At 61.0% G+C, this 56,079-nt stretch carries 52 protein-coding genes and 3 pseudogenes (2 of these 55 only partly in view); 16 read left to right on the forward strand and 39 right to left on the reverse strand.

The features are described 5' to 3' along the window. On the reverse strand, positions 1–36 hold the 5' portion of the coding sequence (locus CRX69_RS15545; RefSeq protein ID WP_047228445.1) for a LysR family transcriptional regulator. It extends 897 nt beyond the left edge of the window; only the first 36 of its 933 coding nucleotides appear in the window; it begins with the start codon at positions 34–36; its stop codon lies beyond the left edge, outside the window. 111 nt (positions 37–147) lie between these two features. Here CRX69_RS15545 and CRX69_RS15550 point away from each other — a divergent pair, with 111 nt between their 5' ends. Beyond that, on the forward strand, positions 148–642 hold the full coding sequence (locus CRX69_RS15550; RefSeq protein WP_047228444.1) for a DMT family transporter: 495 nt from the start codon (positions 148–150) through the stop codon (positions 640–642). Between the two features lie 2 nt (positions 643–644). Beyond that, positions 645–1,097, forward strand: coding sequence for a DMT family transporter (locus CRX69_RS15555; protein WP_047228443.1), 453 nt, complete (start codon positions 645–647; stop codon positions 1,095–1,097). Between the two features lie 5 nt (positions 1,098–1,102). Here the strand turns inward: CRX69_RS15555 and CRX69_RS15560 are convergent, their stop codons facing one another. Further along, entirely contained in the window at positions 1,103–1,387 is a 285-nt protein-coding gene (locus tag CRX69_RS15560) for a hypothetical protein (RefSeq protein WP_107322294.1), read from the reverse strand. Positions 1,388–1,526: 139 nt separating this feature from the next. On the opposite strand from CRX69_RS15560, the gene selD reads away from it, so the two are divergent. Continuing rightward, positions 1,527–2,561 (forward strand): selenide, water dikinase SelD, encoded by a 1,035-nt coding sequence (selD, locus tag CRX69_RS15565; protein ID WP_047228441.1) that lies wholly within the window; start codon positions 1,527–1,529, stop codon positions 2,559–2,561. Beyond that, the gene (gene mnmH, locus CRX69_RS15570; protein WP_076383992.1) at positions 2,561–3,664 is read left to right on the forward strand and encodes a tRNA 2-selenouridine(34) synthase MnmH; all 1,104 of its coding nucleotides are present in this window, start codon (positions 2,561–2,563) and stop codon (positions 3,662–3,664) included. The genes selD and mnmH overlap by 1 nt, the downstream gene beginning before the upstream one ends. A 104-nt stretch (positions 3,665–3,768) precedes the next feature. Here mnmH and CRX69_RS15575 read toward each other — a convergent pair whose 3' ends face one another. Then, on the reverse strand, positions 3,769–4,443 hold the full coding sequence (locus CRX69_RS15575) for a hypothetical protein (RefSeq protein WP_047228439.1): 675 nt from the start codon (positions 4,441–4,443) through the stop codon (positions 3,769–3,771). A 369-nt stretch (positions 4,444–4,812) separates the two neighbouring features. Between CRX69_RS15575 and CRX69_RS15580 the strand changes: the two are divergent. Further along, a pseudogene (locus CRX69_RS15580) lies at positions 4,813–6,960 on the forward strand (DUF6531 domain-containing protein); the annotation flags it as partial. Here CRX69_RS15580 and CRX69_RS15585 read toward each other — a convergent pair. The 14 genes and pseudogenes from CRX69_RS15585 to CRX69_RS15650 form a co-directional block, all read right to left on the reverse strand. Beyond that, a pseudogene (locus CRX69_RS15585) lies at positions 6,961–7,113 on the reverse strand (IS110 family transposase); the annotation flags it as partial. Positions 7,114–7,239: 126 nt separating this feature from the next. Next, positions 7,240–8,703, reverse strand: a complete 1,464-nt coding sequence (gene nuoN, locus CRX69_RS15590; protein WP_047227742.1) for an NADH-quinone oxidoreductase subunit NuoN — start codon at positions 8,701–8,703, stop codon at positions 7,240–7,242. Between the two features lie 7 nt (positions 8,704–8,710). After that, positions 8,711–10,243 (reverse strand): NADH-quinone oxidoreductase subunit M, encoded by a 1,533-nt coding sequence (gene nuoM, locus CRX69_RS15595; protein ID WP_047227741.1) that lies wholly within the window; start codon positions 10,241–10,243, stop codon positions 8,711–8,713. Between the two features lie 39 nt (positions 10,244–10,282). Beyond that, complete coding sequence (gene nuoL / locus CRX69_RS15600) at positions 10,283–12,136, reverse strand: NADH-quinone oxidoreductase subunit L (protein ID WP_107322295.1); 1,854 nt, start codon at positions 12,134–12,136, stop codon at positions 10,283–10,285. Then, a complete protein-coding gene (gene nuoK / locus CRX69_RS15605; protein WP_044463936.1) occupies positions 12,133–12,441 on the reverse strand; it encodes an NADH-quinone oxidoreductase subunit NuoK in 309 nt (102 codons plus the stop codon). The genes nuoL and nuoK overlap by 4 nt, the downstream gene beginning before the upstream one ends. 4 nt (positions 12,442–12,445) lie before the next feature. Next, complete coding sequence (gene nuoJ / locus CRX69_RS15610; RefSeq protein WP_047227739.1) at positions 12,446–12,946, reverse strand: NADH-quinone oxidoreductase subunit J; 501 nt, start codon at positions 12,944–12,946, stop codon at positions 12,446–12,448. A 9-nt stretch (positions 12,947–12,955) separates the two neighbouring features. After that, positions 12,956–13,504, reverse strand: coding sequence for an NADH-quinone oxidoreductase subunit NuoI (gene nuoI, locus CRX69_RS15615; protein WP_047227738.1), 549 nt, complete (start codon positions 13,502–13,504; stop codon positions 12,956–12,958). Positions 13,505–13,515: 11 nt separating this feature from the next. Next, positions 13,516–14,523, reverse strand: a complete 1,008-nt coding sequence (gene nuoH / locus CRX69_RS15620) for an NADH-quinone oxidoreductase subunit NuoH (RefSeq protein WP_047227737.1) — start codon at positions 14,521–14,523, stop codon at positions 13,516–13,518. Further along, entirely contained in the window at positions 14,520–17,234 is a 2,715-nt protein-coding gene (nuoG, locus tag CRX69_RS15625) for an NADH-quinone oxidoreductase subunit NuoG (RefSeq protein WP_047227736.1), read from the reverse strand. The genes nuoH and nuoG overlap by 4 nt, the downstream gene beginning before the upstream one ends. A gap of 139 nt (positions 17,235–17,373) precedes the next feature. Then, on the reverse strand, positions 17,374–18,732 hold the full coding sequence (gene nuoF, locus CRX69_RS15630) for an NADH-quinone oxidoreductase subunit NuoF (protein WP_076385483.1): 1,359 nt from the start codon (positions 18,730–18,732) through the stop codon (positions 17,374–17,376). Further along, positions 18,729–19,226, reverse strand: a complete 498-nt coding sequence (gene nuoE, locus CRX69_RS15635) for an NADH-quinone oxidoreductase subunit NuoE (RefSeq protein ID WP_003203372.1) — start codon at positions 19,224–19,226, stop codon at positions 18,729–18,731. Before nuoE ends, nuoF begins: the two co-directional genes overlap by 4 nt. A gap of 2 nt (positions 19,227–19,228) precedes the next feature. Next, the gene (nuoC, locus tag CRX69_RS15640) at positions 19,229–21,013 is read right to left on the reverse strand and encodes an NADH-quinone oxidoreductase subunit C/D (RefSeq protein WP_047227734.1); all 1,785 of its coding nucleotides are present in this window, start codon (positions 21,011–21,013) and stop codon (positions 19,229–19,231) included. Between the two features lie 72 nt (positions 21,014–21,085). Beyond that, a complete protein-coding gene (locus CRX69_RS15645; protein WP_024779314.1) occupies positions 21,086–21,760 on the reverse strand; it encodes a NuoB/complex I 20 kDa subunit family protein in 675 nt (224 codons plus the stop codon). Positions 21,761–21,770: 10 nt separating this feature from the next. Then, a complete protein-coding gene (locus tag CRX69_RS15650) occupies positions 21,771–22,184 on the reverse strand; it encodes an NADH-quinone oxidoreductase subunit A (RefSeq protein WP_011062185.1) in 414 nt (137 codons plus the stop codon). 1,007 nt (positions 22,185–23,191) lie between these two features. Between CRX69_RS15650 and CRX69_RS28260 the strand changes: the two are divergent. Both CRX69_RS28260 and CRX69_RS28265 read left to right on the forward strand, forming a co-directional pair. Then, a pseudogene (locus CRX69_RS28260) lies at positions 23,192–24,076 on the forward strand (methyl-accepting chemotaxis protein); the annotation flags it as partial. 198 nt (positions 24,077–24,274) lie between these two features. Continuing rightward, entirely contained in the window at positions 24,275–24,979 is a 705-nt protein-coding gene (locus CRX69_RS28265) for a methyl-accepting chemotaxis protein (RefSeq protein ID WP_409078013.1), read from the forward strand. Positions 24,980–25,203: 224 nt separating this feature from the next. Here CRX69_RS28265 and aceA read toward each other — a convergent pair whose 3' ends face one another. From aceA to CRX69_RS15705, 9 genes are all read right to left on the reverse strand, one after another. Next, positions 25,204–26,529: an isocitrate lyase gene (gene aceA, locus CRX69_RS15660; RefSeq protein ID WP_014337679.1), complete on the reverse strand. Its 1,326-nt coding sequence runs from the start codon at positions 26,527–26,529 to the stop codon at positions 25,204–25,206. Positions 26,530–26,986: 457 nt separating this feature from the next. Continuing rightward, positions 26,987–27,748, reverse strand: a complete 762-nt coding sequence (locus CRX69_RS15665) for a secretin N-terminal domain-containing protein (RefSeq protein WP_047227731.1) — start codon at positions 27,746–27,748, stop codon at positions 26,987–26,989. Positions 27,749–28,021: 273 nt separating this feature from the next. After that, positions 28,022–28,447, reverse strand: coding sequence for a GNAT family N-acetyltransferase (locus CRX69_RS15670; protein WP_047227730.1), 426 nt, complete (start codon positions 28,445–28,447; stop codon positions 28,022–28,024). Then, positions 28,440–29,606 carry a ribosomal protein uL16 3-hydroxylase gene (locus CRX69_RS15675; RefSeq protein WP_047227729.1) on the reverse strand — a complete coding sequence of 389 codons (1,167 nt, stop codon included), beginning with the start codon at positions 29,604–29,606 and terminating at the stop codon, positions 28,440–28,442. Before CRX69_RS15675 ends, CRX69_RS15670 begins: the two co-directional genes overlap by 8 nt. Positions 29,607–29,689: 83 nt before the next feature. Further along, positions 29,690–31,060: an adenylosuccinate lyase gene (gene purB, locus CRX69_RS15680; protein ID WP_107322296.1), complete on the reverse strand. Its 1,371-nt coding sequence runs from the start codon at positions 31,058–31,060 to the stop codon at positions 29,690–29,692. 124 nt (positions 31,061–31,184) lie between these two features. Further along, positions 31,185–31,808 (reverse strand): high frequency lysogenization protein HflD, encoded by a 624-nt coding sequence (gene hflD / locus CRX69_RS15685; protein WP_107322297.1) that lies wholly within the window; start codon positions 31,806–31,808, stop codon positions 31,185–31,187. Continuing rightward, on the reverse strand, positions 31,805–32,929 hold the full coding sequence (mnmA, locus tag CRX69_RS15690; RefSeq protein WP_047227726.1) for a tRNA 2-thiouridine(34) synthase MnmA: 1,125 nt from the start codon (positions 32,927–32,929) through the stop codon (positions 31,805–31,807). Before mnmA ends, hflD begins: the two co-directional genes overlap by 4 nt. A 59-nt stretch (positions 32,930–32,988) precedes the next feature. Further along, the gene (locus tag CRX69_RS15695; protein ID WP_047227725.1) at positions 32,989–33,435 is read right to left on the reverse strand and encodes an NUDIX hydrolase; all 447 of its coding nucleotides are present in this window, start codon (positions 33,433–33,435) and stop codon (positions 32,989–32,991) included. A 197-nt stretch (positions 33,436–33,632) separates the two neighbouring features. Then, complete coding sequence (locus CRX69_RS15705) at positions 33,633–35,858, reverse strand: NADP-dependent isocitrate dehydrogenase (RefSeq protein ID WP_047227724.1); 2,226 nt, start codon at positions 35,856–35,858, stop codon at positions 33,633–33,635. 481 nt (positions 35,859–36,339) lie between these two features. On the opposite strand from CRX69_RS15705, the gene icd reads away from it, so the two are divergent. Continuing rightward, complete coding sequence (gene icd, locus CRX69_RS15710) at positions 36,340–37,596, forward strand: NADP-dependent isocitrate dehydrogenase (protein WP_047227723.1); 1,257 nt, start codon at positions 36,340–36,342, stop codon at positions 37,594–37,596. A gap of 81 nt (positions 37,597–37,677) precedes the next feature. Here icd and cspD read toward each other — a convergent pair whose 3' ends face one another. Continuing rightward, positions 37,678–37,950, reverse strand: a complete 273-nt coding sequence (gene cspD / locus CRX69_RS15715) for a cold shock domain-containing protein CspD (RefSeq protein WP_107322299.1) — start codon at positions 37,948–37,950, stop codon at positions 37,678–37,680. Positions 37,951–38,177: 227 nt separating this feature from the next. Here cspD and clpS point away from each other — a divergent pair, with 227 nt between their 5' ends. Both clpS and clpA read left to right on the forward strand, forming a co-directional pair. Continuing rightward, the gene (clpS, locus tag CRX69_RS15720) at positions 38,178–38,540 is read left to right on the forward strand and encodes an ATP-dependent Clp protease adapter ClpS (RefSeq protein ID WP_015094394.1); all 363 of its coding nucleotides are present in this window, start codon (positions 38,178–38,180) and stop codon (positions 38,538–38,540) included. 29 nt (positions 38,541–38,569) lie between these two features. Beyond that, the gene (gene clpA, locus CRX69_RS15725; RefSeq protein ID WP_047227721.1) at positions 38,570–40,840 is read left to right on the forward strand and encodes an ATP-dependent Clp protease ATP-binding subunit ClpA; all 2,271 of its coding nucleotides are present in this window, start codon (positions 38,570–38,572) and stop codon (positions 40,838–40,840) included. A gap of 277 nt (positions 40,841–41,117) precedes the next feature. Here clpA and infA read toward each other — a convergent pair whose 3' ends face one another. The 4 genes from infA to trxB all read right to left on the reverse strand — a co-directional run bounded on the left by infA (position 41,118) and on the right by trxB (position 43,912). Continuing rightward, on the reverse strand, positions 41,118–41,336 hold the full coding sequence (gene infA, locus CRX69_RS15730; RefSeq protein ID WP_002553999.1) for a translation initiation factor IF-1: 219 nt from the start codon (positions 41,334–41,336) through the stop codon (positions 41,118–41,120). A gap of 100 nt (positions 41,337–41,436) precedes the next feature. Beyond that, on the reverse strand, positions 41,437–42,144 hold the full coding sequence (locus CRX69_RS15735; protein WP_047227720.1) for an arginyltransferase: 708 nt from the start codon (positions 42,142–42,144) through the stop codon (positions 41,437–41,439). A 57-nt stretch (positions 42,145–42,201) separates the two neighbouring features. Next, complete coding sequence (gene aat, locus CRX69_RS15740) at positions 42,202–42,882, reverse strand: leucyl/phenylalanyl-tRNA--protein transferase (protein ID WP_047227754.1); 681 nt, start codon at positions 42,880–42,882, stop codon at positions 42,202–42,204. Between the two features lie 70 nt (positions 42,883–42,952). Continuing rightward, complete coding sequence (gene trxB, locus CRX69_RS15745; RefSeq protein ID WP_107322300.1) at positions 42,953–43,912, reverse strand: thioredoxin-disulfide reductase; 960 nt, start codon at positions 43,910–43,912, stop codon at positions 42,953–42,955. 318 nt (positions 43,913–44,230) lie between these two features. Between trxB and CRX69_RS15750 the strand changes: the two genes are divergently transcribed. The 6 genes from CRX69_RS15750 (at position 44,231) to cysG (ending at position 51,906) form a co-directional block, all read left to right on the forward strand. Continuing rightward, on the forward strand, positions 44,231–46,636 hold the full coding sequence (locus CRX69_RS15750) for a DNA translocase FtsK (RefSeq protein ID WP_076385477.1): 2,406 nt from the start codon (positions 44,231–44,233) through the stop codon (positions 46,634–46,636). Between the two features lie 58 nt (positions 46,637–46,694). Then, positions 46,695–47,318: an outer membrane lipoprotein periplasmic chaperone LolA gene (lolA, locus tag CRX69_RS15755; protein ID WP_047227717.1), complete on the forward strand. Its 624-nt coding sequence runs from the start codon at positions 46,695–46,697 to the stop codon at positions 47,316–47,318. Between the two features lie 200 nt (positions 47,319–47,518). Continuing rightward, positions 47,519–48,844, forward strand: a complete 1,326-nt coding sequence (locus CRX69_RS15760; RefSeq protein WP_107322301.1) for a replication-associated recombination protein A — start codon at positions 47,519–47,521, stop codon at positions 48,842–48,844. Next, positions 48,841–49,215, forward strand: coding sequence for a fluoride efflux transporter CrcB (crcB, locus tag CRX69_RS15765; protein ID WP_047227715.1), 375 nt, complete (start codon positions 48,841–48,843; stop codon positions 49,213–49,215). Before CRX69_RS15760 ends, crcB begins: the two co-directional genes overlap by 4 nt. 15 nt (positions 49,216–49,230) lie before the next feature. Beyond that, entirely contained in the window at positions 49,231–50,511 is a 1,281-nt protein-coding gene (gene serS / locus CRX69_RS15770; RefSeq protein ID WP_047227714.1) for a serine--tRNA ligase, read from the forward strand. Further along, positions 50,512–51,906 (forward strand): siroheme synthase CysG, encoded by a 1,395-nt coding sequence (cysG, locus tag CRX69_RS15775; protein WP_076385475.1) that lies wholly within the window; start codon positions 50,512–50,514, stop codon positions 51,904–51,906. A 139-nt stretch (positions 51,907–52,045) separates the two neighbouring features. On the opposite strand, the gene CRX69_RS15780 is transcribed toward cysG, so the two are convergent. The 8 genes from CRX69_RS15780 to CRX69_RS15815 all read right to left on the reverse strand — a co-directional run. Next, positions 52,046–53,050, reverse strand: a complete 1,005-nt coding sequence (locus CRX69_RS15780) for a glutathione S-transferase family protein (protein WP_047227712.1) — start codon at positions 53,048–53,050, stop codon at positions 52,046–52,048. Positions 53,051–53,138: 88 nt separating this feature from the next. Next, positions 53,139–54,140 (reverse strand): glycosyl transferase family protein, encoded by a 1,002-nt coding sequence (locus CRX69_RS15785; RefSeq protein ID WP_107322302.1) that lies wholly within the window; start codon positions 54,138–54,140, stop codon positions 53,139–53,141. Beyond that, complete coding sequence (locus CRX69_RS15790) at positions 54,137–54,472, reverse strand: TusE/DsrC/DsvC family sulfur relay protein (protein WP_047227710.1); 336 nt, start codon at positions 54,470–54,472, stop codon at positions 54,137–54,139. Before CRX69_RS15790 ends, CRX69_RS15785 begins: the two co-directional genes overlap by 4 nt. After that, the gene (tusB, locus tag CRX69_RS15795) at positions 54,469–54,762 is read right to left on the reverse strand and encodes a sulfurtransferase complex subunit TusB (protein WP_107322303.1); all 294 of its coding nucleotides are present in this window, start codon (positions 54,760–54,762) and stop codon (positions 54,469–54,471) included. The genes CRX69_RS15790 and tusB overlap by 4 nt, the downstream gene beginning before the upstream one ends. Further along, positions 54,762–55,124 (reverse strand): sulfurtransferase complex subunit TusC, encoded by a 363-nt coding sequence (gene tusC / locus CRX69_RS15800; protein WP_107322304.1) that lies wholly within the window; start codon positions 55,122–55,124, stop codon positions 54,762–54,764. The genes tusB and tusC overlap by 1 nt, the downstream gene beginning before the upstream one ends. Beyond that, positions 55,124–55,516: a sulfurtransferase complex subunit TusD gene (tusD, locus tag CRX69_RS15805; RefSeq protein WP_047227753.1), complete on the reverse strand. Its 393-nt coding sequence runs from the start codon at positions 55,514–55,516 to the stop codon at positions 55,124–55,126. The genes tusC and tusD overlap by 1 nt, the downstream gene beginning before the upstream one ends. 91 nt (positions 55,517–55,607) lie before the next feature. Beyond that, positions 55,608–55,943, reverse strand: coding sequence for a DUF6388 family protein (locus CRX69_RS15810; RefSeq protein WP_076385463.1), 336 nt, complete (start codon positions 55,941–55,943; stop codon positions 55,608–55,610). Positions 55,944–55,945: 2 nt separating this feature from the next. Next, positions 55,946–56,079, reverse strand: the 3' portion of a protein-coding gene (locus CRX69_RS15815) for a hypothetical protein (RefSeq protein ID WP_047227706.1). It continues 127 nt past the right edge of the window; 134 of the gene's 261 nt are visible here — the last part of the coding sequence; its start codon lies beyond the right edge, outside the window; its stop codon occupies positions 55,946–55,948.

The raw sequence follows: 56,079 nt of genomic DNA on the forward strand, positions 1-56,079 counted from the left end.
CAGGGCCTTGAAGCCGAGTTCATTGAGACCGTGCATGGACTGCTCCGCTGTGCGAGTTGCGCAAAAGTGTTGTCTGGATGCTCCCATTTATCGCACAGCTGCGCCAGCCGATAATCCCGCTCATTGTTCTTCTCAGAGGTTCTGATCATGCAAGCGTCTTCACTCAACGCCGCCGCCCCGGCGGCTGCCTCCAAACCACGAGCGCTTTTGCGCTGGCTGTTGCTGCCCCTGGTGATCCTGGCTGGCATGGGCCTGTCGGTAGAGGCCGGTCTGCTGGGGCCGCTGGGGGTTCAAGTGGGGCATCTCTGGGCAACCCTGAGCATATTCGGCGTCGGTTCGGCGATTCTGTTTCTGCTGTTGCTGCTCAGTGGTCCGCAACAAGGCCCCGCCTTGAATGAGTTGCCGCGCTGGCAATTGATCGGCGGTTTCCTGGGGCCGATCTACGTGGTCGTGCTGACGCTTGCCACGCCCCACATCGGCATTGCCATGACCATGGTCGCAATCCTTTCCGGGCAAGTGGGTAAAAGCGTGCTGATCGACCACTTCGGCTGGTTCGGTGCAACCCGCAAGCGGGTCAACGGCGAGCGCTGGCTCGCCTTGGCGCTGATCGTCGTAGCCCTTGTCCTGATTGCCCGAGGTTGAATATGAATCTGTTTTTGCTATTGCTGCTGGTCGTTGGGGCCGGTGCGGTGTTGAGCGTGCAGGCGGCCATCAACGGTCGCCTGGGCCAGACGGTCGGTGTGCTGCGCAGCAGTCTGCTGACATTCGTGGTGGGCACGGTGGTCACCGGGTTACTGATCGTGTTTTTTGAACCCGCTCACGCCGTCAGCCTGCTGGACGTGCCGAAATGGCAACTTGGCGGTGCCTTGTTTGGTGTGGTGTACATGATGGTCATGGTCGGCGCGGTGCCAAGGGTCGGCACCGCCGTGGCGACCGTGGCGGTGATCCTCGGGCAGTTGGCCATGGGCATGCTGATCGACAATTTCGGCTGGTTGGGCAACCCCGCTATTGAGTTGTCCGGGAGTCGGGTGCTGGCGATGGCCTGCCTGGCACTGGCGCTGGTATTCATGTATCGCAGCAGTGCACGGCAGGCCTGAGAACCTCAGTCGGGCTCGACTTCCAGTCGCAGACTGCCATCGTCCAGACGCTTGGCAAGCCGGACAATACCGCCAATGTGCCGGCCTTCGGTGCTGAAGACCACGATCTGGGCTTTTTCCAGATCATCCGGCAGCGGTGGCTGAACGTGCAGGGCGAACCACACCGGTTCACCGTCATCCAAGCGTTGGACATCGTAGCGGCAATCGATGCTTTGGGTCTGGCGACCAAACAGCGTGTCGAGGCCATACTTGAGGTCGGTGCTGTCGTCGGCAGCGGGGGCGAGGGACATCGGCGGTCTCCTGGGATGAATGCTCGGCTGGTCTTCTAGTGATTCCTCTGGTGGGGGAAAATTCAATGGGTTCGCGCCGGCACTGAACCGGCGGCGTTGCTGCTAGAATCGCCCACCTTGACTTACGAGAGGTATGCCCATGAGCGAGCCGATTCGCCTGACCCAGTACAGCCACGGCGCCGGTTGCGGCTGCAAGATTTCGCCACAGGTGCTGGAAGTGATCCTGGCCGGCAGCGGTGCGCAGAACCTTGACCCCAAGTTGTGGGTTGGCAATGCCTCCCGGGACGACGCCGCGGTTTATGCCATCGACGAAGAGCGCGGGGTGGTCTCTACCACCGATTTCTTCATGCCGATTGTCGACGATCCTTTTGATTTCGGTCGCATCGCCGCCACCAATGCCATCAGCGACATCTACGCCATGGGCGGTGATCCGTTGATGGCGATTGCGATTCTCGGCTGGCCGGTCAATGTACTGGCCCCGGAAATCGCTCGCGAAGTGATTCGCGGCGGTCGTTCGGTATGTGACGAAGCAGGCATTCCCCTGGCGGGCGGCCATTCGATCGACGCGCCCGAGCCGATTTTCGGCCTGGCGGTCACGGGCCTGGTGCAAAAGCGTCATATGAAGCGCAACGACACCGCCACCGCCGGTTGCCGCCTGTACCTGACCAAGCCCTTGGGCATCGGCATCCTCACCACCGCGGAAAAGAAAGGCAAGCTGCGCGCCGCCGATGTTGGCCTGGCCCGCGACTGGATGTGCACCCTCAACAAGCCGGGCAGCCGCTTCGGCAAGCTCGACGGCGTGGCGGCGATGACCGACGTCACCGGTTTCGGCCTGCTCGGGCATTTGGTGGAAATGGCCGATGGCAGCCAGTTGACGGCGCGTATCCGCTACGACGCGGTGCCGCGTCTGCCGGGCGTCGAGTATTACCTCGACCAAGGCTGCGTGCCGGGCGGTACGTTGCGCAACTACGACAGCTACGCCAGCAAGGTTGGGCGCGTGCAGGAACTGCACAAGCGAGTGCTGTGCGACCCGCAGACCAGCGGCGGACTGCTGATCGCCGTCACGCCCGAGGGCAACGAAGCGTTTCTGGCGGTCGCCGCTGAACTGGGGTTTGCACTGGAGCCGATCGGTGAACTGGTCGAGCGACAGACCTACGCGGTCGAGGTGTCTTGATGACCCATGACATCACCGATTACCGCGACATTTTTCTCAATGACCGACCGATGATGGACACCCGTGCCCCCGTCGAATTTCTCAAGGGCGCATTCCCCGGCGTGGTCAATCTGCCGTTGATGACCGACATCGAACGGCAACGGGTCGGTACTTGCTACAAGCAGCAGGGCCAACAGGCGGCCATTGTCCTGGGGCATCAATTGGTGTCCGGCGACACCAAGGCGCAACGCATCCAGGCCTGGGCCGAGTTCGCAACGGCCCATCCTGATGGTGTGTTGTATTGCTTCAGGGGAGGCTTGCGCTCACAGATCGTCCAGCAGTGGCTCAAGGACGAGGCGGGCATCGACTATCCCAGGGTCGGCGGCGGCTACAAGGCCATGCGTACATTCCTGCTCGACACCGTCGAGCAGGCGGTTGCCCAATGCGACTTGGTGTTGCTGGGCGGCATGACCGGCACCGGCAAGACAGAAGTGCTGACTCAACTGGGCAACAGCCTGGATCTGGAAGGTTACGCCAACCATCGCGGTTCGAGCTTCGGCAAGCGCGCCACCGGGCAGCCTTCCAATATCGATTTCGAGAACCTGCTGGCCGTGGATGTGCTGAAAAAACGTGCCGCTGGTATCGAACAGTTCGTGCTGGAAGATGAAAGCCGCATGGTCGGCAGTTGCGCCTTGCCGCTGTCTTTGTACCAGCGCATGCAACAGGTTCCGATGGTCTGGCTTGAGGACAGCCTGGAGCGGCGGGTCGAGCGGATCCTGCGCGATTACGTCATCAACCTGTGCGGCGAATTTGTCGCAGTCCATGGCGATGAAGGATTCTCGCTGTTTTGCGAGCGGTTGCTGGCAAGCCTCAATAACATCCATAAGCGCCTGGGTGGCGACCGCCATCGACGTTTGCTCCAAATCATGGAAGCGGCCCTGGCCGAGCAGGCGACCAGCGGCGCCGTCGACTTGCATCGCGGCTGGATCGAAGGCCTGTTGCGTGAGTATTACGACCCGATGTACGTGTTCCAGCGCGAGAAGAAGGGCGGGCGGATCGAGTTTGCGGGTGAGCAGGTGGCGGTGCTGGAGTATCTGCGTGAGCGAGCGGCTCGCAAAGGGTGATCGCTGCCCACCGCCAATCCCCTGTGGGAGCGAGCCTGCTCGCGATAACGGTGGGGATCAGTGGCGGTGATTGAGAAAGTATTGTCGAAAGTAATGTCCGCAGCCTATGTCGGACAAGTTTCCTGCCCGTTGTCCAGGCCTTGCTTGTAGTTCTGGCTGGTGAGACTGGCCTTGCCGTTGTGCCACGTCAGGGTCAGCACGTACAGCGAATCGAAATCCCCCGATTCCCAATCATCGGTAATCGTCTGCTTCTTGCCCATCGCGTCGCTGGCGACCTGGTTGATCAGCTCCGGCAGGTAGCCGTGCGACCAAGCGGTGTAGATGGTCGAGTTGTGGTACTTGTCGTGCAGCAGTTCGTCAGCCAGGTCGCTGGTGTCATTGGCTGAATACTCGATGTTCACCGGCAGCCCGAGCTTGATGGCACTGGGGCTTATGGTCATCAGTGGGCGGATGTAGCTGTAGGAATTGTCCAGCTCGCCCTCTTCGACGTTGCGGGTAGGGTTGGCCGCGAACACATAGTCGGCCTTGCCGAATTTCTCCGGTAGCAGGGTGGCCAGGTCGATGGCGCGATTCAGCCCCTGGCAATTGAGCTGGCCCAGGCCGCCGGCGGGTTTCTCGGCGTGGCGCAGGAACACCAAGGTCTGGATACCGTCGGCCGGTTGGGCGCGACTGACGCTCGACTCCAGCAACAGCGCCAGGCCACAAGCGACAAGCAGCGTAGGCAACATCAGCCACGGTCGGCGCTTGAAGCGTTTGGCGAAATTCAGTGGGTTCATCATTGAATAATATTCTTCGGCTCTCTCAAGTCAGGCTGACAAACCTGGGCACCAGGAAGTTTTTGGCTTCCGGTGTTTTCCTTGTCGTGATGCCGCTTCGATTTCTCGGGGCATTGCTCAGAGTCTTCTGGCGCCCTTTGGTTCGATACCGACCGATTCCGTGCACTGTAAGTGCCTCCTGCCAGGAGGTAGGGCGAATGTTAGCGACAGGATGTTGCGGATTTAAGAATGGGGCGTGCGAGTTTCGTGACGCGTTCATTTGGGTTTTGTATTTAAAGAATCGCCTTACACCTGCCGTCTCCTCCTCTGACTTATTTTCCCTGCCGTCCTCGGCAAAGTCTCGCGTCCGTCCCCGCACCGCGAGATTCCCGCATGTTCGCCCCCGACAAACTCCTGGCTTTGAACAACGTCATCGGCTCGCTGGTGATTGCGGCCATGGACCCCGAGCAGCCGGACATCGAAGCGGTGCTGGCGGACTTCCGCACTTGCCTGAACGACTACGACGCCTGGGCTGAAAGTTTCTGGACCGGCTGGGCGCTGGATATCGAGCAGGTGTTCAAGGTCGGCAACGAAGTGTCCCTGGCGGCACCGAAGGACCTTGATCAACCTGTCAGCGCCACGGTGGTCGCTTGTCCGGCGGAGGGGCCGCTGATGCTGGTGCACATGTTCCAGGCGGCGCGCTTCGTGCCGATTGGCGACACACCGGTGATGCTGGAACCGATCACCGGGGGCGAGCCGGGGAAAGAAACCTTCGGCGAACCGGTTCATCACGTGATCGGCCCCAGCGGCATTCTGGAAGTCCCCGACTGCTGGCGGGGCCAGCGTTATCGCATCACCTTTTTTCCCCATGTGACGGCCGAGCATGTCAAGGCGCTGTACGCGTCCTACCGTGACGTGATTGCTCAACTGGAAGGTTGGCTGCAAGCGGAGTGGGATGAATTTCAACCGCAATGGGTAGAGTTTTCCGACAGCGGATTTCTCGAGCGCTACAGCGCATTGCAGCAAGCTGATTGGCGCGGGTTCACAGACGCCCTGCATCAGTTGTGGGACGACGTCAAACAGGTCTTCGAACTGCTGGCGGACCTGCAGGCCAACAGCGAGAAGTTGTTGGAGTACCTGACTCAAGCCGAGCTTGAGCAGCTACTGAAGGCGTCCTCCGAGGCAATCGCCAAAGGGTTGATGGTGTTGAGCGACGAGCCGTTGCTCTTCGTGCATATGGCGGCCTTCGCCAGTTGGCTACGGATGTTGCCGCCCCAGCACGTCGCTGAAGTCGTGGGCGAGATGCGCGCCTCGGTGCTGATCAACTTCCTGCTGATGCGTTTGACCGGGGGGCTGGGCCTGGGTCTGCGCATGAGCGGTAAGGTGCTGGGCCGGGTCCGCTCGGAGCGGGCCCGGGAGTGGTTGCTGGCGTCGAGCCTGAGGTTGGGCCAACTCACCCCCGACCGGCTCGATCAACATGCCGATGTGCTCAAACCATTGGTGGTCAGTCAGCGTGCGCCTTTAAAACCGACGCCTGTCGGACCTTTGCACATTACCCTCGAGAAATCTGCGCCAGTGTCCGTGAGCAATCCGGCCGCCGTGGCGCGGGAAAAATCCCAGCCTTCTACACGCCTGAGCGAACACGAACCCCACGACGACGCCCCCAGCCAATCGAAAAACCCCAACGGTGACAGCGCCGACACCGCGGCCCTGACCCAGACCAGCGGCTGCCCGGTGTCGATGGTCACCGGCGAAGAACTGCTGACCCTGGATGACGGCACCCTCGATGGCCGGCTGCCGTTTGTCTTCACCCGCTTGTACCGCACCAGCGCGGTGGACCTGGACATCGGCCTGGGCCGCGGCTGGAGCCATGCCCTTGCGCATCGCCTGTTGCTTGAGGGCGAGCAGGTCATCTGGATCGACCAGGAAAACCGCCGTACGACGTTTCCGCTGCCCACCGAGCAACGCCCGGCGATCCACAACAGCCTGGCCCGCGCGGCGATTTACCTCGGAGTGGAACCGGACGAACTGATCATCGCCCAGTCCGGCGAAGGTGCGCTGTTCCTACATTTTCGCGACGGCCATCTGACCGCCCTCAGTGATCGGTACGACAACCGCCTGACGATCAAGCGCAACATCCATGGCGACATCAGTCGCCTGGACAACGGCGCCGGGCGGTCCCTGCACCTGCGTTACGAACAGCGCCATCTGGTCGCCATCGACTACCAGAGCTTCCACCCGGCCCTGACCCTGGACGACGCCTGGCGCACCGAACAGACCCTGGTGGCTTACCGCTATGACGCCCGCTGGCGGCTGATCGAGACCACCAACGCCGCCGGTGAAAGCGAACGCTACGACTACGACGACCAGCACGTCATCCTGCAACGGCAACTGGCCGGCGGTGCGAGTTTCTTCTGGGAGTGGCAAGGGGCAGGCCGCGCAGCCCGCTGCGTGCGGCACTGGGCCTCGTTTGCGCAGATGGACAGCCGCTACACCTGGGGCGAGGACGGGCAGGTCACGGTCCAGCATCTGGATGGCAGCCACCACGGTACAGGCCGGCAGATTGCCGAAGAGCGTCATCATCTGTTGACGCGAGAACTTCTTGCGAAACACCTCTCGGCCCAATTTGTCTTGGCCGTGCAGGTGGAAACTGTGTTTACCGAGATCGATCCCGATCAGCGCTGACTCGCTCATAATGATGGCCTCCGAAAACAAAACACCCTGCGAAAGCGTAGCCCTCGCAAGGTGTGGGGGTGACCATCTCATTAATGCCCGTATCAAGCGATACGGGCATTTTTTGATGCTACAGCGTTCGGGTGATCAACCCGTCAGGCCGGCCTGCTGAACCAGGGTCAGCAACGGCTGCGGGTACACACCGAGGAAGAACGCCAGTACGGCGATAGCCAGCAGCATCACGCCGCCTGCCTTCTGTTCCCAGTGCAACTCGGCATCGTGGCGACGCAGGTTCGGTTCCATCAGGTACAGGGTGACCATGACGCGCAGGTAGTAGAACACGCCGATGGCACTGCCCAGCACCAGGGAGCCGACCAGCCACCATTGGTGAGCCTCGACGCCGGTGGCGATGATGTAGAACTTGCCGATGAAGCCGGCGGTCAGCGGGATGCCGGCCAGGGACAGCATCATCACGGTCAGCACGGCGGTCAGGTACGGACGGCGCCAGAACAGGCCGCGGTATTCGTACAGTGCGTCGGCGTCACGGCCGTTGTACGGCGAGGACATCAGGGTGATCACGCCGAACGCGCCAAGGCTGGTGATCACGTAGGTGACCAGGTACACGCCGATGGCTTCCACCGCCAGGCCCTTGCTGGCGATCAGCGCGATCAGCAGGTAACCGAAGTGGGCGATGGACGAGTAACCCAGCAGACGCTTGAGGTTGCTCTGGGTCAGCGCCAGCAGGTTACCGAACAGAATCGACGCGATGGCAATGATGGTCAGCACGTCGCTCAGCACACCGCTGCTGGCCACTGGCGAGATCTGGAACAACCGCACCATCACCGCGAACACTGCGACTTTCGACGCGGTGGCCAGGAACGCCGCCACCGGTGCCGGGGCGCCTTCGTAGACGTCCGGGGTCCAGAGGTGGAAAGGCACCAGCGACAGCTTGAACGCCAGGCCGATCAGCATCATGCCCAGGCCCAGTTGCGCGATCGGGCTAGGCAGGCCGGTGGCCGCCAGGGCCTGACCGATGCCGACGAAGCTCAGGGTGCCGGCTTCGGCGTAGAGCAGGGCCATGCCGAACAACAGGAACGCGGAACCGGCGGCCGACAGCACCATGTACTTGATGCCCGCTTCCAGGGAGCGCTTGTTGAAGAAGGCATAGGCCACCAGACCGTAGACCGGCACCGACAGCAGCTCCAGACCGATGAACAGGCTGGCCAGGTGCTGCGCGCTGACCAGGACCAGGCCACCGGCGGCGGCCATCAGGATCAGCAGGTACAGTTCTTCACGGTTGCCCGGGTAACCCGTACCGCCATCGCCGAGGTAGGCGTGGGCGAGGGTGACGCAGGCGAGGGTGGCGACCAGGATCAGCGCCATGTACAGGCAGGCGAAGCTGTCGATCTGCAACAGCGGGGTGACCGCCAGCGGCGCGACTTTCAGGGCCGGCAGAATCGACAGCAGGGCCAGGTTCAGCCCCGCCACCGACAGCAGGAAGGTCTGTGAGTGATTGCGCCGCCAGGCGATCGCCAGCATCACCACGATGATCGTGGCGCTGGTGATCAACAGCGGCGCAAGCGCGATAAAGTGTTGAATCGTGAATTCCATAGCGCTCTTACCGGGCCGAAGCGAGTTGAGAGAAGGCGGTGCCGAGCCACTGCTGCACGCCATGCATCGTGGCGGCAGAGGTGTCGAGGAACGGTTGCGGGTAGACGCCGAGGTAAACCAGCAGCACCGCAAGGCCGAGCACCATGATCAGTTCGCGACCGTCCATGCCGCGCAGCACTTCATCCGACTTGGTCGGGCCGAAGTAGGCGCGGTGGATCATGATCAGCGAGTAGACCGAACCGAACACCAGGCCAGAGGTGGCGATGGCGGTGATCCACGGAGCGCTGACGAACGAGCCGATCAGGATCAGGAACTCGCCGACGAAGTTACCGGTGCCCGGCAGGCCCAGGGACGCCGCGGCGAAGAACAGACTGATGGCCGGCAGGTAAGCGATGCGCGACCAGATACCGCCCATCTCACGCATGTCCCGAGTGTGCAGACGCTCGTACAACTGGCCGCTGAGGATAAACAGTGCCGCAGCCGACAGGCCGTGGGCCAGCATCTGGATCACCGCGCCTTGCAGGGCCAACTGGCTGCCGGAGTAGATCCCGATCAGCACAAAGCCCATGTGCGAAACACTGGAGAAGGCGATCAGGCGCTTGATGTCGGTCTGGGCGAACGCCAGGAACGCACCGTAGAAAATCCCGATCAGACCCAGGGTCATGGCAATCGGCGCGAACTCGGCCGAGGCATTGGGGAACAGCGGCAGGGCGAAACGCAGCAGGCCGTAGGCGGCGGTTTTGAGCAGGATACCGGCCAGGTCCACGGAACCTGCGGTCGGCGCCTGGGCGTGGGCGTCCGGCAGCCAGGAGTGGAACGGCACCACCGGCAGCTTCACCGCGAAGGCAATGAAGAAGCCCAGCATCAGCACGTACTCGGTGGTGCGCGACATCTGCACTTTCAACAGGTCGGCGTAGTTGAAGGTAATCACGCCGGTGTTGTTGAAGTTGACCAGCACCAGGCCAAGGATCGCCACCAGCATGATCAGGCCGGAAGCCTGGGTGAAGATGAAGAACTTGGTCGCCGCGTAGATCCGGGTTTTCTTGCCGTCCGAAGAACTGTGACCCCAGAGCGCGATGAGGAAGTACATCGGCACCAGCATCATTTCCCAGAAGAAGAAGAACATGAACAGGTCCAGCGCCAGGAACACGCCGACAACACCGCCCAAGATCCACATCAGGTTCAGGTGGAAGAAACCGACGTGACGCTGGATCTCTTTCCAGGAGCACAGGACCGAGAGGATACCCAGCAGGCCGGTCAGCAGGATCATCAGCAGCGACAGGCCGTCGAGAGCCAGATGCACGCTGATACCGAAGCGTTCGATCCAGATGTGCTTGAACTCAAGCGCCCAGGTCGGATCGGCGCCAGGGGCCGGAGCAAATGAATAGTCGCCGGTCGCCCAGAGCCAGAGGCCGAGTGCGAGTTCCAGGGACATGGTCAGCAGCGCAATCCAGCGCGGGAGGGTGGAGCTTGAACGCTCCGCCATCCAGCACAGCAGGCCGCCGATGAAGGGGATCAGGATTAGCCAGGGCAGAATCATGACGGGCTCGTTTCCTTTCGCAAGTTCGCAAGGTTCATATCAGACCGCTACCAGCACGATGGCGCCGATAACCAGCACGGCGCCAGCCGCCATGGAAGCCGCATACCAACGCAGTTGACCGGTCTCGGTACGGCTCAGGGCAGTGTGGCCGCCCTTGGCCATGCGCGGGATCAGGCCAATGGTCTGGTCGAGCGGGTCTTTGCGCAGAATGTGGCTGATCGCAAGGTATGGCTTGACGAACAGTTTGTCGTAGATCCAGTCGAAGCCCCAGGCAGCGAACCACCAGGCCGAAAGGAATCGCCCGATGCCGCTGTTGGCGATCGCCGTGACGAAGCGACGCTTGCCCAGGAACAGCAGGGCGGCCAGCAGGATACCGGCCAGGGCAATGGCGCCCGAAGCGATTTCCAGGCTGTGCTTGGCGTCGCCGCCGGCATGGCCGACGCTTTGCGGCAGGACATCGGCCAGCGGTGGCGTGATCATTGCGCCGACGAAGGTCGACAGCACGATCAGCACCGACAGTGGCAGCCAGTGGGCAATGCCGTGGCCAGCGTGGGCTTCGGTCTTGGCTTCACCGTGGAACGCGATGAAGATCAGGCGGAAGGTGTACAGCGAGGTCATGAACGCACCCACCAGGCCGGCATAGAGCAGACCCTGGTTACCGCTGGCGAACGCTTCCCAGAGGATCTCGTCCTTGGAGTAGAAACCGGCGGTGACCAGTGGCAGGGCCGCCAGGGCCGCGCCGCCGACGATGAAGCTGGCGTAGGCCAGTGGCAGTTTCTTCCACAGGCCGCCCATCTTGAAGATGTTCTGCTCGTGGTGGCAGGCAACGATCACCGCACCGGAAGCAAGGAACAGCAGCGCCTTGAAGAAGGCGTGGGTCATCAGGTGGAAGATCGCGCCTTCCCAGGCGCCGACGCCCAGGGCCAGGAACATGTAGCCGATCTGGCTCATGGTCGAGTAGGCGAGGATACGCTTGATGTCGGTCTGGACCAGGGCTGCGAAACCGGCCAGCACCAATGTCACGCCGCCGACGATGCCGACCAGGTGCAGGATGTCTGGCGCCAGGGCGAACAGGCCGTGGGTACGGGCGATCAGGTAGACACCGGCGGTCACCATGGTTGCGGCGTGGATCAGTGCCGAAACCGGGGTAGGGCCAGCCATCGCATCCGCCAGCCAGGTCTGCAACGGCAGTTGCGCGGATTTACCGACAGCGCCGCCCAGCAGCATCAGGGTCGCCAGGACGATCCAGAAGTCGCCGGCCTGGAAGTGCTGCGGAGCACGTACCAGCAGCTCCTGGATGTTCAGGGTGCCCAGTTGCTGGAACAGGATGAACAGGCCGATGGCCATGAACACGTCGCCGATCCGGGTCACGATGAACGCCTTGAGCGCCGCGTTACCGTTGTTGCGGTTGCTGTAGTAGAAACCGATCAGCAGGTACGAGCACAGGCCCACGCCTTCCCAGCCGAAGTACAGGAACAGCAGGTTATCGCCGAGCACCAGGAACAGCATGCTGGCGATGAACAGGTTGGTGTAGGCGAAGAAGCGCGAGTAACCGGCTTCGCCGCGCATGTACCAGGAGGCGAACAGGTGGATCAGGAAACCCACGCCGACCACCACGCCCAGCATGGTCACCGACAGGCCATCCAGGTACAGGGCGAAGTTCGGCGTGAAGCCTTCCACCGCCATCCACTGCCACAGCACCTGCACGTACGCGCCACCTTCAGGCGGGGCGACGTTGAACTGCCAGATCACGTAGGCCGTGACGATGGCAGACAGGCCGATGGACCCCACGCCAACCAGCGCCGAAAGGTTTTCCGACCAGCGTCCACGAGAGAACGACAGCAGCAGGAAACCGATGAGGGGAAATACGAAAGTCAGAAAGAGTAGGTTCATCCGCGCATCTCGCTGGCAGCGTCGATATCGAGAGTGTGGAAGCGGCGATACAGCTGCAACAGAATCGCCAGGCCGATACTGGCCTCAGCGGCTGCCAGGCTGATCACCAGGATGAACATGACTTGTCCATCCGGCTGCGCCCAGCGAGCGCCCGCGACGATGAAGGCCAGGGCGGAGGCATTCATCATGACCTCCAGGCTCATCAGCACGAACAGAATGTTGCGGCGGACCATCAGGCCGACCAGACCGAGGCAGAACAGGATGCCGGCAACCGCCAGACCATGCTCGAGAGGGATAGCAGGCATGTGATTACTCCTTCGCCTCGTTACGGCCCAAATGGAACGCCGTGACGGCTGCGGCAAGCAGCAGCATCGAGGCGAGTTCGACCACCAGCAGGTACGGACCGAACAGGCTGATGCCCACGGCCTTGGCGTCTACGGTGGTGTGGCCGATGGCCTGGCCGCTCTGGTGAGCGAACAGTACATACAGCAGTTCACCCAGCAGCAGCGCGGCGAGAATCACCGGCCCCGCCCAGATGCCCGGCTTGAGCCAGGAACGTTCTTGCTGCACCGAGGCCGGGCCCAGGTTCAGCATCATCACCACGAACACGAACAGCACCATGATGGCGCCGGCGTAGGCGATCACTTCCAGCGCACCGGCAAACGGCGCACCGAGGCTGAAGAAGGTCATGGCCACGGCGATCAGCGAGATGATCAGGTAGAGCAGGGCGTGCACAGGGTTGGTGTTGGTGACCACTCGAAGCGTGGAGACCACCGCGATACCCGATGCGAAATAGAAAGCGAATTCCATCTTTCTTCCTTAAGGCAGCAAGCTCTTCACGTTGATCGGTTCGGCTTCATTTTGCGCGGCGCCTTTTGGCTTACCGGCAATGGCCATACCTGCAACACGATAGAAGTTGTAATCAGGGTTTTTACCGGGACCGGAAATCAGCAGATCTTCTTTCTCGTACACCAGGTCCTGACGTTTGAACTCGGCCATTTCGAAATCCGGCGTGAGCTGGATCGCGGTGGTCGGGCACGCTTCCTCGCAGAGGCCGCAGAAAATGCAGCGCGAGAAGTTGATACGGAAGAAGTCCGGGTACCAGCGACCGTCTTCGGTTTCGGCTTTCTGCAACGAGATGCAGCCCACCGGGCACGCCACGGCGCACAGGTTGCAGGCCACGCAGCGTTCTTCGCCGTCGGGATCGCGGGTCAGGACGATGCGGCCGCGATAACGCGGCGGCAGGTAGACCGCTTCTTCAGGGTATTGCAGGGTGTCGCGCTTGCGAAAGCCATGGCCGAAGATCATGACCAGGCTTCGCAGTTGGGTACCGGTACCCTTAACGATGTCGCCAATATATTTGAACATGGGTCAAATCCTCACTGAACCGCGGCCGCAGGCGTGTTCATCAACACGATCGCAGCGGTCACCAGCAAATTGATCAGGGTCAGCGGCAGGCAGAATTTCCAGCTGAAGTCCATCACCTGGTCGTAGCGCGGGCGCGGGATCGAGGCGCGCAGCAGGACGAACAGCATGATGAAGAACGCGGTCTTCAGGGCGAACCAGACGAAGGACAGTTGCGGCAGGATGCCGAACGGACCGTGCCAGCCACCGAAGAACAACGTCACCAGCAGTGCCGAGATCAGGATGATGCCGATGTATTCACCGACGAAAAACATGCCCCATTTCATGCCGGCATATTCGATGTGATAGCCGTCGGCCAGTTCCTGTTCCGCTTCCGGTTGGTCGAAGGGGTGACGGTGAGTCACGGCCACGCCGGCCACGAAGAAGGTACAGAAACCGAAGAACTGCGGAATGATGAACCACAGGTTCTGGGCCTGGTACTCGACGATGTCGCGCATGTTGAACGAGCCGGCCTGGACCACCACGCCCATGAGCGCCAGGCCCATGAACACTTCGTAGGACACGGTCTGGGCCGAGGCCCGCAGGCTGCCCAGCAGGGCGAACTTGTTGTTGCTCGACCAGCCGGCGAACAGCACCGCGTACACCGACAGACCCGCCATGGCGAAGAAGAACAGCAGGCCGATGTTCAGGTCCGCCACGCCCCAGGTCGGGGTGATCGGGATGATCGCGAAGGCGATCAGCAAGGCGCTCATGGCCACGACCGGTGCCAGGGTGAAGATCACCTTGTCGGCAAACGGCGGCGTCCAGTCTTCCTTGAAGAACATCTTGATCATGTCGGCGGCGATCTGGAACATGCCGAACGGGCCGACGCGGTTCGGACCGTAGCGGTCCTGCCACCAGCCCAGCAGGCGACGTTCGACGAAACTCAGCAGCGCACCGCAGACCACCACGGCCAGCAGAATCACGATGGCCTTGAGAACCGTCAGGATCACGTCGATCACTTCAGGGGTAAACCAGCTCATTGCGCTGCCTCCTGCAGACCGTCGACGGTTTTGCCGAATATCGCCGGTGGAATACCCGCCAGGCCAGCCGGCAGGGCCACCAGGCCGGCGCCCAGTTCTTCATTGATGCGCAGCGGCAGACGCAAGGTCTGGCCCGCGACGTTCAGGCTCAGCAGGGCACCGTCGTTGACGCCCAGGCGATCGGCTTCGGACTTGGCCAGCGACACGTAGGCGGCCGGGATGCGTTCCTGGACCGGAGCGGCTTTGGAAGAGTTCTCTTCACTGCCGAACAGGTGATGGAACGGTACGACCTGCCAGGTGCCCGGTGCCGGGTTGAAGGCGCGCGGCACGCTGGCGAACCAGCTCAGGCCATCGCCCTGGCTTTCGATCAGGCGAGTGCCCGGGTCACCGGCACGCAGGTGACCGCCGACTTCGTCCTGGAACTTGTTCCAGGCTTGCGGCGAGTTCCAGCCCGGCGACCAGGCGAACGGCACTTGCGAGCGCGGTTCGGCGGAGCCCGAGTAACCTTCCATGGAGAACGAGAACGCAGTGTCGTTGTCCTGGGAGGTCCGTGGTTCGTGGACGCTGATGTCGGCGCGCATCGCGGTGCGACCGGAGTAGCGCAGCGGTTCGCGGGCCAGCTTCAGGCCCTTGATGCGGAACGCGGCCGATGGCGCGGCATCGACGATGCGAGCCAGTTGCGGGCTGCTCGAAGCGACGGCGGCGGTGACATGGTCCAGTTGCGTCCAGTCGATCGGCTGGTTCAGCAAGGTGGCGCGCAGGGCATGCAGCCAGCGCCAGCCTTCATGGACCAGGATGCTGGCGTCCAGGTAAGTCGGGTCGAACACCTGGAAGAAGCGCTGGGCGCGACCTTCCTGGCTGACCAGCGTACCGTCGCCTTCAGCGAAGCTCGCCGCCGGCAGCACCAGGTGGGCGCGGTCGGTGGTGGCGGTTTTCTGGTGGTCGGCAACGATCAGCACTTTCGCGGCATTCAGGGCAGCGTCCACCCGGGCCTTGTCGGTGCGGGTGTACAGGTCGTTTTCCAGCACCACGATGGCGTCGGCGCTGCCGTCGATCACCGCTTGCAGGGCCGCGTCCAGCGACTCGCCACCGAGCATGGCCAGGCCGAGGCTGTTGGCTTCCGGCACGATCAGGCTGATGGAACCGTTCTTCTCGCGCAGCTTCAGCGCCTTGGCGATGTTGGCGGCGGCTTCGATCAGTGCCTTGGAACCCAACGAGGTGCCGGCGATGATCAGTGGGCGTTTGGCCGCGAGCAGGGCGTCGGCGATACGCTGGGCCAGCGCGGCCGCTTCACTGTCCAAACCTTCGACGGCCGGGGCACTGGCGTCCAGGGCGTGGGCCACGGCAAAACCGATGCGCGCCAGGTCATCCGGTGCTGCGTGGACGCATTCTTCGGCGACGTCGTCGAGCTTGGTTTCAGCCAGGCTGGCAATGAACAGCGGGTTCAGCGCGTGCTGGCCGATGTTCTTCACGGCGGCATCGAGCCATGGCTGTACGCGCATGGCGTCGGCCATGTCTTCAGCCTTGCCCTTGACCGACTGGCGCAGGGCCAGGGCCATGCGCGCGGCGGTCTGGGTCAGGTCTTCACCCAGGACGAACACCGCATCGTGGTCTTCGATGTCACGCATCGTCGGCACGGGCAGCGGGCTGTCCTTGAGCACTTGCAGGACCAGGCGGATGCGTTCCAGCTCACCGGCTTCGATGCCACTGTAGAAGTGCTCGGCGCCGACCAGTTCACGCAGGGCGTAGTTGCTTTCCAGGCTGGCCCGTGGCGAACCGATACCGACGATGTTGCGCCCGCGCAGCAGTTCGGCGGCCTTGTCCAGCGCTTCGTCCAGGCTCAGCTTGGCGCCGTTGGCGAGCAATGGCTGGCGCGGACGATCCTTGCGGTTGACGTAGCCATAGCCGAAACGGCCACGGTCGCACAGGAAGTACTGGTTCACCGAACCGTTGAAGCGGTTCTCGATGCGACGCAGTTCGCCGTAGCGTTCGCCCGGGGATATGTTGCAACCGCTGGAGCAGCCATGGCAGATGCTCGGCGAAAACTGCATGTCCCACTTGCGGTTGTAGCGCTCGGAGTGAGTCTTGTCGGTGAACACACCGGTCGGGCAGACCTCGGTGAGGTTGCCGGAGAACTCGCTTTCCAGGGTGCCGTCTTCAACGCGACCGAAGTACACGTTGTCGTGGGCGCCGAACACGCCCAGGTCGGTGCCGCCGGCATAGTCCTTGTAGAAACGCACGCAGCGGTAGCAGGCGATGCAGCGGTTCATCTCGTGGGAGATGAACGGGCCCAGTTGCTGGTTCTGGTGGGTGCGCTTGGTGAAGCGATAACGGCGCTCGTTGTGGCCGGTCATCACCGTCATGTCTTGCAGGTGGCAGTGGCCGCCTTCCTCACAGACCGGGCAGTCGTGAGGGTGGTTGGTCATCAGCCATTCGACGACGCTGGCGCGAAACACTTTCGCTTCTTCGTCGTCGATGGAGATCCAGCTGCCGTCGGTGGCGGGGGTCATGCAGGACATGACGATCCGACCACGCTTGTCGTTTTCGTCGGTGTACTGCTTGACCGCGCATTGGCGACAGGCGCCTACGCTGCCAAGGGCGGGGTGCCAGCAGAAATAAGGGATGTCGAGGCCCAGGGACAGACATGCCTGTAACAGGTTGTCTGCGCCATCGACTTCGAGCTCTTTGCCGTCTACGTGGATAGTGGCCATGGTTCAAAGTTCTTCGTTGGCCCGGTGTCAGCGGGCGTGGCTAATGGAATCTTGTTATTCGTCCGAATCCAAACAGCCTTTCAAAGGCGTCATCGGACGAAAGGCGAAGGGCACGGACCCTTCGCCTTTTAAAGCGTCGTTACGCGCCGACCATGGTCGGCGTGACCACCTGATTGAGATCGCCTGCGCGCGTTGGCGCGATGCCGGCCTCGAATTCAGAGCGGAAGTATTTGATCGCGCTGCCCAACGGCTCCACGGCACCCGGTGCATGAGCACAGAAGGTCTTGCCCGGGCCGAGGAAACCCACCAGACCCAGCAGGGTCTCGATGTCGCCGGCCTGGCCTTCGCCGTTTTCAATGGCGCGCAGCAGCTTGACGCTCCACGGCAGGCCATCGCGGCAAGGGGTGCAGAAACCGCACGATTCACGGGAGAAGAATTCTTCCATGTTGCGCAGCAGGGAAACCATGTTGACGCTGTCGTCCACCGCCATGGCCAGACCGGTACCCATACGGGTGCCGACTTTGGCGATGCCGCCGGCGTACATTTGTGCGTCCAGGTGTTCCGGCAACAGGAAGCCGGTGCCGGCGCCGCCGGGCTGCCAGCACTTGAGCTTGTAACCGTCGCGCATGCCGCCGGCGTAGTCTTCGAACAGCTCGCGGCCGGTCACGCCGAATGGCAGTTCCCACAGGCCAGGGTTCTTGACCTTGCCGGAGAAGCCCATGAGCTTGGTGCCCATGTCTTCGCTGCCGTCGCGGGCCAGGGATTTGTACCAGTCGACGCCGTCGGCAATGATCGCCGGCACGTTGCACAGGGTCTCGACGTTGTTCACGCAGGTCGGCTTGCCCCACACGCCGACGGCGGCAGGGAAGGGCGGCTTGGAGCGCGGGTTGGCGCGGCGGCCTTCCAGGGAGTTGATCAGTGCGGTTTCTTCACCGCAGATGTAGCGCCCGGCACCGGTGTGGACGAACAGCTCGAAATCAAAGCCCGAACCCAGGATGTTCTTGCCCAAGAGGCCAGCGGCCTTGGCTTCTTCCACGGCACGGTTCAGGTGCTTGGCGGCGGTGGTGTATTCGCCGCGCAGGAAGATGTAGCCACGGTAGGTTTTCAACGCACGGGCACTGATCAGCATGCCTTCGATCAGCAGATGGGGCAGTTGCTCCATCAGCATGCGGTCTTTCCAGGTGTTGGGCTCCATTTCATCCGCGTTGCACAGCAGGTAGCGGATGTTGATGGACTCGTCCTTGGGCATCAGGCCCCACTTCACGCCAGTGGGGAAGCCGGCACCGCCGCGACCCTTGAGGCCGGAGTCTTTGACGGTCTGGACGATGTCGTCCTGGGCCATGTCGGTGAATGCCTTGCGCGCGGCGGCGTAGCCATTCTTGGCCTGGTATTCGTCCAGCCACACCGCTTCGCCGTCGTCACGCAGACGCCAGGTCAGGGGATGGGTTTCGGCCGAACGCTGGATGCGGTTGGCGGGCCCGAAGGAAGTCAGGGTCATACGTAGCCCTCCAGCAGTTTGGCGACGCCGTCAGGCTGGACGTCACCGAAGGTGTCGTCGTCGATCATCAGCGCCGGGGCCTTGTCGCAGTTGCCCAGGCAGCACACCGGCAGCAGGGTGAAGCGCCCGTCTGCGGTGGTCTGGCCCAGGCCGATGCCCAGCTTGTTCTGGATCTCGCCGACCACGGACTCGTGGCCGCCGATGTAGCAGACCATGCTGTCGCAGACGCGAATGATGTGGCGACCCACTGGCTGGCGGAAGATCTGGCTATAGAAGGTGGCAACACCTTCGACGTCGCTGGCCGGGATGCCGAGGATCTCGCCGATGGCGTAGAGCGCGCCGTCAGGCACCCAGCCACGCTCCTTCTGAACGATCTTCAGGGCTTCGATCGACGCCGCGCGCGGGTCTTCGTAGTGATGCAGCTCGTGCTCGATGGCCGAGCGCTCGGTTTCGCTCAGGGCGAAACGGTCTGTCTGGATAAGCGTGCTATTCATGCTTAGCGGTCCACGTCGGCCATAACGAAATCGATACTACCCAGGTACGCAATCATATCCGCGACCATGCTGCCTTTGATCACCGAAGGGATCTGCTGCAGGTGTGGGAAGCTTGGGGTGCGAATCCGGGTGCGGTAGCTCATGGTGCCGCCGTCGCTCGTCAGGTAATAACTGTTGATGCCCTTGGTCGCTTCGATCATCTGGAAGGACTCGTTGGCCGGCATGACCGGGCCCCACGAAACCTGCAGGAAGTGCGTGATCAGGGTCTCGATGTGTTGCAGCGTGCGCTCTTTGGGCGGCGGCGTGGTCAGCGGGTGATCCGCCTTGTACGGGCCTTCCGGCATGTTGCGCATGCACTGGTCGATGATCTTGATGCTCTGGCGCATCTCCTCGACGCGAACCATGCAGCGGTCATAGGCATCACCATTGACTGCCAGCGGTACTTCGAATTCGAAGTTTTCATAGCCGGAGTAAGGACGCGCCTTGCGCAGGTCGAAGTCGCAACCGGTGGAACGCAGGCCCGCACCGGTGACACCCCATTCCAGGGCCTCTTTGGTGTTGTAGGCGGCGACCCCGATGGTACGGCCCTTGAGGATGCTGTTCTGCAAGGCGGCCTTGGTGTATTCGTCCAGGCGCTTGGGCATCCATTCGACGAAATCCTTGACCAGCTTTTCCCAGCCCCGCGGCAGGTCGTGGGCAACCCCACCGATGCGGTACCAGGCCGGGTGCAGGCGGAAACCGGTGATGGCTTCGATCACCGTGTAGGCCTTCTGGCGGTCGGTGAAGGTGAAGAACACCGGGGTCATGGCGCCAACGTCCTGGATGTAGGTACCCAGGAACAGCAGGTGGCTGGTGATCCGGAAGAACTCGGCCATCATGATGCGGATGACGTCGACCTTTTCCGGCACCTTGATCCCGGCCAGTTTCTCGACCGAAAGCACGTACGGCAGGTTGTTCATCACGCCGCCGAGGTAATCGATGCGGTCGGTGTAGGGAATGTAGCTGTGCCAGGACTGGCGCTCGCCCATTTTCTCGGCGCCACGGTGGTGGTAGCCGATGTCCGGGACGCAGTCGACGATCTCTTCGCCGTCCAGCTGCAGGATGATGCGGAATGCACCGTGGGCCGAAGGGTGGTTCGGGCCCAGGTTGAGGAACATGTAGTCCTCGTTCGCCCCGGAGCGTTTCATGCCCCAGTCTTCCGGCTTGAAGCGCGCGGCTTCTTCCTCGAGCTGTTGCTTGGCCAGGGACAGGCTGAACGGATCGAACTCGGTGGCGCGGGCCGGGAAGTCCTTGCGCAGCGGGTGACCTTCCCAGGTCGGCGGCATCATGATGCGCGTCAGGTGCGGGTGGCCGGGGAAATCGATCCCGAACATGTCCCACACTTCACGTTCGTACCAGTTGGCGTTCGGCCAGATACCGGTCACGGTCGGCACGCTGAGGTCGCTCTCGGACAAGGCGACCTTGATCATCACGTCACTATTACGCTCGATCGACATCAGGTGATAGAACACGGTGAAATCGACGCCGTCGGGCAGCCCTTGACGCTTGGTGCGCAGACGCTCATCCACGCCATGCAAGTCATAGAGCATGACGTACGGCTTGGGCAGGTTGCGCAGGAAAGTCAGGACTTCGACGAGTTTGGCGCGGGCAACCCAAAGCACCGGCATGCCGGTGCGGGTCGGCTGGGCGGTGAACGCCTCGGGGCCAAAACGGTTGTTCAGTTCGACGACCACATCCTGGTCGTCTGCCTTGTAAGGCGGGATGTACAGAGCACTGCCTGTAGTCATGGTTATTTATCGCTTTCGGTCAACGTAAAGAATGAAGCCAGGTTCTCGTTTCTTATGCAGAGCAGAGCTGGATCAGACTTCGTCGGGGCTGCGCAGGTTGGTGACTGCGATACGCTGTTCGCGACGCTGTTCCTTTTGCGATGGCATCTCGGCGCGATAGACGCCTTGATCACCAACGACCCAGGACAGTGGGCGACGCTCCTGGCCAATCGACTCCTGCAACAGCATCAAGCCTTGCAGGAAAGCTTCAGGGCGAGGCGGGCAGCCAGGCACGTAGACGTCCACGGGCAGGAACTTGTCCACCCCTTGAACGACGGAATAGATGTCGTACATGCCACCGGAGTTGGCGCACGAACCCATGGAGATAACCCACTTCGGTTCGAGCATTTGCTCGTAGAGACGCTGGATGATCGGCGCCATCTTGATGAAGCAGGTCCCGGCAATAACCATGAAATCCGCCTGGCGCGGCGATGCCCGGATCACCTCGGCGCCAAAGCGCGCGATGTCGTGGGGCGCCGTGAAGGCGGTGGTCATTTCCACGTAGCAGCACGAAAGGCCGAAGTTGTACGGCCACAGGGAGTTCTTGCGACCCCAGTTGACCGTGCTGTTCAGCACGTCTTCGAGCTTGCCCATGAAGATGTTTTTGTGGACTTGATCTTCTAACGGATCGGAAACGGTTTCCCGCTCGCCAATCGGATACTGCTCGTTAGGAGCATCGGGGTCGATCCTGGTGAGATTGTATTGCATTGCCAAAGCCTCATTGTTTCAGCTTCGCTTGCCGCTTACGACGACCTTCCGGAGCCCAATCAAGAGCCCCCACCCGCCAAAGGTAGACAAGACCTGCCAACAGAATTGCTATGAAAACGAGAGCTTCGACGAATCCGGTCCAGCCGCTTTCGCGGACGGACACAGACCATGCAAAGAGAAAGAGGGCTTCGATATCGAAGATCACGAAGAGCATCGCGACCAGATAGAATTTGGCTGAGAGCCGCAAGCGGGCGCCACCGGTAGGCAGCATGCCGGACTCGAACGGTTCATTTTTGCTGCGGCCCCAGGCTTTTGACCCGAGCAGGCTCGACACGCCGAGCATGAAGGCACACAGGCCGACAACGCCCAGAAGGAAAATGGCAAAGCCCCAGTTGTGGGCCATGAGTCCTGTCGCTTCGGGCATGCTGGAAATCCTTAACAGAGAGCAAAGGTCTCTGAGCTTGAAAAGAAATAACGCAGTGACGATATGTCGCAGCAATCAATCGCGGTGATTTTATGGCTAAACACCGGGCAAGTAAAATTCCTATAGCGAAATTATTTATTGGAATAAGCACATAGCGTACCTCCAGGACCCTGCGGCCCCGGCCCCGTGGGCGTTGGCCGGCTGTTGATCAATAATATTTCGTGCGGAATGCAACAATGATAATGGCTTTCAAATGATAATTATTATTATCTGTGGCGGCCTTTCTGCTACGCACTTAGTGTTGTGTCCGAGGGGCAGCCTTACATTGCCGCTACTGCAATTGTCAGCGTCGGACGTTTTACTCCTTTTCGGACTGCCCAATACTGCGTTCGATCAATTTTTCTAACCGTGCGCCGCAGTTTTTTTGGGGGGCGGGCTCGGTGAAGGTTGGATCTGCATGGGGACTGCTCCTGTGGGAGCCAAGCTTGCTCGCGATGCCGGCAACGCTGTCCCGAGGCAGACTGCGCAATCGTTCATTACGGGCAAGCTTGGCACCCACAGATGCAGGCTAGCTCCTACAGAGTAGATTGCTTGAAAAAAAACGGCTCAAAAAAGCCGTGGGCGTCCGATCAATGTCGCTCAGCTAGCCCCGCGCAGATCCTATGGCCAGGGTATTTCGTGTTTAAGCGACCAGCGTCGTGCGAGCAAAAAACGGCACGAGGTTGGGTTTAAGGTCTTGAAGAGGTGATATCAAATGGCTATCTTTATGCTTCATTCATCTAATCATCTATATCAATACTGGTTAGATTTTCGGCCCCTTCTTAGATAGCCGCGTCAGTTTCATCGTTCGTGGCTGATACCAAAGGAAAGTCATGAACTCTTGGATCGCGAATATGAGCGTTATGCTCAAGCTGGCTTTGGGCTTTGCTGTTGTGCTGCTTCTGACCGCTATTCTCGCCGCGACCGGCTGGTTCAGCCTGGGAAAAATGATCGAGCGCACGGATCGAATGACCAGCATTACCGAACTGGGTAACCGCCTTGATCACCTGCGCAGAGCTCGCTTGCAGTACCAGTTGGACCGGGGTGATGAACAAAAAGGTGCATTGATCCAAGCGTCGCTGGAGCAGTTTGTCGCCCAGCAGAAAAGCCTCGCCAAAGAACTGAGAAAACCGGAAAACCTGAAGAAACTTGCCCTGATCGAGCAGGCCAGCACGCAGTATCAAGTGGCACTCAATACGATGCGCGAGGCTTATCGCAATGACGCAGCCATGCGTAAGGAAATGGGCGTCAATGCGGTCAAGGGCGCCGCGCTGATTGCCAGGGTCATCGCTGACGTGGAAGCACTGCCCGCCTCGGATGAGCGCCGCTTTGACCTTTACAAGCTTATTCTCAAGGCCAAAGAGGACGTGGCGCTGGTGCGTTATGAAGTGCGTGGCTATACCGGCAACCCCAATAGCGCCACCGAACAAGCCGCCACCCGCCAGCTCGAAAATGCGTTCAAGAGCATCGAAGCGCTCAACAGCGCTTTCGGCCCAACCTATGCCGACACCATCAAGCAGTTGGAAACCGCGCTGATTGCTTACCGTCGTTCGGTACAGGACTTCACGGCCAGTAATCAGGCCATAGGCAAGGCTGTGCAGGACACCACCGATTTGGGTGAAACCATCACCCGTCTGTCTGACGAAATGTATGCCAGCCAACTGGTTTCCCGTGACGAAGACAGCGCCCAGGCTCGCATTCTGCAGCTGAGCTGTACTGCCTTGGCGATGTTGTTGGGGATTTTCGCCGCCCTGATCATCACCCGCCAGATTACACGGCCGTTGCAAGACACATTGGCTGTGGTCGATCGCATTGCGGCAGGCGACCTCACGCAACACATGATCGTGACTCGTCGTGATGAGCTGGGTGTCTTGCAGCAGGGTATTCAGCGTATGGGCAGCACCTTGCGCGACCTGATCGGTGGCATCCGCGATGGTGTCACCCAAATCGCCAGTGCCGCCGAAGAGCTATCGGCTGTTACTGAGCAGACCAGTGCCGGGGTCAATAGTCAGAAGATCGAGACCGATCAGGTGGCGACCGCCATGCACGAAATGTCGGTTACCGTGCATGAAGTCGCGCGTAATGCCGAACAGGCTCGCGCAGCCGCCTCAGAGGCCGATGCGCAAGCCCGTATTGGCGACCAGGTGGTCGCGCAAGCCATCGTTCAGATCGAGCGCTTGGCCAGCGAGGTCGGGCGCTCAGTCGACGCCATGAACGAGCTGGAGCAAGAAAGCGGTCGCATCGGCAAGATCATGGACGTGATCAGGGCGGTGGCTGAGCAGACCAACTTGCTGGCCCTTAACGCCGCCATTGAGGCCGCTCGCGCGGGTGACGCCGGGCGCGGTTTTGCCGTGGTCGCCGACGAAGTACGTGGGCTGGCCCAGCGTACCCAGCATTCCACCGAAGAGATTGAGAGCCTGGTGGCGGGCTTGCAGAGCGGCACGCGTCAGGTATCGAGCATTATGCAGAGCAGCCGTGAACTGACCGACAGCAGCGTGGAATTGGCATGCAAGGCCGGCACATCCCTGGGCAACATCACCCAGGCGGTTTCTGGCATTCAGGCCATGAACCAACAGATTGCCGCCGCCGCGGTGCAACAAAGCTCGGTGGCCGAGGAAATCAGTCGCAGTGTCCTGAGTGTGCGCGATGTATCCGAACAGACCGCCTCAGCCAGCGAAGAAACCGCAGCCTCCAGCATCGAATTGGCGCGCCTGGGTAACCAGTTGCAGCAGTTGGTCAGTCACTTCAAGGTGTGAAAGGGGGGGGGCTCTGGCGGCCATGCCCCAACTGGTAATTCCAGCAATGGTCGTTCCGATCCCCACTCATACCAAAAACCCGCATGGCCTTGACGATCAACGGTTGGTGAAAGCTGGAAAAACGGCGAAAAAAAGCCCCGAACCAGTCGGGGCTGTAGAACGTCGGCTTTGCGGTTAGCTTTTATTCGGTCCGCAAGGGCCGTTGACTCAAGGCATGCCGAGGATCAGTGGAACTGCTCTTCTTCGGTGGAGCCGGTCAGCGCGGTTACCGAGGAGGTGCCGCCCTGGATCACGGTGGTCATGTCGTCGAAGTAGCCAGTGCCCACTTCCTGCTGGTGAGCCACGAAGGTGTAGCCCTTGGCGGCGTCAGCGAACTCCTGCTCTTGCAGCTTCACGTAGGCGGTCATGTCGTTGCGGGCGTAGTCGTGCGCCAGGTTGAACATGCTGTGCCACATGTTGTGAATGCCGGCCAGGGTGATGAACTGGTGCTTGTAGCCCATGGCGGACAGTTCGCGCTGGAACTTGGCGATGGTCGCGTCGTCCAGGTTTTTCTTCCAGTTGAAGGAAGGCGAGCAGTTGTACGACAGCAGTTGGTCCGGGTATTCCTTCTTGATCGCTTCGGCGAAGCGACGCGCCTCGTCCAGGTCCGGCTTGGCGGTTTCGCACCAGATCAGGTCGGCGTACGGCGCGTAGGCCAGGCCACGGGCGATCGCCTGGTCGAGACCGGCGCGAACCTTGTAGAAGCCTTCCTGGGTGCGGGTGCCGGTCACGAACGGCTGGTCGTACGGGTCGCAGTCGGAAGTCAGCAGGTCAGCGGCGTTGGCGTCGGTACGGGCCAGGATGATGGTCGGTACGCCGGCAACGTCGGCGGCCAGGCGGGCAGCGGTGAGCTTCTGCACGGCTTCCTGGGTCGGCACCAATACTTTGCCGCCCATGTGGCCGCATTTCTTCACCGAAGCCAGTTGGTCTTCGAAGTGAACGCCGGCGGCGCCTGCTTCGATCATGCTCTTCATCAGCTCGTAGGCGTTCAGTACACCGCCGAAACCGGCTTCAGCGTCGGCCACGATTGGCGCGAAGTAGTCGATGTAGCCTTCGTCGCCTGGGTTCTTGCCGGCTTTCCACTGGATCTGGTCGGCACGACGGAACGAGTTGTTGATGCGCTTGACCACGGTTGGAACCGAATCCACCGGGTACAGCGACTGGTCCGGGTACATCGACTCGGCGGAGTTGTTGTCCGCAGCCACTTGCCAGCCCGACAGGTAGATCGCCTGGATACCGGCCTTGACTTGCTGTACAGCCTGGCCGCCGGTCAGGGCGCCCATGCAGTTGACGAAATCTTTCTCGGGACGGAAGGCTGGCTTGGCGCCCTGGGTGACCAGGTTCCACAGTTTCTCGGCGCCCATTTTCGCAAAAGTGTGCTCAGGTTGAACCGAGCCACGCAGACGGACGACGTCAGCAGCGGAGTAATTGCGCTTCACGCCTTTCCAGCGCGGGTTTTCAGCCCAATCTTTTTCAAGGGCTGCAATTTGCTGTTCGCGTGTCAGTGCCATGGAGATAAACCTCGTCGCATAGGTCTGGGGTGGAAAATTCCTGCTCCTGCCGACCAGGGGTTGGACGGTCAAGTCGGTTCAGGCGGGGAGGCGACGGGATGAACGATGGGCTCGAGGGGAAAGTGAGCAGGTAGAGGCGAACTGCGGGCGCATTCGGGCGTCGTGGGCCTTTATACGAACTCAGAGTGATGCCGGGTTACCTAGTTACGCTTCCGTCCCTCGGGACAACTTCGTTCCAGTCGCAACCTCGTCAAACACACCTTGTGGGCGGTACAGACACGAATCGGCTCGCAGGGTAGTTGCAAGCGTCGACCCGAAGGCCCTTGCCAGGGCCCCTGATTAGCGGGAGCGAGGCCATCATGCCTTCGGTTTTTTGGCTCGTCAAACGTTTTGTAGTGCTTTTTTTATAGCACTACATCTTTGGTCTAATACGACTCGTCAGTCAGTTTTTGGTGCTTCAGTTCAGGGTATCCACCTTGACCCGCAGAATCATGTCGTCCCGGCCTTGGGTCGAGTAGCTGCGGCTCAGCCCCTGTTTATCGGCCTGAGTCTGGCGATTGACCCCGGCCAGGGTGATCCATTCACCCAAGCGGCCGCTGACCGTTGTGTCGGTACTTTGAACGTTCACTACATCGGGACGTTCCTGGCTCATACGGTCACGGTTGGTACTGATGTTCAGATGAACGGTCTCGCCGGTGACGCTGGCCGTGACATAAAAGCCTTGGGTGACGTTGCGGTATTCGGTCTGGCTTTGCAGGCGGCCGTAGGTGTCGGTCTGGGTGCTGGTGAACGGCACGCTCTGGCCGACCTGAATCAGCGCCGGCTGGCCTTCGCTGGCTTGTACCTGCTGCACGCCGCCTTCGCGGCTGGCGGTGCTGCGGTTGATGATGCGGGTCTGGCTGGGAGCGGCGCCGTTGATCGAATAGCCCTGGTCGCCCTGCAAGTTGTTTTCGTTGGTGTCGACCGTGATCAGCAGGCGCTTGGGGGCGGTGTCCAGTTGGGCGAGAAATGCCTTGAGCTCCTCGATTTTACTGGGCTCGGCATTGACGATCAGTTGGTTGCCATAGGCGCTGACCTGGCCGTCCTTGCCGATGAAATTCTGCGCCACCGGCAATAGGTCGGCGCTGGTTCGGTAGTTCAGCGGGACGATTTCAGTAGCGGCCATCACCGACAGGCTGCAGCCGAGCAGCAGGGTGGCGAGCAGGGTGCGTAAGGACATGTCCATTCTCCGCGAGACAAAGGCTTGATATTGCCAGTTTGTCGGCCTGGGGTGGGGCAAGTTGAATGTTAGACGGCAAAACGCCCCGGCATCGGTGGATGGCGGGGCGTTTTGTGGTTGCATGATGCTCTTGTGGCGAGGGGATTTATCCCCGCTGGGCTGCGCAGCAGCCCCAATGAAGCCGATTACATCAACCTGACACACCGCAGTGATTGATTTGGGGGCTGCGGAGCAGCCCAGCGGGGATAAATCCCCTCGCCACAGGGTTTGGTTTCAGCCCGAGTGACGCACCATGTCCACATGCGGAATCCCGGCTTCCAGGAACTCCTCGCTGACCACCGCAAAGCCCAATCGCTCGTAGAACGGCGTGGCATGCACCTGGGCGCTGAGCATCTGCTGCTTGAGCCCACGCTTCTCGGCTTCGGCGATCACGGCGTGCATCAGCGCGTCACCCACCTTCAGGCCGCGCCAGTCCTTGAGGACCGAGACGCGACCGATATGGCCGTCAGTCAACAGGCGCGCGGTGCCGATGGGGAAGTCGCCTTCAAACGCCAGAAAATGCACCGCGCTCTGGTCATCGGCATCCCATTCCAGTTCAGGCGGGACGGATTGCTCGGCAATGAACACAGTCTCACGAATGCGCCGGATCTCGGCGTTATCCTTTTGCCAGTCTGCGACACGAACGTGGATTTTATTCATCAGCGAACCCCAGGCTGCCTTGCTTGACCAACTCGCAGATCAGGCCGCGACCGTCTTCGTCGGCCAGCCACGGGCCGAGGTTTTCGCTGTGCAGGGCATCGGCGGCGCAGATCATTTTCAGCAGGTCGCGCAGCTTGCCCGGCAGATAACGGCTCTGGCCGCTGGCAAACAGCAGCAGGTCATCATCGACTTCCGACCAGGCCAGGCGGGCGCTTGGGTTGCGGATGATCACTGCGCCCTGTTCCAGGCCGGCCAGCAGGTCGTCTTCTTCCAGTTCCGGGCCTACCACCAGCTCCGGGTAGCGCGGCTCGGTCATGAACTGGCCGAACCAGGTCAGCAGCAGGCGCTCGTCGCTCATGTGCTCGGCCAGCAGGCCCTTGAGGCGATCGAGGGCGTCGTGCTGGATCTGGTGCGGGTCGGCCACCGGGCGCGCATCGGCGTCGGTGTAGCGTTCTTCGTCCGGCAGGAACTGGCTGAGGAAGTCGGTGAAGTGGGTCAGCACTTCGGCGGCGCTCGGCGCGCGGAAGCCTACCGAGTAGGTCATGCAGTCATCCACGGCCACGCCGCAGTGCGCCAGGCGCGGCGGCAGGTAAAGCATGTCGCCCGGTTCCAGGGTCCACTCGTCGGTGGCTTCGAAGTCGGCGAGGATGCGCAGGTCGGCGTGTTGCAGCAGCGGGCTCTCGGAGTCGCACATCTGGCCGATTTTCCAGTTGCGCTGGCCATGGCCCTGCAGCAGGAACACATCGTAATTGTCGAAATGCGGGCCGACGCTGCCACCCGGGGCGGCGAAGCTGATCATCACATCGTCGATGCGCCAGCTCGGCAGGAAACGGAAGTTTTCCAGCAGTTCGCTGACTTCGGGTACGAACTGATCGACAGCCTGCACCAGCAGGGTCCACTCGCGCTCCGGCAATTTGCTGAATTCGTCTTCGGCAAACGGGCCGCGACGCAATTCCCAGGGACGTTCGCCGTGCTCGATGACCAAGCGCGATTCGACTTCTTCTTCCAGGGCCAGGCCGGCCAGTTCGTCGGCATCGATCGGGCTTTGGAAGTCTGGAATCGCCTGGCGGATCAGCAGTGGTTTTTTCTGCCAGTAGTCGCGCAGGAACTCCCGTGCCGTGATGCCGCCCAGGAGTTGCAGAGGAATATCAGGATTCATGTGTAACCTATTGAAAAAATATACTTTTCAGACGCGAATAAAAACGCCCGGCGCGGCCGGGCGTCTCAGGGCAAAACGGTGGATCAGATGCGCTTGGCTTGTGCCACTGCGTTGCCGATGTAGTTGGCCGGCGTGAGCTTTTTCAGCTCGGCGCGGGCCTCGGCAGGCATGTCCAGGCCATCAATGAAAGTCTGCAACGCTTCAGGACTGATGCCCTTGCCACGGGTCAGTTCTTTGAGCTTTTCATACGGGTTTTCGATGTTGTAGCGACGCATCACGGTCTGGATCGGCTCGGCCAGGACTTCCCAGCAGGCGTCCAGGTCGGCGGCGATTTTCTGCTCGTTGAGTTCCAGCTTGCTGATGCCCTTGAGGCTGGCTTCATAGGCAATGACGCTGTGGGCAAAGCCCACGCCCAGGTTGCGCAGCACGGTGGAGTCGGTCAGGTCGCGCTGCCAGCGGGAGATCGGCAGTTTGCTCGCCAGGTGCTGGAACAGCGCGTTGGCGATGCCCAGGTTGCCTTCGGAGTTTTCGAAGTCGATCGGGTTGACCTTGTGCGGCATGGTCGAGGAACCGATTTCGCCGGCAATGGTGCGCTGCTTGAAATAACCCAGGGAGATGTAGCCCCAGATGTCACGGTCGAAGTCGATCAGGATGGTGTTGAAACGGGCGATCGCATCGAACAGCTCGGCGATGTAGTCGTGCGGCTCGATCTGGGTGGTGTACGGGTTGAAGCTCAGGCCCAGCTCGTCTTCGATGAAGGCGCGGGCGTTGGCTTCCCAGTCGATGTCCGGGTAGGCCGACAGGTGGGCGTTGTAGTTGCCCACGGCGCCGTTGATCTTGCCCAGCAGTGGCACGGCGGCGACCTGGGCGATCTGGCGCTCCAGGCGGTACACCACGTTCGCCAGTTCCTTGCCCAGGGTGGTCGGCGAAGCCGGTTGACCATGGGTGCGCGATAGCATCGGAACGTCGGCGAAGCGGATTGCCAACTCGCGGATGGCCTGGGCGGTCTGGCGCATCAGCGGCAGCATCACGTCATCACGGCCTTCGCGCAGCATCAGGGCGTGGGACAGGTTGTTGATGTCCTCGCTGGTGCAGGCAAAGTGGATGAATTCGCTGACGTTGGCCAGTTCCGGCAGCTTGGCCGCCTGCTCCTTGAGCAGGTATTCAATGGCTTTGACGTCGTGGTTGGTGGTGCGCTCGATCTCTTTGACGCGCTCGGCGTGCTCCAGCACAAAGTTTTCAGCCAGGGCGTTCAGCACCGCGTTGGCTTGCGCGGAAAACGCCGGGACTTCGGCAATGCCAGGGTGAGCGGCAAGGCGCTGGAGCCAGCGCACTTCAACCAGGACGCGAGCGCGGATCAGGCCGTACTCGCTGAAAATCGGGCGCAGGGCCTGGGTTTTGCCGGCGTAGCGGCCGTCAACAGGGGAAACCGCAGTGAGCGAAGAAAGCTGCATGGGGTGTTCTCGGACAGTCGGGCAACGAAATGGGGCGCGTATCATACATGAAAACAATCGCCGGTCCGTCGCCAACTGACCGGCGTATTACGCGTAACGATATAAAAAAGCGGGTTGAGGCGACTTATTCGTTGCGCATCAACGGGTAAAGCTCTTTCAGCAATTTGCGTCGGCTGATCACCAGCTGCCAGCGATGACCACCCAACTGCCGCCACAGCCGCGCCGAGCGAATTCCGGCCAGTAACAGGGCGCGGATCTTCGAGGCATTGCTCGGTTGTTGCAGATTGCGCATGTCGCCGTGTACCTGGATGCGCTGGCGCAAGGTGCTCAGGGTGTCCTGGTACAGCGCACCGCAAGCGGCGATGACGTTTTCGTGGGCGGAACCGAAGTGTTCAACCTGTGACTGAATCTGCGGCAGGCGATTGCCGATGGTATCCAGCAGGTCGTCGCGCTTGGCCAATTGACGTTCCAGGCCCAGCATCGACAGGGCGTAGCGCAGCGGCTCGCGTTGCAGAGTGCTGGGGTCGCGCTCCAGGGCACCGATCAGTGCGCGATAACCCTCGCGCAGGTTCAGGTCATCGCCGCCATAGACTTCAAGTGTGTCCTTGGGGTCACGAATCAGCAGGCTGCCGAGCATGCAGCTCAGGCCCGCTTCGGTTGCCTGGCCGGTCTTGGCGATCCGATCCACCAGCACGGCGGCGAGAAACACACCGCCCAATGCCGTCAGTTGCTCCTGGGTCGGGCTCATGCCTTGCTGCTCCAGGGCTCTGCGACTTCGATCACGCCGCCGCCCAGGCAGATTTCCCCGTCGTAGAACACCACGGACTGGCCGGGTGTGACTGCTCGTTGTGGGTCATCGAACGTCGCGCGATAGCCCGTGGCGGTTTTTTCCAGCATGCAGGGCTGATCACTCTGGCGGTAGCGAACCTTGGCCGTCAGACGGCGCGGTTGGCTGAGGTCGATCGGGTTGACCCAATAGATGTCGGAGGCGAGCAGGGCGCGGGAGAACAACCACGGATGGTCGTTGCCCTGGCCGACGATCAGCTCGTTGTGCTCCAAGTCCTTGACCAGTACGTACCACGGCTCTTCACCGGCGTCCTTCAGCCCGCCGATGCCCAGGCCCTGGCGCTGGCCGATGGTGTGGTACATCAGGCCATGATGGCGGCCGATGACTTCGCCTTCGGTGGTCTTGATTTCGCCTGGCTGGGCCGGCAGGTACTGCTTGAGGAAGTCGCTGAAACGCCGCTCGCCGATAAAGCAGATGCCGGTGGAATCTTTCTTCTTGGCGGTGGCCAGGGCGTGTTTTTCGGCGATCGCGCGCACTTGCGGCTTTTCCAGCTCGCCCACCGGGAACAGGGTCTTGGCGATCTGCTCGCCGCCGACGGCGTGCAGGAAGTAGCTCTGGTCCTTGTTCGGGTCCAGGCCCTTGAGCAGTTCGGTGCGGCCGTCGATGTCGCGGCGGCGCACATAGTGACCGGTAGCGATCAGGTCAGCGCCGAGCATCATGGCGTAGTCGAGGAACGCCTTGAACTTGATTTCGCGGTTGCAGAGGATGTCCGGGTTCGGCGTACGGCCGGCCTTGTATTCGGCCAGGAAGTGCTCGAACACGTTGTCCCAGTACTCGGCGGCGAAGTTGGCGGTGTGCAGCTTGATGCCGATCCTGTCGCAGACGGCCTGGGCGTCCGCCAGGTCGTCCATGGCGGTGCAGTATTCGGTTCCGTCGTCTTCTTCCCAGTTCTTCATGAACAGGCCTTCCACCTCATAACCCTGCTCGATCAGCAGAAGGGCGGAAACGGAAGAGTCCACGCCGCCGGACATGCCGACAATGACGCGCTTGTTGGTGGTGTCAGAAGGGGCTGGATCACGCATAGCAGTTCAATGAGTGTCTTGAAAAAGGACGCGATTCTATCAGGCCCGGACGCGCAAGGCTAAAGAGAAGGACGGATCAGCGTCAGACTGTGGCGATGACCGGCCAGATAATCGTCGATGCAACGGATGATCAGCTCGCTGCGCCAGTGTTCACGCTGTTCGAGCAACTCGTTGCGGGTCAGCCACTTGGCGCCCAGGATGCCATCATCCAGTGGATAGTCCGGACGGTGGTTCAAGGCCTTGGCGGCGAAACAGACCCGTTGGTAGGTCACGCCATTACTGGGGGCGGTGTACAGGTAAATGCCCACCACGCTGGTAGGTTCGACGTCCCAGCCGGTTTCTTCCAGGGTTTCGCGCACGGCGGCTTCGATCAGGGTTTCGTTCGGGTCCAGGTGGCCTGCAGGCTGGTTGAGCACCGCTCGTCCGCCCTTGGATTCTTCCACCATCAGGAAACGGCCGTTGTCTTCGACGATGGTGGCGACGGTGATGTGGGGGTTCCAGTCCATGAAGCGTTCTCGATTCAAAGGTTGAACACGGTCAAATGTGGGAGCGAGCCTGCTCGCGATAGCGGTGTGTCAGTCAGCGTCAGTGTTGAATGTTATACCGCTATCGCGAGCAGGCTCGCTCCCACGGGGGGATGCGTTGTGTCTGGAAACACAAACCCCGGCACCAGGGCCGGGGTTTGTGGTGTTCCTTTACAACCTTACACCAGCGCAGCAATCGCCGCGTTGAAGGTGTTGCTTGGGCGCATGGCCTTGCTGGTCAGCTCCGGGTTGGCGAAGTAGTAACCGCCGATGTCCACCGGTTTGCCTTGGACGGCATTGAGCTCGGCAACGATTTTTTCTTCGTTGTCGGTCAGTGTCTTGGCCAGGGCAGTGAACTGGGCCTTGAGGGCTGCGTCGTCGTTTTGCGCGGCCAATGCCTGGGCCCAGAACAGGGTCAGGTAGAAGTGGCTGCCGCGGTTGTCGATGCCGCCGACCTTGCGCGAAGGCGACTTGTTGCGGTCCAGGAACTCACCGGTGGCCTGATCCAGGGTCTTGGCCAGCACCAGGGCTTTAGGGTTGTTGTAGGTCACGCCCAGGTGTTCGAGGGACGCGGCCAGGGCCAGGAACTCGCCCAGGGAATCCCAGCGCAGGAAGTTTTCTTCCAGCAACTGCTGAACGTGCTTGGGTGCCGAACCGCCGGCGCCGGTTTCGAACAGGCCACCGCCGTTCATCAGCGGCACGATGGACAGCATCTTGGCGCTGGTGCCCAGTTCCATGATCGGGAACAGGTCGGTCAGGTAGTCGCGCAGCACGTTGCCGGTCACCGAAATGGTGTCCTTGCCTTCGCGGGTGCGGGCCAGGGTGAATTTCATCGCGTCGACCGGCGACATGATGCGGATGTCCAGGCCGGCAGTGTCGTGGTTCTTCAGGTAGGCCTGGACTTTCTCGATCACCACGCCGTCATGGGCGCGCATCGGGTCCAGCCAGAAAATCGCCGGGGTGCTGCTGGCGCGGGCACGGTTGACGGCCAGCTTGACCCAATCCTGGATCGGCGCGTCCTTGGTCTGGCACATGCGGAAGATATCGCCCGCCTCGACGTTCTGCTCCAGCAGGGTGCGACCGGTATTGTCCGAAACACGGACCACGCCGTCGGCCTTGATCTGGAAGGTCTTGTCGTGGGAACCGTATTCTTCGGCTTTCTTGGCCATCAGGCCGACGTTCGGCACGCTGCCCATGGTGGTCGGATCGAAGGCACCGTGTTGCTTGCAGTCTTCGATCACCGCCTGGTAGATGGTGGCGTAGCAGCGATCCGGGATCACGGCCTTGGTGTCGTGCAACTGGCCGTCGGTGCCCCACATCTTGCCGGAGTCACGGATCATGGCCGGCATCGAGGCGTCGACGATGACGTCGCTCGGTACGTGCAGGTTGGTGATGCCTTTATCGGAGTTGACCATCGCCAGGGATGGGCGCGCCGCGTAGACCGCCTGGATGTCGGCTTCGATCTGCGCCTGCTGCTCGGCCGGCAAGGCCTTGATGCGGGCGTACAGGTCGCCGATGCCGTTGTTCAGGTTGAAGCCGATCTGCTCCAGCACTTGTGCGTGCTTGGCCAGGGCGTCTTTGTAGAACTCGGCGACGATCTGACCGAACATGATCGGGTCGGAGACCTTCATCATGGTGGCCTTGAGGTGGACCGACAGCAGGACGCCTTTTTGCTTGGCGTCTTCGATTTCAGCGGCGATGAAGTCGCGCAGGGCGTTCTTGCTCATCACGGCGCAGTCGAGGATCTCACCGGCTTGTACGGTGGTTTTTTCTTTCAGGACAGTGGCAGTGCCGTCCTGAGCGATCAGCTCGATTTTCACGCTGCCGGCGGCGTCGATCAGGGCGGCTTTTTCGCTGCCGTAGAAATCACCGGTGCTCATGTGGGCCACATGAGACTTGGAGTCGGCTGCCCAGGCGCCCATTTTGTGCGGGTGCTTGCGCGCGTAGTTCTTGACCGACAGCGGTGCGCGGCGGTCGGAGTTGCCTTCACGCAGGACCGGGTTCACGGCGCTGCCCTTGACCTTGTCGTAGCGGGCGCGTGCGTCTTTCTCGGCGTCGCTGGTCACAGTTTCCGGGTAGTCCGGCAGTGCATAGCCCTGGGCCTGCAATTCCTTGATCGCGGCCTGCAGTTGCGGCACCGAGGCGCTGATGTTCGGCAGCTTGATGATGTTAGCTTCAGGCGTCACGGCCAGGTCGCCCAGTTCGGCGAGGTGGTCGGCGACGGCTTTGTCACCCAGTTGCTCGGGGAAGCTGGCCAGGATGCGCCCTGCAAGGGAGATATCGCGGGTTTCCACGGCGATGTCGGCCGAGGCGGTAAAGGCTTCGACGATCGGCAGCAGCGAATAGGTGGCGAGGGCGGGAGCTTCGTCGGTGAAGGTGTAGATGATCTTCGAGCGGGTGGGCATATTCGGATTAACTCTCTTCTTTGCTAAAGCATGCGCAGAAACTCGAGGGGCGCCGGGTAAGCGCGTTCGTTCAAAGTCATCCGTGAGTCGAATGTCGAGGTTTCTTCGCGGTGATGTTGGGTGCATCAGTCGAGCGTCAAGCGGTCGGGCCGCGGTAACGGTCCGGCTTTCAACGGGCCGAAAGTCTTGTGATAGAGCCATCAGCCGTCGTGACCCTGTGGTCAGCGGCGGCATTATACATAGGTAGCTGGCGATCTGCCGATGGTTCATATACTTGCGTACTCGTCCATTGGTCTAAACGTCGCAGTGCTAGAGGAGCAGACTATGCTCACGTTTGGCGCTTTTCCCTTGTTTTTCAGGGTTGTACACCGCGAACTGCAACGCTTTTCCCCGGATGAGCCTAACGTAGGGTTTGCGCGCCGATACAACTGGGGTACGCTCGAACGCAGCCAGATGTTCAATCCAAGCAATGGAGTTCAGCATGGGGTATCAAAAGATTCAGGTTCCAGCCGTCGGTGACAAAATCACCGTCAATGCAGACCATTCTCTTAATGTTCCCGACAACCCGATCATCCCCTTCATTGAAGGCGACGGCATTGGCGTCGATATCAGCCCGGTCATGATCAAGGTGGTGGACGCTGCGGTTCAGAAGGCCTATGGCGGCAAGCGCAAGATTTCCTGGATGGAAGTCTACGCCGGTGAGAAAGCAACTCAGGTTTACGACCAGGACACCTGGCTGCCCCAGGAAACCCTGGACGCGGTCAAAGACTACGTGGTTTCCATCAAGGGCCCGCTGACCACGCCGGTCGGTGGTGGTATTCGCTCGCTGAACGTCGCCCTGCGCCAGCAGCTCGATTTATATGTATGCCTGCGTCCGGTGCGCTGGTTCGAAGGCGTGCCAAGCCCGGTCAAGAAGCCTGGCGACGTGGACATGACGATCTTCCGTGAGAACTCCGAAGACATCTACGCCGGTATCGAGTGGAAAGCCGGTTCGCCCGAAGCCACCAAGGTCATCAAGTTCCTGAAAGAAGAAATGGGCGTTACCAAGATCCGTTTCGACGAGAATTGCGGCATCGGCGTCAAGCCGGTTTCCAAGCAGGGCACTCAGCGTCTGGCCCGCAAGGCCTTGCAATATGTAGTGGATAACGATCGCGATTCGCTGACCATCGTGCATAAAGGCAACATCATGAAGTTCACCGAAGGTGCCTTCAAGGAGTGGGCCTACGAAGTGGCGGCCGAGGAATTCGGCGCGACCTTGCTCGACGGTGGGCCTTGGATGCAGTTCAAGAACCCGAGAACCGGCAAGAACGTCATCGTCAAGGACGCCATCGCCGATGCCATGCTCCAGCAAATCCTGCTGCGCCCGGCCGAATACGACGTGATCGCGACCCTGAACCTCAACGGCGACTACCTCTCCGACGCCCTGGCGGCGGAAGTGGGGGGCATTGGTATTGCGCCGGGCGCCAACCTGTCCGACACCGTGGCGATGTTCGAAGCCACCCACGGCACGGCACCCAAGTATGCCGGCAAGGACCAGGTCAACCCGGGTTCGCTGATCCTGTCGGCGGAAATGATGCTGCGGCACATGGGCTGGACCGAAGCGGCCGACCTGATCATCAAGGGCACCAATGGCGCGATTTCCGCCAAGACCGTGACCTATGACTTCGAGCGCCTGATGGACGGCGCCACGCTGTTGTCTTCCTCGGCCTTCGGTGATGCACTGATCTCGCACATGTAAGCGGATCGGCAGTCAGCAAAAAAATGCCCGGCTCGAGTGATCGAGTCGGGCATTGTTGTTGTCAGGGGAGGCTTGTGCCGATCAATGGGCTTCAGTGGTCATGACATTGACGGGGGTAGCGCAAGAGGTATCTTCGACGGTGTCGGGTGCAATATTGACCGCGTGCAGGCCCTTGGGCCCCTGGATGACTTCGAACGTGACGCGTTGTCCGGCTCTCAGGGTTTTATAGCCATCCATCTGAATCGCCGAGTAATGGGCGAAAAGGTCTTCATCCCTGCCGTTTGCGATAATGAAACCGTAGCCCTTGGCATTGTTGAACCATTTGACTTTGCCACTCATCTTGACGACCGACATAGGCCATATCCCTCTGCAACACACTCCGTCAGTGGAGTATCATCCAATCCATCCGCAGGCTAATCTTGGAAAACAGGATCGATTCCACGGACCTTTTTAACCCACGATGGGCTCTATTGGTTGTAACACCGTTTTCCCGATAGTCAAGGTGACCCGGCGAACGTGGTTGAAATCGCCTACAAGCGCCCCCATCACTGTATTTGCCAACTAAACGAACCTTTCTTTCCATGCATGCAATCAGCCAGATTCGACTAACATTCAATCAGGATCGCCCGGATCTACATGACGACGATTCCGCAGGCATTGCTGTTCAGGAAGCAAAGCCTGCATTACAGGCGCCACCGATGTACAAGGTGGTTTTGTTCAACGATGACTACACACCGATGGATTTCGTCGTCGAAGTGCTCGAGGTGTTTTTTAACCTGAATCGCGAGCTGGCGACCAAGGTCATGCTGGCCGTCCATACAGAGGGACGGGCAGTATGTGGAGTGTTTACCCGCGACATCGCCGAGACGAAGGCCATGCAGGTCAACCAGTACGCCCGGGAAAGCCAGCATCCGCTACTCTGTGAAATCGAGAAGGACGGTTAACGCCGACCACTTGGGTATGAGGTGAAGCTATGTTAAACCGCGAGCTCGAAGTCACCCTCAATCTTGCCTTCAAGGAGGCTCGTTCGAAGCGTCATGAATTCATGACCGTCGAGCACCTGCTGCTGGCCCTATTGGATAACGAGGCTGCCGCCACCGTTTTGCGTGCCTGCGGCGCAAACCTCGATAAACTCAAGCATGATTTGCAGGAGTTCATCGACTCCACCACGCCATTGATCCCCGTTCATGACGAGGATCGCGAAACCCAGCCAACCCTGGGCTTCCAGCGTGTCCTGCAGCGTGCTGTCTTTCATGTACAGAGCTCGGGTAAGCGTGAAGTGACCGGCGCCAACGTGCTGGTCGCCATCTTCAGCGAACAGGAAAGCCAGGCGGTTTTTCTGCTCAAGCAGCAGAGTGTTGCGCGCATCGATGTCGTCAATTACATCGCCCATGGCATTTCCAAGGTACCTGGGCACGGCGATCACTCCGAAGGTGAACAGGATATGCAGGATGACGAGGGCGGTGAGTCTTCTTCTTCGGGCAATCCGCTGGACGCCTATGCCAGCAATCTGAATGAACTGGCGCGCCAGGGGCGTATCGATCCACTGGTCGGACGCGAGGCGGAAGTCGAGCGGGTCGCGCAGATCCTGGCCCGACGCCGCAAGAACAATCCGCTGCTGGTGGGCGAGGCGGGCGTGGGCAAGACTGCGATCGCCGAAGGCCTGGCCAAGCGCATCGTTGATAACCAGGTGCCGGACCTGCTCGCCAACAGTGTGGTGTATTCCCTCGATCTGGGGGCCTTGCTGGCGGGCACCAAGTACCGCGGTGATTTCGAGAAGCGCTTCAAGGCATTGCTGGGCGAGCTGAAAAAGCGTCCGCAGGCGATCCTGTTCATCGACGAAATCCACACCATCATTGGTGCCGGTGCCGCGTCCGGTGGGGTCATGGATGCCTCGAACCTGCTCAAGCCGCTGCTGTCTTCGGGTGATATCCGTTGCATCGGTTCGACCACGTTCCAGGAATTTCGCGGGATCTTCGAAAAAGACCGTGCCCTGGCCCGGCGTTTCCAGAAAGTCGATGTGTCGGAGCCTTCGGTGGAAGACACCATCGGTATCCTGCGTGGGCTGAAGGGGCGTTTCGAACTGCACCACAATATCGAATACAGCGATGAAGCCCTGCGCGCCGCTGCTGAGCTGGCCTCGCGCTATATCAATGACCGGCATATGCCGGACAAGGCCATTGATGTTATCGACGAGGCGGGTGCCTATCAGCGGCTTCAGCCAGTGGAGAAGCGCGTCAAGCGCATCGAAGTGCCACAGGTCGAAGACATCGTGGCGAAAATCGCGCGGATTCCGCCCAAGCACGTCACCAGTTCCGACAAGGAGCTGCTGCGTAATCTGGAGCGTGACCTGAAGCTGACCGTGTTCGGTCAGGATGCAGCCATCGATTCGCTGTCCACCGCCATCAAGTTGTCTCGCGCCGGACTCAAGTCGCCGGACAAACCAGTGGGTTCTTTCCTGTTCGCAGGTCCCACCGGTGTCGGCAAGACCGAGGCCGCACGGCAATTGGCCAAGGCGATGGGGATCGAGCTGGTTCGCTTCGACATGTCCGAGTACATGGAGCGTCACACCGTATCGCGTCTGATTGGTGCGCCTCCGGGATATGTCGGTTTCGACCAGGGCGGCCTGCTGACCGAGGCCATCACCAAGCAGCCGCATTGCGTGCTCTTGCTCGATGAAATCGAGAAGGCGCATCCGGAAGTCTTCAACCTGCTCCTGCAGGTCATGGATCACGGTACGCTGACCGACAACAACGGGCGCAAGGCGGATTTCCGCAATGTGATCATCATCATGACCACCAACGCCGGCGCCGAAACCGCGGCTCGCGCTTCGATCGGTTTCACCCATCAGGACCATTCGTCCGATGCGATGGAAGTGATCAAGAAGAGCTTCACGCCTGAATTCCGCAACCGCCTGGACACCATTATCCAGTTTGGTCGCCTCAGCCATGAGGTCATCAAGAGTGTGGTGGACAAGTTCCTTACCGAACTTCAGGCGCAGCTCGAAGACAAGCGTGTGCTGCTGGAAGTCACCGATGCGGCCCGCAGTTGGCTGGCGGCCGGTGGTTACGATGTGACGATGGGGGCACGGCCGATGGCTCGCCTGATCCAGGACAAGATCAAGCGTCCACTGGCGGAGGAGATCCTCTTTGGCGAACTGGCCGAACATGGCGGTGTGGTCCACATCGACATCAAGGACGGCGAGCTGACCTTCGACTTCGAAACCACGGCTGAAATGGCCTGATCGTTACACGCAGGAAAAGCAAAAGGCGCCGAAAGGCGCCTTTTTGCTGACTTCAGAAACACCTGGCCCCTCCGGGTCTGGATAACTGCAGGATTTGTATCCGCCACAAATTTCCTGTGGGAGCGAGCCTGCTCGCGAAAGCGGTGGGTCAGTTGGCTGTAATGTCGAATGCGCCGGCCTCATCGCGAGCAGGCTCGCTCCCACAGGGTTGTGAGGTGATTATTGGCGCGGACAAACAAAAACGCCCGGCATCAGCCGGGCGTTTTGTATTGACTTGTTAGCGAGCGCGGTAAGTGATGCGCCCTTTGCTCAAGTCATAGGGCGTCAGCTCGACGCGCACTTTGTCACCGGTAAGAATACGAATGTAGTTCTTGCGCATCTTGCCGGAGATGTGCGCGGTTACGACGTGCCCATTTTCCAACTCCACACGAAACATGGTGTTGGGCAGGGTGTCGACGACAGTGCCTTCCATTTCGAAGCTGTCTTCTTTCGACATGCAGTAAAGCCCTCGGTATCCAGTGAATGGCCCGGTGCAACTGCGCCAGGCAAAAGCGGCGTGCATTGTGCCCGAAAAAGGGGGTTTAAGCCAAGGGGTTCTAACTGAGGACGACCCATCTCTGGTTAATCAGCAATTCGATGGGGCGATATTGGGTCTTGTAATTCATTTTTTTGCAGTTTTTGATCCAGTAGCCCAAGTACACCGCTTCCAGCCCGAGGCGCCGGGCTTCGTTGATCTGCCAGAGGATGGCAAAACGCCCCAGACTGCGCCGTTCTTCGTCGGGCTCATAGAAGGTGTACACCGCCGAAAGCCCGTTGGGCAGCAGGTCTGTGACGGCGATGGCCACCAGTCGCCCTTCGAGGCGGAACTCATAGAAGCGGGAAAAGGGCAGGTCGCGGACCAGAAAGGTCGAAAACTGATCACGACTGGGCGGGTACATGTCGCCGTCGGCGTGGCGCTGCTCGATGTAGCGCTGGTACAGATCGAAATACTCCTCGCTGAACTGCGGCTTGGCTGGCCGGACCTGTAGGTCGGCGTTGCGCTTGAAAATCCGCTTCTGCTGGCGATTGGGTACAAACTGAGCCACGGGAATGCGCGCCGGCACGCACGCATTGCAATGTTGGCAATGGGGCCGGTAGAGATGATCGCCGCTGCGACGGAAGCCCATCTCCGACAGATCTGCGTAGACATGCACATCCATGGGCTGGCTAGGGTCGAGGAACAGCGTCGTGGCCTGCTCCTCGGGCAGGTAACTGCAAGAGTGGGGTTGAGTGGCATAGAACTTCAAGCGCGCCAACTCGGTCATGATCAACCCTCGGGAGTAAGCTTTGGATTAAGTGTAAGCCAGGAGCGCCATTGTCGCTCAGCAAACCCAGGTTGCGTGGTTGGGCTGGTCCAGATGCGCCTTGAGGTAGCCGGCAAACTCAGCCCTTGGGATCGACCGGGCGCCGAGGCTGTGCAGGTGTTCGGTGGGCATTTGGCAGTCGATCAGCACGAAACCGGCCGCTTTGAGATGTTGGACCAGGGTGGCGAAGCCGAATTTCGAGGCGTTATCGGCCCGACTGAACATGGACTCGCCAAAAAACAGCTGCCCCATGGCCAGGCCATACAGGCCGCCCACCAATATACCCTGGTCCCATACCTCCACTGAATGGGCGAAACCGCGTCGATGCAGCTCCAGATAGGCGGTTTGCATGGCCTCGGTGATCCAGGTGCCGTCAGCATAGTCCCGGGGCGCGGCGCAGGCCTCGATGACAGCGGCAAAGTCCTTGTCGAACGTCACGGCATAGCGTTGCTTGCGCAGGAGCTTGCCGAGGCTGCGCGATACATGCAGTTCGTCGGGAAACAATACGGTGCGTGGATCCGGTGACCACCACAAGATCGGCTGGCCTTCGGAGAACCACGGGAAACAGCCGTGGCGATAGGCCCGGATCAGCCGATCGGCGGACAGGTCGCCACCGGCGGCCAGCAAGCCATTGGGGTCGCTCAGGGCTTTGGCCAGTGGCGGAAAATCGAACGTGTTGCGTTGTAGCCAAGTCAGCATGGTCATCCGGGCTTGCAGAAGGGGAGGGCGGGTCTTGTGCGCAGACAAGAGGCCGCCTAAAGGTTAACCGTCAAACCACCGGAATGTCATCGAGATACTTCTCGGCGTCGAGTGCGGCCATGCAACCGGCGCCGGCCGATGTAATGGCCTGTCGATACACGTGATCGGCCACGTCGCCGGCGGCGAACACGCCTTCGATATCGGTTGCAGTGGCATTGCCCTCGCTGCCGCCGCGGACGATCAGGTAGCCGTCGCGCATTGTCAGTTGGCCCTGGAACAGCTCGGTGTTGGGTTGATGGCCGATAGCGATAAACACGCCGGCCAGGGACAAGGTGCTGGTCTGGCCGGTCTCACTTTGGCGCAGACGCGCGCCGGTGACGCCGCTGGCGTCACCCAGCACTTCATCCAGATTCTGCTTCCAGTGCAGTTTCACATTGCCGTGGCGGGCTTTTTCGAACAGCTTGTCCTGCAGTATTTTCTCTGCGCGCAGTTTGTCCCGGCGGTGAATCAGGTGTACCTCGCGGGCGATGTTGGACAGGTACAAAGCCTCCTCAACCGCCGTATTGCCACCACCGACCACCGCCACTACCTGATTGCGGTAAAAGAATCCGTCGCAGGTTGCGCAGGCGGAAACGCCCCTGCCGGCGAAGGTCTGCTCTGAGGCCAGGCCCAGGTATTGGGCTGAAGCGCCGGTGGCGATGATCAGCGCGTCGCAGGTGTAGGTGCCGCTGTCGCCGATGAGTTCGAAAGGGCGCTGTTGCAACTTGGCGGTGTGGATATGGTCGTAGACGATCTGCGTGTCGAAGCGCTCGGCGTGGCGTTGCATGCGTTCCATCAGCACCGGACCGGTCAAGTCCGTGACATCGCCGGGCCAGTTGTCGACTTCGACGGTGGTAGTGAGCTGGCCACCGGCCTGCAGGCCAGTAATGACAACGGGTTTGAGGTTGGCACGGGCGGCATAGACAGCGGCGCTGTATCCCGCAGGGCCGGAACCGAGAATGATCAGGCGTGAATGCTTCACTTCGCTCATAAAAACACCTCATAAGCCTTTGTCACGAAAGAGAATGCATGCTCCAATTGACGCCAACACAGCTGGTTTTTGGCTATGCTGTAGCCCATCGTGCGGGCAATGCCTTGGGGCTGACAAACCCGTACAATGCTTGAGTTTTGAACGCAGGAGAGGCAAAAGATCAAAATCTTCGGCAACACCTGCGGTTTTCTGGATGCACGTCACAGTGGTAAAAGTAGTACCGGTTGTGCACATTCACTTTTTTGCCTGCTCGTGATGAGCAGTTTTTTATAGTCATTCAACAGATGGACGCGCCTTTGGCGCAGGAAAAGAAGCGTTTTGAAGAAATCCACCGCAGCACCTAAAACAGTCGTTCCGCTCTGGCGCCAGCAATTGCACTACCGGCTCAAGGAAGGTGCGTTGATCGCCATCGGCGCCTTGTGCCTGTTCCTGATGATGGCCTTGCTGACCTATGGCAAGGACGATCCGGGCTGGAGCCACAACAGCAAGATCGACGATGTGCAGAATTTCGGCGGTCCGGCCGGTTCCTACAGCGCTGACATCCTGTTCATGGTGCTGGGCTATTTCGCCTACATCTTTCCGCTTTTGCTGGCGATCAAGGCCTATCAGATTTTCCGTCAACGCCACGAGCCCTGGCAGTGGAGTGGCTGGCTGTTTTCCTGGCGCCTGATCGGCCTGGTGTTCCTGGTGCTGTCGGGCGCCGCGCTGGCCCATATCCATTTTCACGCACCCACCGGCCTGCCGGCCGGAGCGGGCGGTGCGCTGGGGGAAAGTCTTGGCGAGCTGGCCAAAAACGCCCTGAACATCCAGGGCAGTACGCTGCTGTTCATCGCCCTGTTCCTGTTCGGCCTGACGGTGTTCACCGATTTGTCATGGTTCAAGGTGATGGATGTCACCGGCAAGATCACCCTGGACCTGATCGAGCTGATCCAGGGAGCGATGAATCGCTGGTGGGCGGCGCGCACCGAGCGCAAGCAACTGGTGGCGCAACTGCGCGAGGTGGATGACCGCGTCCACGACGTGGTGGCCCCGACCGTCACGGACAAGCGCGAGCAGGCCAAGGTCAAGGAACGCCTGATCGAACGTGAACAGGCCCTGAGCAAGCACATGTCCGAGCGCGAGAAACAGGTGCCGCCGGTCATCACCATGGCTCCGGCCAAGGCGCCGGAGCAGAGCAAGCGCGTGCAGAAAGAGAAACAGGCGCCGCTGTTCGTCGACAGTGCAGTGGAAGGCACCTTGCCGCCGATCTCGATCCTGGATCCGGCCGAAAAGAAACAGCTCAACTATTCCCCCGAATCCCTGGCGGCCGTCGGTCACCTGCTGGAAATCAAGCTCAAGGAGTTCGGCGTCGAGGTTTCGGTGGATTCGATCCACCCGGGCCCGGTGATTACCCGTTACGAAATCCAGCCGGCCGCCGGCGTGAAGGTCAGCCGTATCGCCAACCTGGCCAAGGACCTGGCACGTTCTCTGGCCGTGACCAGCGTGCGGGTAGTGGAAGTGATTCCCGGCAAGACCACCGTGGGCATCGAGATTCCCAACGAAGACCGGCAGATCGTGCGCTTCTCCGAAGTGCTCTCCACCCCTGAATACGACAACCACAAGTCGCCGGTCACCCTGGCCCTGGGCCATGACATCGGCGGCAAGCCTGTCATCACTGACCTGGCGAAAATGCCGCACCTGCTGGTGGCCGGTACCACCGGTTCCGGTAAGTCGGTGGGTGTGAACGCGATGATCCTGTCGATCCTGTTCAAGTCCGGCCCGGAAGACGCCAAGCTGATCATGATCGACCCGAAAATGCTCGAGCTGTCGATCTATGAAGGCATTCCGCACCTGCTGTGCCCGGTGGTGACCGACATGAAGGACGCCGCCAACGCCCTGCGCTGGAGCGTTGCCGAGATGGAGCGCCGCTACAAGCTGATGGCAAAGATGGGCGTGCGTAACCTGTCGGGCTTCAATGCCAAGGTCAAGGAGGCCGAAGAGGCCGGTACGCCGTTGAGCGACCCGCTGTACCACCGCGAGAACATCCACGACGAAGCGCCGCTGCTGCACAAGCTGCCGACCATCGTGGTGGTGGTGGACGAATTCGCCGACATGATGATGATCGTCGGCAAAAAGGTCGAAGAACTGATCGCCCGGATCGCCCAGAAGGCCCGTGCCGCTGGTATCCACCTGATTCTCGCGACGCAGCGGCCGTCGGTGGACGTGATCACCGGCCTGATCAAGGCCAACATTCCGACCCGCATGGCGTTCCAGGTGTCGAGCAAGATCGACTCGCGGACCATCATCGACCAGGGTGGCGCCGAGCAGTTGCTGGGCCACGGTGACATGCTCTACATGCCGCCGGGCACCAGCCTGCCGATTCGTGTGCACGGTGCGTTCGTGTCCGACGATGAAGTGCACCGGGTCGTTGAAGCCTGGAAACTGCGTGGCGCCCCTGAATACAACGACGACATCCTCAATGGTGTCGAGGAGGCCGGCAGCGGCTTTGAGGGCAGCAGCGGTGGTGGCGATGACGATGCCGAAACCGATGCGCTCTATGACGAAGCGGTGCAGTTTGTCCTGGAAAGCCGCCGGGCCTCGATTTCCGCCGTTCAGCGCAAGCTCAAGATCGGCTACAACCGTGCCGCACGCATGATCGAGGCCATGGAAATGGCCGGGGTCGTGACGGCGATGAACACCAACGGCTCGCGCGAAGTACTGGCGCCGGGCCCGATGCGCGATTAATGACCTGAGCGGCCTGGCGACACGCCGCTCGACCTCCCACGACTTCAAGAGGACTCCCATGCGCCTGATTCGCATGTTGCTGTTGCCCGTACTGGCCCTGACCACCTTGTCGGCCCATGCCGATGAAAAGGACGTGGCCCGCCTGACCCAGTTGCTGGAACGTTCCCAGACCCTGACCGCTCGCTTCTCCCAACTGACCCTCGACGGCAGTGGTACCCAGTTGCAGGAAACCGCCGGTGAGATGGCCTTGCAGCGTCCGGGCCTGTTCTATTGGCACACCGATGCACCGGCTGAACAACTGATGGTTTCCGATGGCAAGAAAGTCTCGCTGTGGGACCCGGACCTGGAACAGGTCACCATCAAGACCCTGGATCAGCGCCTGACCCAGACGCCGGCGTTGCTGCTCTCCGGCGATGTTTCCAAGATCAGCCAGAGTTTCGACATAAGCTCCAAAGAGGCCGGTGGCGTGATTGACTTCACCCTCAAGCCCAAGACCCGGGACAGCCTGTTCGACAGCCTGCGCCTGTCCTTTCGCAACGGTCTGGTCAACGACATGCAACTGATCGACAGTGTCGGTCAGCGCACCAATATCCTGTTCACCGGGGTCAAGGCCAACGAGCCGATCGCTGCGTCCAAGTTCAAGTTCGACATCCCCAAGGGTGCGGACGTGATCCAGGAGTAAACATAAAGCCCCTGTCGGAAATGGCCTGTGGGAGCAAGGCTTGTGGGAGCAAGGCTTGCCCGCGATTGCATCGCCTCGGTCTACCAGACGCACCGAGGTGTCTGTATCGCGGGCAAGCCTTGCTCCCACAGATGCTCCCACAGATCTGCTCCGGTAGAGAGGATCGGCACCAGGACCCAGCGGAGGTTGCATAAGTAGTGATGGACCTGTTTCGAAGCGCCCCGATTGCCCAGCCATTGGCCGCCCGCCTGCGCGCGACCAACCTGGATGAGTACGTCGGCCAGGAACATGTGCTCGCCCGCGGCAAGCCTCTGCGCGAGGCCTTGGAGCAGGGTGTGTTGCACTCGATGATTTTCTGGGGCCCGCCGGGCGTGGGCAAGACCACCCTGGCGCGGTTGCTGGCCGAAGTCTCGGATGCCCATTTCGAAACGGTTTCGGCGGTGCTGGCCGGGGTCAAGGAAATCCGCCAGGCGGTGGAAGTCGCCAAGCAGCAGGCCGGGCAATACGGCAAGCGCACCATCCTGTTTGTCGATGAAGTGCACCGTTTCAACAAGTCGCAGCAGGACGCGTTCCTGCCCTACGTCGAAGACGGGACGCTGATCTTCATTGGCGCGACCACCGAAAACCCTTCGTTCGAACTCAATAACGCCTTGCTGTCCCGGGCGCGGGTCTATGTGCTCAAGAGCCTCGACGAGGCGGCGATGCGCAAGTTGGTGCACCGGGCGCTGACCGAGGAACGCGGCCTGGGCAAACGCCAGTTGAGCCTCAGCGACGAAGGCTTCCAGATCCTGTTTTCGGCCGCCGATGGCGATGGCCGGCGCTTGCTCAACCTGCTGGAAAACGCCTCGGACCTGGCCGAAGACAACAGCGAGATTGGCGTCGAACTGCTGCAAAGCCTGTTGGGCGATACCCGTAGACGCTTCGACAAGGGCGGTGAGGCGTTCTACGACCAGATTTCGGCGCTGCACAAATCCATCCGTGGCTCCAACCCCGACGCGGCCTTGTACTGGTTTGCGCGCATGATCGACGGCGGCTGCGATCCGCTGTACCTGGCGCGTCGAGTGGTACGCATGGCCAGCGAAGACATCGGCAATGCCGATCCCCGCGCCCTGAGCCTGTGCCTGGCCGCCTGGGATGTGCAGGAGCGCCTCGGCAGCCCGGAAGGCGAACTCGCCGTGGCCCAGGCCATCACCTACCTGGCTTGCGCGCCAAAGAGCAATGCGGTGTACATGGGCTTCAAGGCCGCGATGCGCAGCGCCACCGAGCATGGCTCCCTGGAAGTGCCGCTGCACCTGCGCAACGCGCCGACCAAACTGATGAAGCAATTGGGCTATGGCGATGAATACCGTTACGCTCACGACGAACCGGACGCCTATGCCGCCGGTGAAGACTATTTTCCCGAAGAACTCGAACCCCAGCCGTTCTATCAGCCGGTGCCCCGTGGCCTTGAACTGAAGATCGGCGAGAAACTCAATCATTTGGCACAACTGGACCGTCTGAGTCCAAGGCAGCGGAGAAAACCTTGATCCCCTTGATCCTCGCAGTCTCCGCTGGTGGCGTTGCCGGCACGTTGTTGCGCTTTGCGACTGGCAATTGGGTCAACGCAAATTGGCCGCGGCACTTCTATACCGCCACGCTGGCCGTTAATATCGTGGGCTGTCTGCTGATCGGCGTTCTATACGGTCTGTTTTTGATTCGCCCCGAGGTGCCCATCGAGGTGCGCGCGGGGCTGTTGGTCGGCTTTCTTGGCGGCCTGACGACTTTTTCATCCTTTTCACTGGATACGGTGCGCCTGCTGGAAAGCGGGCAGGTGCCGCTGGCCCTGGGCTACGCGGCTATCAGCGTATTCGGCGGGCTGCTCGCCACCTGGGCTGGCCTGTCCCTGACCAAACTTTGATAACGAGAGACCGACATGCTCGATTCCAAACTGTTACGTAGCAACCTTCAGGACGTAGCGGACCGCCTGGCATCCCGTGGCTTCGCCCTGGACGTCGCGCGCATCGAAGCGCTGGAAGAACAGCGCAAGACCGTCCAGACCCGCACCGAAGCCCTGCAGGCTGAACGTAACGCGCGCTCCAAATCCATCGGTCAGGCCAAGCAGCGCGGCGAAGACATCGCACCGCTGATGGCCGATGTCGAGCGCATGGCGGGTGAGTTGAGTGCCGGCAAGGTCGAGCTGGACGCGATCCAGACCGAACTGGATTCGATCCTGCTGGGTATCCCCAACCTGCCGCATGAATCGGTCCCGGTCGGTGAAGACGAAGACGGCAACGTCGAAGTGCGCCGTTGGGGCACGCCCAAAGTCTTCGATTTCCCGGTGCAGGATCACGTCGCCCTGGGCGAGAAGTTCGGCTGGCTCGATTTCGAAACCGCCGCCAAGCTGTCGGGCGCCCGTTTTGCCTTGTTGCGCGGGCCGATTGCCCGTCTGCATCGCGCCCTGGCGCAGTTCATGATCAACCTGCACGTCACCGAGCACGGCTACGAAGAAGCCTACACGCCTTACCTGGTTCAGGCGCCAGCCTTGCAGGGCACTGGCCAGTTGCCGAAGTTCGAGGAAGACCTGTTCAAGATCAGCCGCGAAGGCGAGGCCGACCTGTACCTGATCCCTACCGCCGAAGTGTCGCTGACCAACATCGTCGCTGGCGAGATCGTCGACGCCAAGCAACTGCCCATCAAGTTCGTCGCCCACACACCGTGTTTCCGCAGTGAAGCCGGGGCATCGGGCCGTGATACCCGGGGCATGATCCGTCAGCATCAGTTCGACAAGGTCGAGATGGTGCAGATCGTCGAGCCCTCGGTGTCCATGCAAGCGCTGGAAAGCCTGACCGCCAACGCCGAGAAAGTCTTGCAACTGCTGGAGCTGCCATATCGCACCCTGGCGCTGTGCACCGGCGACATGGGCTTCAGTGCGGTGAAGACTTACGACCTGGAAGTCTGGATCCCGAGCCAGGACAAGTACCGCGAGATTTCTTCGTGCTCCAACTGTGGCGATTTCCAGGCCCGCCGCATGCAGGCGCGTTTCCGCAACCCGGAAACCGGCAAGCCGGAACTGGTCCACACTCTCAATGGCTCCGGCCTGGCCGTGGGCCGCACCCTGGTGGCGGTACTGGAAAACTACCAGCAGGCCGACGGTTCGATCCGTGTGCCCGAGGTGTTGAAGCCCTACATGGGCGGCATCGAGGTCATCGGCTAAATGGACTATTTGCCACTGTTCCACAACCTGCGCGGCAGCCGCGTGCTGGTGGTCGGCGGCGGAGAGATTGCCTTGCGCAAGTCTCGCCTGCTGGCCGATGCCGGCGCGTTGTTGCGGGTGGTCGCACCCGATATCGAACCGCAGTTGCGGGAACTGGTCAGTGGCAGCGGCGGTGAATGCATCCTGCGTGGCTACGTGGAAGCGGACCTGGACGGCTGTGGCCTGATCATCGCCGCCACCGACGACGAATCGCTCAACGCCCAGGTGTCGGCCGACGCCCACAAGCGTTGCGTGCCGGTCAACGTGGTGGATGCGCCGGCCCTGTGCAGCGTGATCTTCCCGGCGATTGTCGACCGCTCGCCGCTGGTGATCGCGGTGTCCAGCGGCGGCGATGCGCCGGTGCTGGCGCGGTTGATCCGGGCCAAGCTGGAAACCTGGATTCCTTCGACCTACGGACAACTGGCCGGGCTGGCGGCGCGTTTTCGCAGCCAGGTCAAAGGGCTGTTCCCGGATGTGCAGCAACGCCGGGCGTTCTGGGAAGAGGTGTTCCAGGGGCCGATCGCTGATCGACAGTTGGCCGGGCAGGGCGCCGAGGCCGAGCGCCTGTTGCGTGAAAAGATTGCAGGCCAGGCGCCGAATGCACCGGGTGAAGTCTATCTGGTGGGCGCTGGCCCTGGTGATCCGGACCTGCTGACCTTCCGTGCCTTGCGTCTGATGCAGCAGGCGGACGTGGTGCTTTACGACCGTCTGGTGGCTCCGGCGATCCTTGAGCTGTGCCGGCGTGACGCCGAGCGGATCTACGTCGGCAAGCGTCGCTCAGAGCACGCGGTGCCCCAGGAGCAGATCAACCAGCAATTGGTCGATCTGGCCCGGCAAGGCAAACGTGTGGTGCGATTGAAGGGCGGTGATCCGTTCATCTTTGGCCGTGGCGGTGAAGAAATCGAAGAACTGGCGGCCCATGGCATCCCGTTCCAGGTGGTTCCGGGCATCACCGCCGCCAGCGGCTGCGCGGCCTACGCCGGGATCCCGCTGACCCATCGCGATTATGCCCAGTCGGTGCGATTCATCACCGGTCATCTGAAGGACGGCACCAGTGACTTGCCGTGGGCGGACTTGGTGTCGCCGGCGCAGACGTTGGTGTTCTACATGGGGTTGGTGGGGCTGCCGATCATCTGCGACGAGTTGATCAAGCACGGTCGCGCGGCGGACACACCGGCGGCGCTGATCCAGCAGGGCACCACCTCCAACCAGCGGGTGTTTACCGGCACCTTGGCAGATTTGCCGAAACTGGTGGCTGAGCATGAGGTTCATGCACCGACCCTGGTGATCGTTGGGGAAGTGGTGCAACTGCGCGAGAAACTGGCGTGGTTTGAAGGGGCTCAGGGGCAGGTCTAGACAGACCGTGTCGCTCCAATCGCGAGCAGGCTCGCTCCCACCGTGATCGTGTACAACCGCAGATTCATGGTTGAACAACGATCACATATGGGAGCGAGCCTGCTCGCGATTGGCCTTCAGAATCAACAAAGATCCTGGATCAGTTCTCAACCCCCCGCCAAATCCCTTTCCCACTCAACCGCTCCCGATCATGGGCAACCCTGAAGTCCTGCTCCGGCCCCTTGGGCACGATTCCGTTGGGGTTGATGGTCTTGTGGCTGCCGTAGTAATGGCGCTGGATATGGGTGAAGTCCACAGTCTCGGCAATCCCCGGCCACTGGTACAACTCCCGCAACCAGTTCGACAGGTTCGGATAATCCGCAATGCGCCGCAGGTTGCATTTGAAATGGCCGAAATACACCGCGTCAAAGCGGATGATGGTGGTGAACAGGCGGATATCGGCTTCGGTCAGGTATTCACCGGCCAGGTAGCGTCGGGTTTGCAGCAATGCTTCCAAGCGGTCCAGCTCAGTGAACAAACCATCGAACGCTTCTTCGTAGGCCGCCTGAGTGGTGGCGAACCCGGCGCGGTACACGCCATTGTTCACTGCCGGATAAATGCGTTCGTTCAATGCATCGATATCGTTGCGCAGGTGCTCGGGGTAGAGGTCCAGGTCGTTTCCGGTCAAGCCGTCGAAGGCGCTGTTGAACATGCGGATGATTTCCGCTGATTCGTTGTTGACGATGCGTTGTTGCCGTTTGTCCCACAGCGCTGGCACGGTGACGCGACCGGTGTAGTGCGGCGTATCGGCGGTGTAGCGCTGGTGCAGGAAATCCAGGTGATCGAGTTTGTCGCCAGTGGAGCCATGGCGCTTGTCGAAGGTCCAGCCGTTTTCCAGCATCAGGTAGCTGACCACCGAGACATCGATCAGGTCTTGCAGGCCTTTGAGCTTGCGATAGATCAGCGTCCGGTGGGCCCAGGGGCAGGCCAGGGATACATACAAATGGTAGCGCCCGGACTCGGCGGCAAATCCGCTGTCGCCCGTGGGGCCGGCGCTGCCGTCGGCGGTGATCCAATGGCGGCGTTGCGCCTGTTCACGCTGGAAGGTGCCGTCTTTGCTTTCATACCACTGGTCCTGCCAGCGACCTTCGACTAACAAACCCATCTCGATCTCCTCTACCAATAAACGTTGGAGAGGAGTCTATTCCCATAGGTTCGAACAAAAAGCGCAAAGGTTGGGCGTTGATGATCGGTTAAATCGATCGATCCCGCGCGGCCCAGTATTGGCGGGCTTGCTCTAACGCGTCTTCCCGAGCCAGACCCAGGCCGCGCAAGGCCAGGGCCATGGTGGCGATCAGCGCCAGTTGCGGGTAGCTGTCTTCCACATCGCCTCGCCAGATGGCTTTGAGGTGCTCAGGGTCGAGGCTTTGCGGTTTGACGTGGCGCTGTTCGGCCAGTCGCGGCCATTCCTCATCCCAGCTCACACCGTCGCGGGTGCCATACAGGTGGCTGTCGGCGTCCGGGTTGATCTCGACCTCGCCACCGTCGCCCTTGATCACGATGGTGGTGTCTCCCAGCAAACCGCTGGCATCGCGGTGGACCGCCTGGTAGCCCGGATGGAAAATGCTTTGCAGCCCGCAACGGGCGCCCAGGGGGTTGAGGATCCGCGCCAGGGAATGGATCGGCGAACGCAAGCCCAGGGTGTTGCGCAGGTCGATCATCCGTTGCATCTGCGGTGCCCAGTCCACCAATGGCATGAAGGCCAGGCCACCGTCGTCCAGCGCTGCGCCAACTTGCTGCCAGTCGCGGCACAGAGGGATGTTCAGGAAGCCAAGCAGTTGCTCGGTGTAGAGCCGGCCCGCCGTATGCGCGCCGCCGCCATGCATGAAAATCCGCACACCGTTCTGCCCGAGGCATTTGGCCGCCAGCAGGTACCACGGTAAATGACGCTTCTTGCCGGCGTAGGTCGGCCAGTCCAGATCCACCGCCAACGCCGGGGTCTGCAGGCGCTCACGCAAGGCTTGGGTGAAACCGGCCATTTCTTCGGAGCTTTCTTCCTTGTGCCGCAATAGCATCAGGAAGGCGCCGAGTTGGGTGTCCTCAACCTGCTCGTCCAGCACCATGCCCATGGCTTGCCGCGCTTCTTCGCGGGTCAGGTCACGGGCGCCGCGCTTGCCTTTGCCGAGGATGCGCACGAATTGGGCGAACGGATGTTCGGCCGGGGTTTCAAGGGTCAGCGATGGGAAGTCGGTCATAAGCAGTTCGTCGGTTTGGGCAGGCCCGCCAGCTTGGCGGCGAGTTTGGCGGGGGTGCCTTTGAACAATCGGTTCAGGTGCAGGCTGTTGCCCTTGTCGGTGCCCAGTTTCAGCGCCGTGTACTTGATCAGCGGCCGGGTCGCGGGGGAGAGCTGGAATTCGTCGTAGAAGCCGCGCAGCAGTTCGAGGACTTCCCAGTGTTCGGGGCTCAACTGGATGTCTTCGGCGGCCGCCAGGGCTGTGGCGACTTCGGCCGACCAGTCATTGAGATCGGCCAGGTAGCCGTCCTTGTCCAGCGCAATGGCGCGTTGGCCCACGTTCAGCACGTTCATAACCAGGTGTTGACCTTGTCATGGTGGAGCGACAGCGCGACGAACGCCGGGTAGTCGATGGCCTCGGCCCATTGCGGAATGTCCAGGGCCCGGGCTTGTGCGTCTTCGCCAAGCACGAAAAGCTTCAGGCCTCTGCGCTGCAGTTCTGCAAACGGCACCGTGGCGGCTCGCAAGGCGTATGTCGCGTCGCCGCACAGCAGCAGTGCGTCCTGCTCGCCCAGTACCCGCAGGCAACTGGCGAAGCGGCTATCGCCGAAGGGGGAATGAGACAACACATGCAAAGTCGACATCAGAGGGTGATCACCTGGTCATAACGATCAATGAGCTCGGCGATCTGCGGCGCGCTGAGTATTTTCAGCTCGTCCAGCGCCAGGGCAGCGGTTGCGACGCCACGTTCGGCGGCACTGTCGGCGCAGACGTAGAGGTCCTCGACGCCAAACATGGGCAACGCCTGCAAGTTCGCGCTCAGGTCCTTTTGCTGGAGCGCCTTGGCGTTCTGGCCGTTGGCGAGCTGAAAGACGCCGTCGTCGAGGAACAGCAGGCCGATGGGCAGGTCGAACGCGCCGCCGGCCAGCACGATGTCCAGCGCTTCCCGGGCCCCGGGGCCCGACCAGGGAGCCTGGCGGCTGATGAGTAACAAGGATTTGGCCATTACGCGCCTCCAAAACAGATCAAGCGGTCGGCGTCCTGGATCGCATCATGCAACTGGCCCAGGCCGGACAAGGCCCAGGGCGCACTGACGCTGACCGCCGAACGCTGGTAGCGCTGGGCCTCTTCATCGTTCAGCACGCCACGGCGCAACGCCGCTGCGATGCAAACCACGCCGTCGAGCTGGTTGTCGCTGACAAAGGCGCGCCACTGTCGGGGCAGATCTTGTTCATCCTGGGGCGTTACGAGGCTGTCGGCAGCGTTATAGACGCCATCCTGATAGAAGAACAGCCGCACGATTTCATGCCCACCGGCCAGCGCGGCCTGGGCAAACAACAGGGCGCGGCGCGAGGAGGGCGCATGGGCGGCGGAAAACAACGCGATGGCAAACTTCATGACAGACCCGATCAGCAAAACTGTGGCCATGATAAAGCTTTATGGACGGGGGGGCGATTGCCAGGAAAGGGGCGACTGCCACAGGAAGTGCTCAGCCTTGGTTTTTGAGACCATTCAACTCGCAATACTCCGCCCACTCCATCCCCGCCATCTGCGCCACCTCCTTGTGGACTTCCATGCGCTGGTTTTCATAGTCCTGGGGCGAGGTGGCGGTCAGTTGCAGGGTCAGTTCCCAAGCGAACAGGCCCTGGTGCTCAGCCTCGGCTTCGAATGCTTCATGCAAGCGCTCGGCGCGATATTGCGCGGCGGTTTCGCCCTTGGCCTGGGCCAACAGCGGGTTGAGGTTGTCCAGCTCGACGCGCAGGTCGGGGCGTGCATCGAGAAATTTTTCCAGCGCTCGTTCGTGTTGCTGTTCGGTTGCCGCCATGGTCACTCCTTGGGTGCCGGGGGTTGTTTCTTGCTGGCCTTGGCCGCAGCGGCCAGGCATTCGAGGGCGAACTGTTCGGTGTAGGTCATCTGTATCGGCGTGGTTTCGCCCTTGACGGTGCGTTCGCCGTCGAGGA

The sequence above is a fragment of the Pseudomonas rhizophila genome (assembly GCF_003033885.1).
Taxonomy (GTDB): Bacteria; Pseudomonadota; Gammaproteobacteria; order Pseudomonadales; family Pseudomonadaceae; genus Aquipseudomonas; species Aquipseudomonas rhizophila.

Bases quoted from the DNA above. Each gene is read 5' to 3' on its own strand.
- CRX69_RS15550 (WP_047228444.1), top strand. From the start codon at position 148: ATGCAAGCGTCTTCACTCAACGCCGCCGCCCCGGCGGCTGCCTCCAAA.
- CRX69_RS15555 (WP_047228443.1), top strand. From the start codon at position 645: ATGAATCTGTTTTTGCTATTGCTGCTGGTCGTTGGGGCCGGTGCGGTG.
- CRX69_RS15560 (WP_107322294.1), bottom strand. From the start codon at position 1,387: ATGTCCCTCGCCCCCGCTGCCGACGACAGCACCGACCTCAAGTATGGC.
- selD (WP_047228441.1), top strand. From the start codon at position 1,527: ATGAGCGAGCCGATTCGCCTGACCCAGTACAGCCACGGCGCCGGTTGC.
- mnmH (WP_076383992.1), top strand. From the start codon at position 2,561: ATGACCCATGACATCACCGATTACCGCGACATTTTTCTCAATGACCGA.
- CRX69_RS15575 (WP_047228439.1), bottom strand. From the start codon at position 4,443: ATGATGAACCCACTGAATTTCGCCAAACGCTTCAAGCGCCGACCGTGG.
- nuoN (WP_047227742.1), bottom strand. From the start codon at position 8,703: ATGGAATTCACGATTCAACACTTTATCGCGCTTGCGCCGCTGTTGATC.
- nuoM (WP_047227741.1), bottom strand. From the start codon at position 10,243: ATGATTCTGCCCTGGCTAATCCTGATCCCCTTCATCGGCGGCCTGCTG.
- nuoL (WP_107322295.1), bottom strand. From the start codon at position 12,136: ATGAACCTACTCTTTCTGACTTTCGTATTTCCCCTCATCGGTTTCCTG.
- nuoK (WP_044463936.1), bottom strand. From the start codon at position 12,441: ATGCCTGCTATCCCTCTCGAGCATGGTCTGGCGGTTGCCGGCATCCTG.
- nuoJ (WP_047227739.1), bottom strand. From the start codon at position 12,946: ATGGAATTCGCTTTCTATTTCGCATCGGGTATCGCGGTGGTCTCCACG.
- nuoI (WP_047227738.1), bottom strand. From the start codon at position 13,504: ATGTTCAAATATATTGGCGACATCGTTAAGGGTACCGGTACCCAACTG.
- nuoH (WP_047227737.1), bottom strand. From the start codon at position 14,523: ATGAGCTGGTTTACCCCTGAAGTGATCGACGTGATCCTGACGGTTCTC.
- nuoG (WP_047227736.1), bottom strand. From the start codon at position 17,234: ATGGCCACTATCCACGTAGACGGCAAAGAGCTCGAAGTCGATGGCGCA.
- nuoF (WP_076385483.1), bottom strand. From the start codon at position 18,732: ATGACCCTGACTTCCTTCGGGCCCGCCAACCGCATCCAGCGTTCGGCC.
- nuoE (WP_003203372.1), bottom strand. From the start codon at position 19,226: ATGAATAGCACGCTTATCCAGACAGACCGTTTCGCCCTGAGCGAAACC.
- nuoC (WP_047227734.1), bottom strand. From the start codon at position 21,013: ATGACTACAGGCAGTGCTCTGTACATCCCGCCTTACAAGGCAGACGAC.
- CRX69_RS15645 (WP_024779314.1), bottom strand. From the start codon at position 21,760: ATGCAATACAATCTCACCAGGATCGACCCCGATGCTCCTAACGAGCAG.
- CRX69_RS15650 (WP_011062185.1), bottom strand. From the start codon at position 22,184: ATGCCCGAAGCGACAGGACTCATGGCCCACAACTGGGGCTTTGCCATT.
- CRX69_RS28265 (WP_409078013.1), top strand. From the start codon at position 24,275: ATGTCGGTTACCGTGCATGAAGTCGCGCGTAATGCCGAACAGGCTCGC.
- aceA (WP_014337679.1), bottom strand. From the start codon at position 26,529: ATGGCACTGACACGCGAACAGCAAATTGCAGCCCTTGAAAAAGATTGG.
- CRX69_RS15665 (WP_047227731.1), bottom strand. From the start codon at position 27,748: ATGTCCTTACGCACCCTGCTCGCCACCCTGCTGCTCGGCTGCAGCCTG.
- CRX69_RS15670 (WP_047227730.1), bottom strand. From the start codon at position 28,447: ATGAATAAAATCCACGTTCGTGTCGCAGACTGGCAAAAGGATAACGCC.
- CRX69_RS15675 (WP_047227729.1), bottom strand. From the start codon at position 29,606: ATGAATCCTGATATTCCTCTGCAACTCCTGGGCGGCATCACGGCACGG.
- purB (WP_107322296.1), bottom strand. From the start codon at position 31,060: ATGCAGCTTTCTTCGCTCACTGCGGTTTCCCCTGTTGACGGCCGCTAC.
- hflD (WP_107322297.1), bottom strand. From the start codon at position 31,808: ATGAGCCCGACCCAGGAGCAACTGACGGCATTGGGCGGTGTGTTTCTC.
- mnmA (WP_047227726.1), bottom strand. From the start codon at position 32,929: ATGCGTGATCCAGCCCCTTCTGACACCACCAACAAGCGCGTCATTGTC.
- CRX69_RS15695 (WP_047227725.1), bottom strand. From the start codon at position 33,435: ATGGACTGGAACCCCCACATCACCGTCGCCACCATCGTCGAAGACAAC.
- CRX69_RS15705 (WP_047227724.1), bottom strand. From the start codon at position 35,858: ATGCCCACCCGCTCGAAGATCATCTACACCTTCACCGACGAAGCTCCC.
- icd (WP_047227723.1), top strand. From the start codon at position 36,340: ATGGGGTATCAAAAGATTCAGGTTCCAGCCGTCGGTGACAAAATCACC.
- cspD (WP_107322299.1), bottom strand. From the start codon at position 37,950: ATGTCGGTCGTCAAGATGAGTGGCAAAGTCAAATGGTTCAACAATGCC.
- clpS (WP_015094394.1), top strand. From the start codon at position 38,178: ATGCATGCAATCAGCCAGATTCGACTAACATTCAATCAGGATCGCCCG.
- clpA (WP_047227721.1), top strand. From the start codon at position 38,570: ATGTTAAACCGCGAGCTCGAAGTCACCCTCAATCTTGCCTTCAAGGAG.
- infA (WP_002553999.1), bottom strand. From the start codon at position 41,336: ATGTCGAAAGAAGACAGCTTCGAAATGGAAGGCACTGTCGTCGACACC.
- CRX69_RS15735 (WP_047227720.1), bottom strand. From the start codon at position 42,144: ATGACCGAGTTGGCGCGCTTGAAGTTCTATGCCACTCAACCCCACTCT.
- aat (WP_047227754.1), bottom strand. From the start codon at position 42,882: ATGCTGACTTGGCTACAACGCAACACGTTCGATTTTCCGCCACTGGCC.
- trxB (WP_107322300.1), bottom strand. From the start codon at position 43,912: ATGAGCGAAGTGAAGCATTCACGCCTGATCATTCTCGGTTCCGGCCCT.
- lolA (WP_047227717.1), top strand. From the start codon at position 46,695: ATGCGCCTGATTCGCATGTTGCTGTTGCCCGTACTGGCCCTGACCACC.
- CRX69_RS15760 (WP_107322301.1), top strand. From the start codon at position 47,519: ATGGACCTGTTTCGAAGCGCCCCGATTGCCCAGCCATTGGCCGCCCGC.
- serS (WP_047227714.1), top strand. From the start codon at position 49,231: ATGCTCGATTCCAAACTGTTACGTAGCAACCTTCAGGACGTAGCGGAC.
- cysG (WP_076385475.1), top strand. From the start codon at position 50,512: ATGGACTATTTGCCACTGTTCCACAACCTGCGCGGCAGCCGCGTGCTG.
- CRX69_RS15780 (WP_047227712.1), bottom strand. From the start codon at position 53,050: ATGGGTTTGTTAGTCGAAGGTCGCTGGCAGGACCAGTGGTATGAAAGC.
- CRX69_RS15785 (WP_107322302.1), bottom strand. From the start codon at position 54,140: ATGACCGACTTCCCATCGCTGACCCTTGAAACCCCGGCCGAACATCCG.
- CRX69_RS15790 (WP_047227710.1), bottom strand. From the start codon at position 54,472: ATGAACGTGCTGAACGTGGGCCAACGCGCCATTGCGCTGGACAAGGAC.
- tusB (WP_107322303.1), bottom strand. From the start codon at position 54,762: ATGTCGACTTTGCATGTGTTGTCTCATTCCCCCTTCGGCGATAGCCGC.
- tusC (WP_107322304.1), bottom strand. From the start codon at position 55,124: ATGGCCAAATCCTTGTTACTCATCAGCCGCCAGGCTCCCTGGTCGGGC.
- tusD (WP_047227753.1), bottom strand. From the start codon at position 55,516: ATGAAGTTTGCCATCGCGTTGTTTTCCGCCGCCCATGCGCCCTCCTCG.
- CRX69_RS15810 (WP_076385463.1), bottom strand. From the start codon at position 55,943: ATGGCGGCAACCGAACAGCAACACGAACGAGCGCTGGAAAAATTTCTC.